The sequence below is a fragment of the uncultured Alsobacter sp. genome, from assembly GCF_945952055.1.
Lineage (GTDB): Bacteria > Pseudomonadota > Alphaproteobacteria > Rhizobiales > Beijerinckiaceae > Alsobacter.
In genome coordinates, this window is sequence record NZ_CAMFHB010000015.1 from 56088 (window position 1) to 110150 (window position 54063).

Below are 54063 nucleotides of genomic sequence, written 5' to 3' on the forward strand. Positions count from 1 at the left end.
GCGACTTGGTGTCCCCGACCCCGTCCAGGCCGAGGTGGCCGATATAGGGCTCGGGGGTCACGAAGGTCATCGGCACGCGGTCGCGCACCTTGCGCCGGCGCAGCGCGGTCTCGAGGATGAACGCGAACTCATAGGCCGGGCCGAAGCACGAGGCGCCCTGGACGGCGCCCACGACGACGGGCCCGCCCGACTTCGCCAGCGCCTCGAACGCCGCCCGCGCTCCGACGGCATGGTCGACATGGCAGACGGACTGGGTGTGGCCCTGCGGCCCGAGTCCCTCGATCTCGTCGAACGCGAGCTCCGGGCCTGTGGCGATGACGAGATAGTCGTAGTCGAGGCTGGTCCCGTCGGTCAGGACGACCCGGTTCTCGGACGGGACGACCTGGCGCGCGCCCTCGGGGCGGAAGGCGATCCCCTTGCGGCTCATCACCGGCGCGAGGTCCACCTCGATTTCGTCCCGTTCCCGCCAGCCGACGGCCACCCAGGGGTTCGACGGCACGAAGCTGTAGGTGTTGCCCTTGTTGACGACTGTGAGCCGGTCTCCCGGCCGCAGCACGTCCTTCAACTCGTAGGCGAGGATGGTGCCACCCAGCCCGGCACCCAGGACGACGATGTGAGCCACGTTATTTCCTCCAGTGATGCCGCCGGGGGCCGTTCCGGTCTGTCGGCGATCTGTCTATATCGTATGTTCGAAGATACGCATTTACAAGCGGCGATGCCGTCCGCCTTTGGTCGGCGTCAGGAGACGAGCCCTCGGACGGCCGGCTGGCCACGGCCAACCCGGCGCGCGACGCCGCGCGTGCCGGGCATGGCGATGTCGGACACGCAGGTCATGCGATGCGGTGGGGGCCGCCGACAAGGCCCCGGGCGATGGCCACGGCGACCGGAACGGCGATCGCGAAGCCGGCCGCGACGGCCCAGGGGATCAGCCGCATGCCCTGGTCGGACAGCGCGGGAATGGCGAGGACACCGAGCACGAACGTGCCGGCCAGGGTTGTTCCGATGAGCGACCACAGAATGGTGGCGAGGCGAAGCATGGCGGACTCCGAATGGTTTCCGCCGGACGGGGGCTCCGGCATGCGACGTGACGGCGGGCCAGGCGCCCGCCCTTGCGTGCCGAACGCCCGTCGAGCGACGGCCTTGCGGCACAATCAGACATATTATATGCGAACTATCGAAAGTACATTCGTATCATTTCGCATGGCGGGCTCCTTCCGGTCGGGCCCTGACAGGGGACGCACCATGTTCGGATGGATGAAGCGACGCCGGGCCGGGACGGATCTGACCCCGGCGGACGTGGCGGCAAAGCTCGAAGCCGGTACCGTGACGCTGGTCGACGTCCGCGAGCCGGAGGAGTTCCGGGCCGGCCACATCGCCGGAGCGGTCAACCTGCCCCTGTCCCGGTTCGATCCGGCGCGGCTTCCGGCCGGCCGGCCCATCGTGCTCCACTGCCTGTCGGGCGCACGCTCGGGCCGGGCCCTCGGCCTGTGCGCCGGCTCCACCGCCGACGTGATCGGCCACATGGCCGGCGGCATCGCGGCATGGGCACGCGACGGCCTGCCGATGCGTCGCCCGGGCGCGGGATGACCGCCACCGGGGCGCATGCCATCATCGGCATGGTCCCACGCCTGCGCCGGAGACGACCGATGTCCGACATCGAACGATGGAACACGCGCTTCTCCAGCGACGAGTACGTGTTCGGCACCGAGCCCAACGCCTTTCTCCGCTCGCAGGTCGATCGCCTGCTGGCCGGCCGTTCGGTGCTGTCGGTGGCAGACGGCGAGGGGCGCAACGGCGTCTGGCTCGCCTCCCGGGGCCTGCAGGTGACGGCCGTGGAGGGATCGCCCGTCGCCATCGCCAAGGCGCGCCGGCTCGCCGCCGCACGCGGCGTCGCCCTGGGCTTCGTCGAGGCCGACCTGACGACGTGGACTTGGCCGCACGCGGCCTTCGACGTGGTGGTCGCCATCTTCATCCAGTTCGTCGGGCCGCCCCTGCGCGAGCGCATCTTCGCCGGGATGATGTCGGCCCTGAAGCCCGGCGGGCTCCTCCTGCTGCAGGGCTATCGGCCGGAGCAGATCGCCAACGGAACGGGTGGCCCGCGCACGCCCGAATACCTCTACACGGAGGACCAGCTGCGGCGCGACTTCGCCGGGATGATCATCGACCACCTCGTCGCGCACGACACCGTGTTGCACGAGGGGGCGGGGCACGAAGGCGCGTCCGCGGTGATCGACCTCGTCGCCCGCAAGCCGGCCTGACGATGGGTCACCCCACGACGGCCGTCGACCCGAACGCCATGCTGCCGCCCAAGCGGCCCACCCTGCGCGACGCCCTGCCGGTCTGGGCCCGCATCGCGGCCCTGTCCTTCGGGGGCCCTGCCGGCCAGATCGCGGTCATGCACCGGGTGCTGGTCGACGAGAAGCGCTGGATCTCGGAGAGCCGTTTCCTGCACGCTCTCAACTATTGCATGCTGCTTCCCGGCCCCGAGGCCCAGCAGCTGGCGACCTATGTCGGCTGGCTCCTGCACGGACCGCGCGGCGGCCTGCTGGCCGGCGGGCTGTTCATCCTGCCCGGACTCCTCGCCATCATGGGTCTCAGCTGGATCTATGCGAGCCTCGGGGCGGTGGGCCTCGTCGCGGCCCTGTTCTTCGGGTTGAAGGCCGCGGTCCTTGCTATCGTCCTGCAGGCGGTACAGCGGGTGGGCGCGAGGGCCCTGCGCAACCGCGTCATGCTGGCGATCGCTGCGGCCGCCTTCGTCGCGATCTTCGCCTTCGGCGTTCCCTTCCCCCTCATCGTGCTCGGAGCCGCGGCGGTCGGTTATCTCGGGGCGCGGCAGGGGCTGCCCGCCTTCTCGCCGGGCGGCGGGCACGGGTCGTCGTCGCGACCGTCGGGCACGGCCGTCCGCTACGTCCTCGACGACGCGGGCGAGGGTCGGCCGTCGCCGGCGATGGCCTCGTCGGCCCGCCGCGCCGCCGCGATCTCGGCCCTCCTCTGGCTCGCTCCCGTCGCCGCCGTGGTTCTGGCGTTGGGGGCCGGATCGACCTTCGGCCAGATCGCGGTGTTCTTCTCGAAGATGGCCATGGTGACCTTCGGCGGCGCCTACGCCGCCCTGGCCTATGTCGCCCAGGAGGCTGTGGGAACCCTGGGCTGGCTGCGCCCGGGCGAGATGCTGGATGGGCTGGGCATGGCCGAGACGACGCCGGGCCCGCTCATCATGGTGCTGCAGTTCGTGGGGTTTCTCGCGGCCTTCCGCGATCCCGGCGCCCTGCCTCCGCTCGTGGCCGGCACGCTCGGGGGTCTGCTCGCCACCTGGGTGACCTTCGCGCCCTGCTTCCTGTGGATCTTCGCGGGCGCGCCGTTCATCGAGGTCCTCAGGGGAAACCGCGCGCTGGCCGGGGCCCTGTCGGCGATCACGGCGGCCGTGGTCGGCGTCATCGTCAACCTGGCCGTCTGGTTCGCGGTGCACGTCCTCTTCCGCAAGGTGGCCGTGCTCACGGCCGGCCCGCTCCGGTTCGAAGTGCCGGTACCGTCGAGCGTCGATCCCTGGGCCCTGGCGCTGGCCGCGGGCGCGGCGATCGCCACCTTCCGCTTTCGCCTCGGCATGGTCACGACACTGGCCGGGTGCACCGCCTGCGGGATCGCCCTGCACCTGGCGGGTGCGATCCCCTGAAAGCCTGTGACGTCAGCCCTTGTAGCGCGCCTTGAGCAGGCCGCTCGCCGAGACCGGCGCCGGCCGTCCGGGGCCGAGGTCGAACACCCCCTCGCCACCCGCCGCGCCGATCGCGGCCAGTCCGTAGACCCCCCCGATGTGCCAGACCACGCCGCACCGCATGGTACGCGCGCCCTTGGACAAGACGAGGTCGAAGACGTCGGGGAGTGTTTCGCTCTCCCCGACCAGGATTCTCGCACCGCGTGAACTTGAATCGATCACGAGCGCACGAATGGTTCGTCCGGACTTGTCCCGGACGACGGCTTCTTCACGCGCAGAGCTACGTGGTTCTCGGCGGCGATCCATGTAAAGCTCGACATTACATTACTCGCGGACCATGGGCGCCAAGTCCTTGATACGCCAGCCGAACCGACGACGCTGGTTCACGAACCGTCAAACAATCACGACAAATCGACACGAATGCACGCCGTTCCGCGGTCCGGCCGCGACGAAACGCGGTGGCGGTCGTCGGATGCTCCTCGTCCCCGGAGCTGACCGCCGGCGGACCGGGTCTTCCCCTCGACGGGGTTCGCGGAAGACGACAACCGGACCGCGAAAACAGCCGAGATCCGACGCCATCACAAGGCAGCCGTTCCGCAAATGCAGTCCAAATTGCGAAGTGCGGGGCCCCTTTGCTCGGATTCGTGGAGATTCAAAGAATATAAAATTAAGCCGTGTATTGGAGAAGACATGGACCAGAACATCTTTGGGTGTGCGAAGTCGTCAAATGTCAAATCTGCGATTACAAAGCAAAGAGACCGTTTACAACGCTGACGATCTCAAGGTGCGGGTTTGGGACAGCTTGGGGGAGGGATTGCCCCTCGTCCTGGACGCATCCGAGCTCGAAACCGCAGACCTGACCTGCCTCCAGACGCTCGTGGCCGCGCAGCGCGCGGCGCAGAAGGCGGGCGGCACCATCGTCTCCGCAGACCTCGACGGAACGCCCCTCGCCAAAGCATTCGCGCGGGCCGGCATCACGGCGCCGTTCGACGCCGCGGCTCCGTCAACCTGAACCCAGCGCGCAGGATCGATCATGAAAAGCGTTCTCACCGTCGACGACTCGCCCAGCATTCGCCAGATGGTCCGGCTCGTCCTGAGCCAGGCCGGCTACGACGTCACCGAGGCCGGCAGCGGCAGCGAGGGACTGGCCAAGGCCAGCGCCAAGCGCTTCGACATGGTGGTCACCGACCTCAACATGCCGGGCATGAACGGCCTGGCGCTGATCCGGGAGCTGCGCGCCCTCTCCTCCTTCAAGGGCGTGCCGATCGTCTTCCTGACGACCGAGTCCGATCCGGCCATCAAGCAGGAGGCCAAGGCGGCCGGTGCGACGGGCTGGATGACCAAGCCCTTCCAGAAGGACCAGCTGCTCGCCGTCGTCCAGAAGTTCCTGGGCTGAGGACGATCGCAGCCATGTCAGGCATCGACCCCGCAGCGACATTCCGCCAGGAGGCGGCCGAGCTGCTCGACCAGTTCGAGCAGGCCCTGCTCGACCTCGGTTCCAACTCGTCCGACCGCGAGCTGATCGACAGCGCCTTCCGCGCCATGCACACGATCAAGGGCTCGGGCGCCATGTTCGGGTTCACCGAGGTGGCGGCCTTCACCCATGACTTCGAGACCGCCTTCGATCGCCTGCGCAAGACCGGCGCGGAAGCGGGCGAGCGCCTGATCTCCGTCGCGCTCTCGGCCAAGGACCACATTCGCGCGCTGATCGAGGACCCCGCGTCCACCGATCCGGTCTTCGGCGAGGCGATCCTGGCCGACCTGCACGAGTTGACCGGCGACGGCGGCGTGGCCGACAGCGCGTCCGCCTCGGCGCCAGCCGAGCCCAGCGCACCGGCGCAGCGCCGCTTCACCGTGAAGATCCGCTTTGCACCGGACGTCATCGTCAACGGGACGAACCCGCTGGCCCTGCTGGACGAGCTGAGGAGCCTCGGCGATTGCACCGTGCGGGCCGACCTCGACCGCATCCCGGACCTCGCCGACCTCGACCCCACGCAGTGCCATGTCGGCTGGACGGTCGACCTCGCCGGAGCCGTGACACCCGCCGCCATCGAGGACGTCTTCCTCTTCGTCCGCGACGAGATGGACCTCGAGATCGAGGAGCTGGCAGCCCTCCCCGCGCCGCTCCCGGTCGAAACGACCCCTGCTCCGCAGGTCCCCACCGCGGCTCCGGCCCAGACGGCGCCCGCTCCGGCGGCTCCCGGTCCCGCGGACCGATCCCCCGTCGCGGCACAGCCCGCCAAGCCCGCGGCCAAGACGGAAGCGTCGTCCCGCGGCGACGAACGCGCCAATGCGACGGTCCGCGTCCAGGCCGAGCGTCTCGACCGCCTCATGGACCGGGTCGGCGAACTCGTCATCGCCCAGGCCCGGCTGACCCAGCTCAGCACCCTGCGCCGCGACCCGCAGATCCAGGCCATCGCGGAGGAGATCGAGCGCCTCGCCGCCGGCCTGCGCGACAGCGCCATGGGCATGCGGATGGTGCCCATCGGATCCCTCTTCGGGCGCTTCCGGCGGCTCGTGCACGACCTGTCCCGCGACCTCGGAAAGCCGGTGCAGCTCGTCACGTCCGGCGAGGAGACCGAACTCGACAAGACCGTGATCGAACGGCTCGCCGATCCGCTCGTCCACCTCATCCGAAACGCCATCGACCACGGCATCGAGATGCCGGGCCAGCGTCTCGAGAAGGGAAAGTCGGAGGCCGGCACGATCCGCCTCGACGCCCGCCACGTCGGCGCGGAGGTCCACGTGACCATCTCCGACGACGGCCGCGGCGTCGACCTGGCCCGCGTCCGCGCCAAGGGCGAAGAGCAGGGGCTGGTGCCCGCCGGCGCGACGCCGAGCGAGTCGGAAATCCTCCAGCTCATGTTCCACCCGGGCTTCTCCACCGCCCGCGAGGTTTCGGCCCTGTCCGGGCGGGGCGTCGGCATGGACGTGGTGAAGCAGACCATCGAGGGCCTGCGCGGCAAGATCGACGTCACCAACCGTCCGGGCAACGGCGCCAGCTTCACGCTGCGCCTGCCCCTGACGCTGGCGATCATCGAGGGCCTGCTCGTGCGCGTCGCCGACAGCCGCTACATCATCCCGCTGTCGACGGTGGAGGAATGCGTCGAGCTGAGCGAGGCGGACGAGCAGCGTTCGTCGAGCCGCAGCTTCCTCAACATCCGCGGCGAGCTGGTGCCCTTCGTCAGGCTGCGCGAGCTGTTCGGGACGGACCCGGCGCGCGAACCGCACCCGAAGGTCGTCATCGTGTCGAACGGCGACAGCCGCGTCGGGTTCGTGGTCGACCAGATCATCGGCAACCACCACGCGGTCATCAAGTCGCTCTCGCGGATGCACCGGGACGTCCAGAGCTTCTCGGGGGTCACGATCCTCGGCGACGGCCTGCCCGCCCTCATCATCGACGCGGCGCGCCTGGTGCGCGGCGACATCGCCCGCCCGCGGCGGGACAAGGAGGCTGCCTGATGAGCGCGCCTGTGAACGCCATTGCCGGAGCCGCGACGGAGCGCGTCCTGATGCTCGGCCTCGGCGGCGAGTACCTGGCGATCGACGCCGCCATCGTGCGCGAGATCATGGATCCCGCGCCCGTCACGACCGTGCCCGGCGCTCGGTCCTTCGTGTCGGGCGTCATCAACGTCCGCGGCGAGATCGTCCCGCTCGCGGACCTGCGCGTCCGGCTCGGCATGCCCGCCACCGAGCACGGACCGGACACCCGCTTCGTCGTGATCGAGGTCGAGGCGGGCGACGAGCCCGAGCCGATCCTGGTGACCGTGGTGGCCGACAAGGTCCACGAGGTTTGCGATCTCGACTGCCCCCCGGCCAGCACGGTGCCGCGCATCGGCATGGCCTGGCCTCCCGAACTGATCCGCGGCGTCGCCCTGTGGAAGGACGACTTCGTGATCCTGCCCAACCTGCCTGCCCTCCTCGGATTGAACTGAGACCCGTTTTCCCCCGCGGCCTCATCCCACCCACGCACCGCTTTGACCGACTCCCGGAGTTGACCCATGCGTTTCACGATCCGCGCCAAGATGGGGCTCGCGTTCGCCACCATCATCGGCCTGTCCGCCGCCGGCCTCGGGGTCGGCTATTTCAAGATGTCGGGGATCAACGACAGCCTCGATTTCGCCGTGCGCAGCGTGGCCAAGCGCATGGAGGTGGCAGGTGACCTGCGCGCCGACATGCTGGAGGACCTGCGGGCCGAAAAGAACCTCCTGCTCTCCGCCACCGAGGCCGAGATGGAGAAGTCCTACGCGACGATCCAGGAGAAGCGCGCTCACGTCGAGAAGTACCGCGAGACGCTCGCAGACCTCGCGACGACCGAGGAAGGCAAGAAGATCGTCAGCGACTTCAAGGTGACGTATCGCAAGCACGCCGACCTGCAGGACCGCATCTACCAGCTCGCCAAGGCGAACTCCGGCCGCCGGGCCGAGGCGATCGTCTCGGCGGAGGGCAAGTCGGCCCTCGAGGCCCTGAGCCACGCCAGCACGGGCGCGTCCGCCTCGCTGACCGGCGCCAAGGCCCCCACCCTGGACGCCACGACCGCCCTGCTGGACGGAGCCCAGGAGGCCATGATCGACCTGCAGTCGCTGGCCGGCGCGAGTTCGTCCGCCCAGCTCGACGAGCGCGTCAAGAACACGGCCGATGAGCTCGGCCGCCTGCGCCAGGCGCGCGAGTCGCTCGTCGCGACCGCCCAGCGCACCGACGCCAGCGCCGAGATCGCCCCCGTGCTCAAGGCCCTGGATGCCTGGACGGCGGTGGCCGACCGGGCTCTCGCGATCGCGGGCGAAGGCGGCACGGTCAAGGCCCTCGAACTGTCCAACGGCGAAGGCCGCGCCATCGTCGCCGAGCTCAGCACGGCCATCGAGCGCTACATGGCGCTCATGGACAAGGTCATGACGCAGACCGAGCAGGATGGCGCGTCCCAGTTCCACTTCGCGCAGGTCGTCATGGGCACGGCGCTCGGCGTCATGCTGCTGGTCAGCCTGGGTATGGCGCTGTGGCTGTCCATGCTCGTCAACCGCGGCATCGGCCAGTCGGTCGATCTGGCCCGTGCCATCGCCAAGGGTGACCTGTCCCAGCGCATGACCACGCACAACGACGACGAGTTCGCCGACCTGGCGGGCGCCATGAACACCATGTGCGACGGCCTGCAGGAGACGGCGGAGATCGCCGGGCGGATCGCTTCCGGCGACCTGACCGTGCAGCCCAAGCCCAAGTCCGAGGTGGATTCGCTCGGCATCGCCCTCGAGCAGATGGTCGACCGCCTGCGCGCCGTCGTCTCCGACGTGATCAGCGCGGTCCGCAACGTGTCGGGCGGCAGCCAGGAGCTGGCCTCCAGCGCCGAGCAGCTGTCGCAGGGCGCCACCGAGCAGGCCTCGTCGACCGAGGAGGCCTCCGCCTCCATGGAAGAGATGGCGGCCAACGTGAAGCAGAACGCCGACAACGCCAGCCAGACCGAGAAGATCGCCCACCAGTCGGCCAAGGATGCCGAGGCCAGCGGCGTGGCCGTCGGCACCGCCGTTCAGGCCGTGCAGACGATCGCCGAGAAGATCACCATCGTGCAGGAGATCGCCCGCCAGACGGACCTCCTCGCGCTCAACGCGGCGGTCGAGGCGGCCCGTGCCGGCGAGCACGGCAAGGGCTTCGCCGTGGTCGCCTCGGAGGTGCGCAAGCTCGCCGAGCGCAGCCAGGCGGCCGCCGCCGAGATCGGTACCCTGTCGTCCGACACGGTGAAGGCGGCGCGCGAGGCCGGCTCCATGCTGGCCAAGCTGGTGCCGGACATTCGCCGCACCGCCGATCTCGTGGGCGAGATCACCGCGGCCTGCCGCGAGCAGGACATCGGCGCGGGCCAGATCAACCAGGCCCTGCAGCAGCTCGACAAGGTCACCCAGCAGAACGCCGCCGCCTCCGAGGAAGTCTCGGCCACGTCGGAGGAGCTCTCGGCCCAGGCGGACCAGCTGACGCAGACCATCGCGTTCTTCCGCGTCGACGAAGGGCAGGGCACCGTGCAGGCGTCCATGCCCGTCGCCAGCACACCGGTGCACGCCCTGCGCGACCGCATCGAGACCTCGGGCCTCCAGGCCCCCGTGTCGGGCAAGGGTCGCCGCAAGGCGCCCGAAGCCGCCAAGCCGGCTCCGCGCCGCGAGCCCAAGCGGGCCCGGGCCGTGGCCAATGGCGGCTTCACCTACGATCTCGGCGCGTCTGAGGATGCCGAAGACGCCGAGTTCAAGCGGTCCTGACGCCAACAGCGGAAAGCGCGCCATGGCAACGTCTGCCCAATACGTCACCCTCGCCGTCGACGACGACCTCCTCGCCGTCCCGGTGGAGAGCGTCCAGGAAATCCTGCAGATGAGCCGCATCGCGCGGTTGCCGAACGCGCCGGCGGCGATGCTGGGGATGATCGACGTCCGCGGCCAGGGCTACCCCGTGGTCGACCTGAGGGTCCGCCTCGGGCTCGCCCCCGCCCCCGAGAGCCACGCCACGCGGATCATCCTGCTCAATGCCGGATCCTCCGGGCTCGACACGGGCGTCGGCCTCATGGCCGAGCGCGTGTACGAGGTCGCCGAACTGGACGAGGCCCGGCTCGAGCCGCCGCCCACGGCCATCGGCGTGGGCCCGACCTTGTGCCTGGCCGGTGTCGGCCGGCGCCAGGGACGGCTCGTGATGGTGCTCGACCTCGCCCGCCTCCTGTCGGGCACGTCGGTCGCCGTTCCCGCATCGGGTTCGCAGCAGGCAGCGTGATGGCGACGACTCGTGACGCTCTGAGCGAGGCGCAGTTCCGCCGCCTCGTCGACCTGATCCAGGGCAAGGTCGGAATTCGCCTGCCTCCGATGAAGCGCGTGATGGTGGAGGCCCGGCTGCGCCGCCGGGTCCGCGCCCTCGACCTTCCCGACCTCGCCTCCTATGGCGAGCAGGTCATCGAGGGCACGCTGTCGGGCGAGGAGCTCGTGCACCTCATCGACTGCGTGACGACCAACAAGACCGACTTCTTCCGGGAGCCCGCGCACTTCGACGTGCTGCGCGACACCATCGTCCCGCAGGCCCTCGCCAGCCAGCCGCGGGGCGGTCAGCTGAAGGTCTGGAGCGCCGCGTGCTCCACCGGGGCCGAGCCCTACACCATCGCGATGGTGCTGGACGACATGGCGTCGCGCACGCCGTTCCGTTTCCAGGTCATGGGGACGGACATCTCGACCCAGGTCCTGGCCCAGGCGCGGCGCGCGATCTACCCCGCCGACATGGCGAACGCGATCCCGCAGGCCCTGCGGCGCCGCTACGTGATGAGCGCGCGCGACCCCGCCGCCGGCGACGTCCGCATCGTCCCGGAGCTGCGCCGGATGGTCGGGTTCGGGCGCGTCAACCTGATGGACGCGCAGTACCCGGTGGATCGCGACATGGACGTGATCTTCTGCCGCAACGTCCTGATCTATTTCGACCGTCAGACCCAGCGCCAGGTGCTCGATCGGCTGATCTCGCACCTGCGGCCGGGCGGATGGCTGCTCATCGGCCATTCCGAATCCATGGCCTGCCACGACAACGGCGGCGTGAGGCAGATCATGCCGACCGTGTACCAGACAGACAAAGCGAGGGCTCGCGCAGCATGACCGGCAAAGCTCCGATTCGCGTCCTCATCGTCGACGACTCGGCCGCCGTGCGCCAGACCCTGGAGTCGGTCCTGTCCGACGCGCCCGACATCCGGGTGATGGCGACCGCCTCCGATCCGTTCGTGGCGGTGAAGCGCATCCAGGACGAGATGCCCGACGTCATCATCCTCGACATCGAGATGCCGCGCATGGACGGCCTGACCTTCCTGCGCAAGATCATGGCGCAGAAGCCGATCCCGGTGATCATCTGCTCGACGCTGACGGAGGAGGGCTCGCAGACCCTGCTGGAGGCGCTCGAGGCGGGGGCCGTCGACGTCCTGCCCAAGCCGCGCATCGACACCAAGCAGTTCCTGCAGGAGTCGCGCACGCGCATCTGCGACGCGGTGCGGGCCGCCGCCGTGGCCCGCCTGCGCACCGCCCGGCCGCCGATGCGCCAGGTGGAGAAGAAGCTCACCGCCGACGTCATGATGCCGGCGCCGATGGCCACCAGGGCCATGTCGCAGACCACCGAGAAGGTGATCTGCGTCGGGGCGTCCACGGGCGGAACCGAGTCGCTGCGCGAGGTGCTGGAGGCGCTGCCCTTCGACAGCCCGGCGATCGTCATCGTCCAGCACATGCCCGAGCGCTTCACCGCGGCCTTCGCCAAGCGGCTCGACGGCCTGTGCAAGGTCGACGTCAAGGAGGCCGAGGACGGCGACGCCGTCTATCCCGGCCGCGTCCTGATCGCCCCGGGGAACCGGCACACCCTGCTCACGCGCAGCGGCGCGCGCTACCACGTCACCGTCAAGGACGGCCCGCTGGTGTCGCGGCACCGCCCCTCGGTGGACGTCCTGTTCCGCTCGGCCGCGCAGTACGCCGGCGGCAACGCGGTCGGCATCCTCATGACGGGGATGGGGGACGACGGCGCCCGCGGGCTGCTCGAGATGCGCAAGGCCGGCGCCTACACGATCGCCCAGGACGAGGAGACCAGCGTGGTCTTCGGCATGCCGAAGGAGGCGATCCAGCGCGGCGCGGCCATGCGCGTGCTGCCGCTCCACGCCATCGCGGCCGAGATCCTGCGCCACCGCAGCCACGCCTCCGCCAGCATTGCATCCTGAACGGAGCCCGGCCATGTCCCTGTCCCACTCCGGAGCACACACGATGCAGGATCACGCCGCCGTCCCCACCGGACCGCTGGCCGGCGGGATCGAAGCGGCGCGCGGCGACGTTCGCCGGGCGGCGTCGCGCATCGAGGACACGTTCCTGGTCGCCGGCGAAGCGCTCGGCAATGCCCTCACCGTGATCGACGGCGCCGTCGCGGCGATCGACGCGATCCCGAGGACGCTGGCGGATGGCGACATGCGCCAGGCCGGCCGGGCGCTCCAGCAGCTCGCGGACGATCTCACGGCGGTCGTCGAGGCGCTCCCCCGCGAGCGCCAGGCGCTCGCCGACATCGCCGAGCGGCTGGAAGCGCTGCGCGCGCCGCTGGAGCGGCTGGTCACCAGCATCCGCACCATCGCCATCCTGGCCCGCAGCGCCCGTGTCGAAACCGCCTATCTGAGCTCGAACCAGCTCAACTTCACCGAGTTCGCGGCCGAGATCCTGACACTTGCCGACGAGGCCCGCGAAGGCATCAACGTCTTCGTCCGCGACTTCAACGTGCTGTCGCGCCTGCTCACCTCCGCGCGCGAGGCCCAGGCCGTCTTCGACACCACGCGGCGCGACCAGATTTCGGCGGGCGTCGCCGCGCTGCAGTCGGCCTTCCACGCGATCGAGGAGCGCCAGGGCGAGGCGGTCCAGGTGTCGCGCCAGCTCGCGGAGCGCTCGCAGCGCATCGCCGGCATGGTCGGCGACTGCATCATGTCGCTGCAGGCCGGCGACAGCACGCGCCAGCGCCTCGAGCATGTCGACACGGCCCTGGCCGAAGCCCTCTCCGCCGACGGGCCGGAAGAGGAGCTCAAGGGTGCCTGCCTCCTGCAGGCCGCGCAGCTCACCGACGCGATCGACGAGTTCTCGCAGGCGACGGGCCAGATCACGTCCGGGCTCGCCGGCCTCGCGCACGAGACCGACGGCGTCATCGACCTGGGCGGAACCCTGGCCGGCCGCCGCGGCCATGGCACGAACGCCGAGCAGGACCTGCGCGAACAGCTGCGCCAGCGCCTGTCCGTCGCCGCCACGCTGATCCACGAATGCGAGGGGGCCCGGTCCTCCGTCGACGGGGTGATGGCCTCCCTGACCGGCACCCTCCAGACGTTCCGGACCGGCCTGGGCGCGCTGCAGGGCATCAGCCGCTCGATCACCACCGTGGGCCTCAACGCGGCCATCAAGTCGTTCCGCATCGGCACGGACGGCCGTGGCCTGGCGGTGATCTCCCAGGACCTGCGGACCTATGCCGAGCAGATCGTGGACGACACCCGCGGACTGATCTCCGTCTTCGAGGAGGTGATCGCGGCAGCCGACACGATCGACCGCGGCCGGCACGGCAACGACACCGGCCGGATGAGCGGCGCGGATGCCGGCATCGCCGGGATCATGCGGACGATCGAGGCGAGCGACACCCAGATCGCCGAGGCCTTCGAGCAGATGGCGCGTTCGGCGGGTCAGATCGGCGGTTTCGTGCGCCGGGCCGAGGATGCTCTGGTGGATCTCGCCGCCGACATGGCGCGCGCGGGATCGGCTGCGGCGGGGCTCGCCCGGATCGGCGAGGGCGGCCGGCTCGCCCGACCCGGCGAGGATCGCTACACCATGAAGCGCGAGCGTGAGATCCAAGAGCGTCTGATGCGGGCGTGAGGCCCGCAGGCGCAGGCATCAGCGCAGCAGCGCCTGCAGCTTCTCGACGGCGGCGACGCCGGCGAGGCTCGCGCCTCCGACGGTCATCGCGGCGCCCACGGCCTCGCCCGCACCGCCCGTCGCCTCGCCGGCGAAGAACAGGCGGTCGCCGACCGGCTCGGCGAGCCGCTCACGGGCACCGGCCTGTCCGGGCAGGCACACGGAGTAGGAGCCGAGCGTCCAGGGATCGGCACTCCAGCCCGCCATGCGGCCCGCCCCGATGGCGCCGCGGGCCTTCGGGCCCACCAGCGACACGAGGAGATCCTTGGTTTCCGCCAGCGCGGCCGCCTCGCCCATGCCGACGAGCTGCCGCGCCTCGTCGCCGCCCAGCGTCGCGACGACCAGCGGCCGATCGAACGGCCAGAGCTCGAAGTCGATGCCGCCCCGCCGAGTGTCGATGAGATCGCCGGCCTCGGGCCAGTCCCGCCTGTTGCCGTCGAGCGCGAAGGCGACCTTGGTGAGCGCGCCCATGCGCAGCCCGCCGATGGCGTCCTGCGTGGTCGCGGGCAGGCTCGGCGAGAACACGATGCCACCGGCCGCCAGGACGCCCACCGACACGGTGACGATCGCTGCGCGCGCCCGCAGCGTCCCGCGCGACGTCTCCACCGTGACGCCGTCGCTCCAGTCGATGCGCCGGACGACCGTGTCGCGCTGGACGGGGATCTCCTGGCCGAACCGTTCGACCAGTCGCCCCAGCCCGTCGGGCACGAGGTAGTCGTCGCCGCTCCAAAGCCGCGCGTAGTCGCGCACGGAGACCTGCCCCGGCTCCTCGCCGAGCGACATCCGCGCGATGCGCCTTGCGGGCTCGATCAGGTCGCCACCCAGCGATCCCGCGAAATCCGCCATCGAGACGTCCGGTGTCTCGGGTGTCAGGCTGTCCAGCGCCTGGATCAGGCGGCCGAAGCCGGACCGGGCGTTGCGCCTCGCGGTGTCTGGAACCCGCACGCCATTGTCGTAGAGCTGGAACCCGGTGCCGCGATCGTCGCTGAGCCGGAAGCCGAACTGCGACGCGATGCCGAACCAGGGATTGCGGTCGGCGAAATGCACGTAGGCGGCCCCCGCGTCGAACGGCTGGCCGGCGACCGTGTCGGTGAAGGCCCTGCCTCCCACCCGTCCGCTGGCCTCGACGACGACGAAACGACGGCCCAGCGACGCGAGAGCCCGCGCGGCCGCGAGGCCGGCCGCTCCGGCTCCGACGACGATGCAGTCGAGCCTGTCGTCGGCGGCCCTGGCCACGAGCGGTGCGGCGAGGCTGCCGGCGGCCAGCGCGAGCAAGCGCCGGCGTGAAAGGAGGGACGTCGTCAAGGTGGGCTTGTCTCCCGGGAATCGCCGATGGCGGTCGGCCCCGCAGTGAGAACACCCGGAATGCGTCGAAGTCAGGTCGCTTTCGGCGACCTTGCACAATCGTGATCGCCCGGCCTCAGCGCCCGCCGCGCGGCCCAGACGCAGAGGCCGCCGGGGATCGCCCGGCGGCCTGTCCATTCCCCGCCCCGGGGCCGGGCGATCCAGCGATCGTGCCGGCTCAGAACTCGTCCCAGTCCTGCCCGACGGCCTTCTTGGCGGGGGACTTCGCCGCCGGCTTGGCGGCGGCGAAGGCGGTCGCGGCGAGGGCCTGGAGGCGGCCCGGTTCGGAGGCCGCGCGGGCCACCGGCCGCCGCGCGCCGCTGACGGTGAACTGCGAGACGATCTCGTTCAGGGTGCCGATCTGCGTGGCGAGCGACGTCGCCGAGGCGGAGCTCTGCTCGGCCAGCGCCGCGTTCTGCTGGGTCATGCCATCCATGTGGCTGATGGCCTGGCTCATCTCGTCGATGCCGTTGGCCTGCTCGGCCGTGGCCTCCGAGATCTCGTTGACCGTCTTGGCGACGCGCTCCGAGGCATCGACGATGCGCCCCAGCGTTCCGCCGGCCTCGCGCACCAGGGTCACCCCCTGGCTCACCTCCTGCGTCGACTTGGCGATCAGCCCGCCGATGTCCTTGGCCGCCTCCGAGGAGCGCTGCGCCAGGGTGCGGACCTCCGCGGCGACGACCGCGAAGCCCTTGCCGGCATCGCCCGCCCGGGCCGCCTCGACCGCCGCGTTGAGGGCCAGGAGGTTGGTCTGGAACGCGATCTCCTCGATCACGGAGGTGATCTCCGAGATCTTCGACGAGGCCTGCTCGATGCGCGTCATGGCCTCCACGGCGCGGCTCACGGTGTCGCCGCCTTCCTGGGCAACCGTCCGCGCCTCGTCGGCATGACCCACGGCCTGCCGGGAGGCCGTCGCGGTCGACTTCACCGAGGCGGCCAGCTGCTCGGTGGTTGCGGCGGTCTCCTCCAGCGAGGACGCCTGCTGCTCCGTGCGGCGGGCGAGGTCGTTGGAGCCGCTGTTGATCTCGTTGGAGGCGTTGGCGGCGTCGATCGCCGTCTGCTGGATGGTCGTGACGATGGAGGACAGCTTGCTCACCGTTTCGTTCACGGCCTCGCTCAGCTCGCCGAGCCGGCCCTGGTAGCTGGTGCGGATCGAACGGGTGAGATCGCCGGCCGCGACGCTGCCCAGGACGTCGCCGAGTTCCGCGGTGGCCTGGTCGACGACGGTGTTGATGCGGTTGATGCCGTCGACGAGCTCGCGCAGCTCGGCCTGCGTCGCGTTGGCCTCGACCCGGGAGCTGAAGTCGCCCGCGGCGGCGCGCTGCACCACGCGACCGACCTCCGCGACGATGACGGACATGGCCTCGGCGCGCTCGGCCTTGTCGGCGGCGGCCCGGCGTTCCTCCTCCTCGAGGGCCTTCACGCGCTCCGCATTGTCCTTGAAGACCTGCACGGCGGCGGCCATGGCGCCCACCTCGTCCTGGTTTTCCCGGTAGGGGACCGCGACGCGCAGATCGCCGGAGGCGAGGCTCTGCATCGCGCCCGTGATGTCGCGCAGCGGGTTCACGACCCGGCGGATGACGACGGCACCGGCGACGGCGCCGGCCAGGAGCCCGAAGGCGAGAAGCACCGCCTCGATCACGGTGCCGCGCGTCGCGGTGTCCTCACCGGCCGCGGCGGACCGGACCGAACCGCGGTTGTTGAAGTCGACGTCGGCCTGGATGGCGGCGGCATAGGCCTCGAAGAGCGGCGTCACCACCTCGATGAACTCGCGACTGGCGGCGGCGGTATCGATGCCGCGGGCCATGGCGCGAGCCTTGGCATCGGCGGCGAGATAGGCGCTCCAGGCGTTGCGGGCCTTGCCCCACAGGGCCTGTTCCTCGGGCCCGGTCATCGTGGGTTCGTAGCTGGCGGCGGCCTTCTCGATCCCGGCGCGAAGCTCGGCGGAGCGCTCCTCCGCCTTGGCGCGGACGGCAGGATCCTGGCTGAGGAGATAGCGCGCCGTCTGCATGCGGTACTGCGAGGCATTGTACCGGATGTCGGAGAGGTCCCGGATGGCCGGCAACCAATTGGTGGTCGTGTCGCGCAGTTCGACGAGCAGCGCCCGCTGATTGTAGAGCGCGGCACTGCCCATCAAGGCGACGGCGCCCACCAGGAAGAGGACCGCCGAAAGCAGGAGGGTACGCAGGGACAAGGATGACATGACGGAACCTGGATGATCGGGTCGAAGCGATCGGGGGAGGACGGCGGCGGGGGCGAGGTGGGCCCGGCTGGGGCGGCCGAGGCCATGACCAAAATCCTATGACGTTGCACAATGGATAGGCATGTCGCCTATATTCCGTCCACCGGGATCGCCCTCCGTCCCTAAGGAACGATGAACGTATTCATTGATCGATCAGACGACGAAACCGCTTCTATTCTGACGACGACATTGTAAAGCGGGAAGAAACAGTCAGGGCCGAACGTCAAGCTGCGAGCAAAACCCATCCGTTATCATCCGGATGCGATTGTCATATGCATCGACACGCACGTCGAGTGCCTTTCCAACCGACAGCACGCCGCCGATCGCCGATCAGGGCGCGTCGGATCCGCGTGAATCAAACAGATCCTTGATAGTTGAAGTCATTCGCACAGGATGATGTCTTCATAGACGGTCAAGCCGGCCTGGCGTCCTGGAACTCGTCCACTGTCAAGACTAGAGCGGGCAGCCTGAAGATCTAGCGCCGGTTGCGTTACACGGAGAGCAGATCGCCGAATTTGAATAGGTGAGCAGGAATACTCAGCCTCGACGAGAAGAGATGATTTACATTTGAGTGGCATGACCGGACCGCACAGTGTCAGGTCGGGAATGCATAGTTTTCACAAGCGCCGTCATCCGCGCCGCGCCGTTGGCAGCAAGGGGTGCGTCTATGCCGGAAAGGACGCAATTCCCTGCGTGATCGTCGACATGTCGCATCAGGGCGCGCGGCTTCAGCTCGCCGTGAACCACGCCTTGCCGCGTCGGTTCTCGCTCCTGGTCTCCGCCGCCGAACCGCTGCTGGAATGCGAACTCGTCTGGCAGAATGAGGCCACGGCGGGCCTGCGCATCATCTGAAGCCGGCCAGCACGGCTTCGCACGACCCGGCGCGGCCGGACCCTGGATTTGCGTGCGGCGCGCGCTAGGCTGCGGTGATGACCCTGTCCGAACAGCTCCCCCACCTGATCCAGACCTATGGCTACTGGCTGATCGCCGGCATCGTTCTCCTGGAAAGCATGGGCGTGCCCCTGCCGGGCGAGGCGGTGCTGATCACCGCCAGCGTCTATGCCGGCACCACCCACGACCTCGACATCGGGCTGGTGATCGCGGCGACCGTGGCCGGCGCGGTGATCGGAGACAACATCGGCTACACGGTCGGCGACAAACTGGGATACCGCCTTCTCCTGTCCGTCGCGCCACGTCTGGGAATCACCGAGCGCAAGATCAAGCTCGGGCAATACCTGTTCCGCCTGCACGGCGGGAAGGTGGTGTTCTTCGGCCGGTTCGTGGCCATCCTGCGCGTTCTCGCGGCCTTCCTGGCGGGCGTGAACCGGATGCCCTGGCACCGCTTCTTCCTGGCTAATTTCGCCGGTGCCGCGGTGTGGGCCACGACCTTCGGGCTCGCCGCCTACACCGTCGGAAACACCATCCACCAGGTCGCGGGCCCCATCGGCGCCGTGGTGCTCGTGGTGGCGGCGGTGGCCCTGGTCGCGGCGGGTGTCCTGCTGCGCCGCCGGGAGGCGGAGTTGGAGGAACGCGCCGTCCAGGCCCTGCCGGGCCCCCTCGAGCGGCCCTGAGGCGGGATCAACGACGCAGGATCAGAGACGCTCGGTCCCGCGATAGCGGGCATAGATGCCCTGGCCCGCCCCGAACAGGACCACCGCGTAGGTCTCCGGCGCCGAGCCGGAGATCTCCATGCCGGGCGAGCCGATCGGCATGCCGGGGACGGCAAGGCCCAGCGCGTGCGGGCGTTCCGCCAGGAGGCGGATGATCTCGGGTGCCGGGACGTGGCCCTCGATGACGTAGCCCTCGATGTCGGCAGTGTGGCAACCGGCCAGGGCCAGCGGAATCCTGCGGCGCGCGCGGATGGCCCGCAGATCGGACGTCTCCTTGATCGTCACCGAGAATCCCGCGTCGCGGACGTGATGCGACCACTCGAGACAGCAGTCGCAATCCGGATCCTTGTGGATCAGCATCGTCGGGCGGCTCTGGGCGCGCGCCGGCGCGGCGAGAAGCCCTGCTCCGAGCGCGGCCAGGACATGGCGCCGGCTGAACGTCATCGGGGTTCTCCGTCGCAGGTCGATCGTCGACACGCTGCATCATTGACTCGGCCGGGGGGCCGCTGTCGAGAGTGCGGGCGTCCGCGGGACGGCCCATCTCTCCGTCAGGCCACAACCGGGAAGCGGACCCTGGGCCGCGGTCGAAGGGTGCCCGCCGGCGGCCCAAAGGACTGACGCCGCACGAAAAAGCGGAGCTCGAGCGGGATGCGACGGGATGTCGCAGATGGACCACGATTAGCCATGGCCCTCGCAGGGGCACGAGTCGCGCGGAGTCGTCCTTGCGCTTTTCGGACGTTCCTCTTGCGAAGGGCCGGAGCCGACGGCCGGGAGGCCCGTTCACCAATGGTCAAGCTTCAGGTCTTGTTAGGAAGTGACGACTACTCACATTGAGTATTGCTGCATTCATGTACTCACCGTCGCCATAGTCCAAGCATTCTGCATCGTCGTCGATGACCGGCGCTCCGCAAGGAACGCCAAAGTGGAGACCGGTTGTTCCATAGAACAACCGGTCTCTCGTGAGATCTTTGCAATGTCTGTTTTTGACGCTCGACGTGTCTCCCCCGCGCCGTCCAGCTGCGAAATCGCCGTTTCGGTGCAATGGTGCGAAGACCTCATCGCGCTGGGGCTGGTCCCCGCGTGCAACGCCGTGCTTCTGGCCCAGGCGCGAGCGGCCCTCGCCGCCGGGGACGCCATCGCGGCCGACGGCCTCCTCATGCTCATCGTGACGTCGGAACCGGCGCCGGAGCCTTGGCCCTTTCGCCCCGCCGCGATGCCCGAAGACAGCGCCGCGCCCGGCCCCTGACCGTTCCGCCATGCTCGAGCGTCCGGTCTCTTGGCCGAAGCAACCATGAGCTGAACGGCAAGACGAAATTCCGTCGCGAAGCTTGAACACTGCCGGAGTACTGCCGGGAGCGCAGCGACGGGCGAGTTATCCTTTATGCTGTATTTTCGAGATTGCGCTCGCGGACGGAGATCGTTGTCGGATTTGTTATCGACTCCGGGCTAAACAGGTCAGAACGCGTGAAATGCCAGTGTCCATGGCCATGTCCAGGCTTCGAACTGCTTTGCTGTCCTTGTTGGCCGACGCTGGCGGGGGCTTCCAGACGATGGCAGGCATCGCGTTGCCGGTTCTGGCGCTCGCGATCGCGGGTGGGGTGGAGTTCAGCGACGTCGCGCGAACCCGCGGGAAGCTGCAGGCGATTGCCGACAGCACCGCGCTGAACGGCGCCCGCCAATACAGCGTCGACCCATCGGCCGCGACCCTGGCCAGGATCACGGCCTGGGCCGACAGCCTGAGCGCGCCGCTGAAGAGCCAGTGGGCGGTCGGGACCACGGTCAGCGCGGACAAGACCGCCGGCAGCGTCACGGTCGCCCTGTCCGCCCAGCGATCGTCCTATTTCGGTCGCCTGATGCCATCGGGCCTTCTCTCCACCAGCGTGACGGCCACCGGCGTCAACGCGGCGACCTATCCCCTGTGCGCCCTCGCGACCCAGCCGGGCGGCAACGCACTCGGCCTGATCGGCACGTCCCGTCTCACCGCGCAGGATTGCCTCGTCCAGAGCAACGGCGACCTGTCCGTCGTGGGCGCCTCGAGCATCCGGGCCGGGGCCGCGAGGGCGGCCGGGCGGGCGTCGGGGGACATCGCGCCGACGGCCGTCATGGACGCGCCGGAAATCCGCGACCCCTTCGCCGCCCTGCCGATCGACGTTCCGGCCGCATGCTCCGACACCACGGTCCAGCTTGGCACCGGCACCCGAACGCTCAATCCCGGCGTGCATTGCGGAGCGATCCAGGTCACTGGCTCGGGGACGATCATCCTCAATCCCGGCGAGCACTACTTCGTGGGTCCCGCCTTCAGCGTCGCGGGCACCGTCACCATTCAGGGCAGTGACGTGGTCATGATCCTCAAGGGGCAGCCCGGAGCGTCCCTGAGCGGCAATGTGACCCTTTCGATCGAGGCGAGGAAATCCGGCCCCTTCGCCGGCTTCGCCCTGGTCACCGACCGCAGCTTCCAGGGCACGCTGACGATCTCGACCACCAACGCCAAGAAGATCCTCGGCACCATCTACCTGCCCAATGCCGAGCTCGCCGTCTCCGGTTCCGGGAACCGTATCGCGGATCAATCCCCCTGGACCATCGTGGTGGCCCACCGGCTCACGGCGACCGGGTCGCCCACGCTGTTCATCAACTCCGCCTACGCCTCCAGCGACACCCCGGTTCCCACCGGCGTGGGCCCGGGCGCCGTTCGGCTGCAGAACTGACGCGGGCGGCACTGCGTCGGACGCGGGAAGCGGGAACCGATGGGAGCTGCGCGAGAAGTGGTGCCGCAAGAGGGATTCGAACCCCCGACCCCCTCATTACGAATGAGGTGCTCTACCAGCTGAGCTATTGCGGCGCAGGGCGGGTGCGGCGGAGCCGCGCGGCCTGACGGGCGCTCTCTTAGCGACATCCGCCCCGGAAAGCAAGGCGCGGCGCGCGGCGGGACGGACCGGAGGCGCAGCGAGTCCGACCCAGTTTGATACATTCGGGATCGTGAACTGCGCAACCGCTGCCTGCAGGCTGTTTCCCGTTCATTTACCACTTGAGGAGTCCCGCCTGAGTCTGCACTCTCGGCCAGCTGATGCTGTGCGTAGGCGTGAACCGGGGCAAGGCCACATGACAATCGACCGCAGGGCGTTTCTGGGAGGACTGGCGGGTCTGGGTGCGGGAGGGCTGGCCGCGACGTCGGCACGGGCCGTCACCGAGGAGGAGTACTTCGTCGGGCTCACGCCGGACAACGGGTTCTCCTTCCGCAAGACCAACATGGCGTTGGTCCCCAAGGAGTTCCGCCGGCAGCTCGTGAAGTACAAGCACAAGGAACCGCCGGGCACGATCGTCGTCGATACGGCCAACCACTTCCTCTACGTGACCTTCGAGAACAACACGGCCCTGCGCTACGGCGTGGGCGTGGGCAAGACCGAAGGGTTCCAGTGGTTCGGCCGGGCGCAGATCATGCGCAAGGCCGTGTGGCCGCAGTGGGTGCCGCCGCCCGAGATGCTGCAGCGCCGCCCGGAGCTGCCGCGTTTCATGGCCGGCGGACCCGACAATCCGCTCGGCCCGCGCGCCATGTATCTCTACCGGGACGGCCGGGACCTGGGTTACCGGATCCACGGGACCGTCGAGCCGTGGAGCATCGGCGACGACGTGTCGTCGGGCTGCATCCGGCTGCTGCCGGAGGACATCGTCGACCTCTTCCAGCGCAGCCCGGTGGGCACCAAGGTTCTGGTGCTCAAGCACCTCGGCGCGCCGGTGGAAGATCGCAAGCAGGGCGAGACCAGCGCCGACAGCTGAGCGCGATCGCGTCGAGACAAGGGCGGCGCGCCCCGCGCGCCGCCAACGTCGCCCCCGTGCCCCGGGGGTGGACGCCGAGGGGGCCAGGGGCTGGGCAGGGGAGAGTAGCGTGCGTGAATTCCGTTCCGTGATGGTCGCGCTGGCGGCCGGCATCGCATTGGCCGGGTGCGTTTCCACCGAGAGGTCCGCCGACGTGACGAACGCCCCGGTGGGCGCCGGCGTCAACGTGCAGGGTGGCAGCGCCGAGGACTTCATCGTCAATGTCGGCCGGCGCATCTTCTTCAGCGAAAACTCCGACGACCTGGACGACACCGCCCGCGGGACGCTCGACAAGCAGGCCGAGTTCCTCAAGGCCTACCCGCGCTACAAGGTGAAGATCGAAGGCTACGCCGACGAGAAGGGCACGGCGGACTTCAACATGAAGCTCGGCCTCCGCCGCGCCGAGTCGGCGCGCAACTACCTGATCCTCCAGGGCATCCAGCCGACCCGCATGCGGGTGAAGTCGCTGGGCAACACCGTCAAGGTGAACAACTGCGAGGACATTTCCTGCTGGTCGCAGAACCGCCGCGTCATCACCAAGCTGGAAGGCGATTCCTAAGCCTTTGGCGGCTGTCTCCAGACCGCACCTGAGCCACGGCCCGCCGGGGCGTGAGGCGGCGGACACGCACGTGCCGCCGCTGCACCAGCCTGCATCCCCGGCTCGGCCGCGTTAGGGCCGGCCCGGGATGCGGGAGTGGGGGATCGGCTGACGATCCCGGCTATTGCAGGAACCTGCGTCCCGTGCCCTCGGCGTGATCCGGGCCGGGGACGTCGGGCGGCGTCGGCAGCGGGAAGACGACCGGCGCGGGACCCGGCTTGCGAGGCTTCACCTCGACCGGCTCGACGGCCGCGGCGGCGACCGGGGCCGGTGCCTTGGCGAGCTCGCGCGGCGCATCGACAGTCTCGGGAGCCTCGGCCTTGACCGGCGGCGGCGGCGCGGGCGCGGGATCCGCGGCGACGACCTGCACCGGCTCCACCGGCTTTGCGTCCGGCTCGGGCTCCGGCGCGGGAGCCGGCTCGGCCACCGCCTCGATCACGGGCCTCGGCTCCTCCGTGAGCACCGCAGCCGGCGGTTCGTCGGCGTCCGCGATCACGGTCTCGGTCGGCGGCAGCGGCACCGGCCGGCGACGCGGCGCGGCCTCGCCGTCTGCGCCCTGGGACAGTTGCTCCACCGGCGTGCCCCACACGAAGGCGTCCAGGCGTCCGGTCACGGGCGACACCGGCGACCAGCTGTCGGCGATGACGCCGTCGGCGATCCAGGCCGGATCGCGCGGGGCACGTGACGCCCGCGCCAGCCACTCGCGGATGGCGCCGGAGTCGGCATTCTCCTCCTCCGCGATGTCGGCCATCAGCAGGCAGACCCGCACGGGAGGCCGGCCTTCCAGCAGGGGCGCCAGCACGGTGCGCGCCCGTCCGAATTCGCGGGCCGAATAGGCGGCGTTGGCCACGGCGATGCGCGCCTCGGGCTCCCGGGGCGTCAGCGAGAGCAGGCGCTCCGCGCGCGCCAGGCGGTCGCGCGCCGAGTCGCCGGGTCGCACCGCGACGTAGGCTTCGGCGAGATCGGGATGAGCGGACTTGGGCCAGGCGGCCTCGACGACCTTGGAGGCCTTGCGCATCTCGCCGCGCCGGGCGAGCAGGCGCGCCAGCGCCGCCACCGCGGGTACGAGCGTGGGCGCGAGCTTGACCGCCTCCTGCAGGCGGCCCAGGGCCAGGTCGCCTTCCTTCTCCGAGCGGGAGAGGGCATCCGCCGTCAGCAGCACGGCGCGCTGCCGGCGCACCGCGGCCTTGTCGAGCCCCTTGGCGCCGCGATCCAGCGTCGCCAGCGCGCCCATCCAGTCCGTCTCCGCGCACTGGTACTCCAGCAGCGCCTCGCCGGCCCACGCGACCGACGGCGCGAGCCGTGCGGCCTCCGCGGCATAGGCCCGGGCCGCCGCATCGTCGCCCTTGCGGCGCGCCTCGACGAAAAGTCCGCGCAGGCCGAGAACCTTGGTCTCGGGCTCATCCAGCATGCGCCGGAAGGCACCCTCCGCGCCCGGCCGGTCGCCGGCCATCTGCGAGGCCTGCGCCTTCAGGAGCAGCGTCAGCGGCTCCTCGCCCAGAAGTTTCGCCGCATCGTCGGCATAGCGCTTGGCCGAGCGGGGATCGCCCGCGCCCACCGCCACCATGCCGCGCGACACGGCCGAGAAGCCCTTCGCCCGGCGGCGCGCCCGCGCGGCGAAGCCGATCGACGACGGCAGCCGCAGCAGGAAGCGCAGGAGACCGAGCACGATCATCACGCCCAGCGCGAGGGCGACGACGAGGCCCACGCCCGCCGTGAGCGAGGTTTCGATGGTGCGCCCATCGATGGTCAGAACGATGTCGCCCTGCCGTTCGACCAGCCAGGCGCCGGCAAAGGCGAGCGCCACCACCAGCGCGAGAAACACGAGGACGCGGATCATCGCGCGGGCACTCCGGTTGAGGCGGTGGCGGCGATCACCTGATCGACCGCGGCAGCCACGAGGCTGTCGGCCGCCTGCCCGGCGGCGATGCGCGCCGCGAGCCGATCGGCAAAGGACTGGACGGCGGGACGGTAGGCCGCGGGCAGCGCGGCCAGCGCCGCCTGGGCGGCGGCGAGATCGCCGCGCCGCAGCGCGGCCTCGGTCCGGGCACCGATGGCGGCGGGATCGTCCCCGGCCACGTTGCCGACGGGGCGAACCTTGACGATCCGCCCGGCCCAGGCGGTGAGCCGGTCGGCCCATCCGGCACTGGGCGGGGGCTCGGGCACGGCGGCGAGCTTCACGGCCAGCGGCGCGAAGGCCGAGGCGAGGGTCGCCGGCGTCGGTGCGCCCTCGGCCGCGAGCGGCTTCAGCTTGGCGACCGCGTCGGGCTGCAGGCCGGACGCCTCCAGCGCCGCGATCTCGCGGGCATAGGGCGTTCCCCGGCCCACGGCGTCGCGCACCAGCATCGCCACGGCGAGGGCGGCACTCTCCCGGCCGGCCACGACGACCGGCGGAAGCTGCACGGGCGCAGGCGCCGCGGCGCCCTCTCCCTCGGCGGGCCTTGCGGCCAGTTGCGCCACGGCCCTGTCGAGCCGATCGAGGCGCTGGGTCAGCGGCGAGAGGTCGGAAGGCGCCAGGGCCGGCCGGCGCGAGAGGCTGTCGATGTCGGTGCGCAGCGCCTGGGCGGCGCTTTCGGCCGTCGCCACGCGCTTGTCGAGGGCGTCGACCGTGCGCCGCGTCGCCTTGTCGCCCACCGCGCCCTCGAGCGAGGTCAGGCGGTCGGGCGCATCGGCGAGGGGGCCGACGAAGGCCAGCAGCAGGACGATCGCCGCACCGCCGACGAGACCGCCGCCAAAGCCCAGCGCCATCGGCAAGCCGCGCTGCGGACGGGGCTGGCGGACCGGGGCGGCAACAGGCGGCAAGGGTTCAGCCACCGCTTCGACAACCGGCTCGACGACCGGTTCGACGACGGGCTCCACCGGCGGCTCCACCACGGGATCCGGCTGCGGCTCGGCGGAGACGCGGGACTCACCAGCGGCCTCCGCAGGAGTGGAGGCATCCGGGGTCGCGGGCGCGGGTTCGGTGGCTGAGGCCTCCACCACGGCAGCCTCAGGCGCGGCCTCGGCCGGGGGCGTGATCGCGGGATCGGTCGCCGGCGCGTCGGCCGCGACGTCCTGGGCAGGGGTGGTGTCGGCGATTCGCTCGGCCTTCAGGTCGATCGTCGCGGGTTCGCGCTCCGGCCGCCGTCCCTTTCGCCCCCTGTCCGCATCGCGGGAGCTGTTGTCGTCCGCCATCGGGCCTCGCTCTCCAGTTGCGGCACTGCCGGCTGCGCCGCAGTGCCGGATGTCGTTATACCCCGCCGGCCGCCCGGCGGCATCTATCCCATCGATGAGGACGCGTCAGCCCCGGTCCGCCAGCAGCGCCAGGAGGGCGTCCTCCTCAGGCCGTTCGGCGACGCGAAGCACGCGCACTCCCGCCCGCCGCAGCGGCTCGGCCACGTCGGGGGACAGGGCGAGATGTCGCCCGCCAAGCAAGGCGTCTTCAAGGCCGCCGGCACGCACGCCGGCCAGCCATGCCTCGGCACTGGCCCGCGAATAATGCAGAACGGCGTCCGGCGTTCGATTCGCGAGAGACCGGGCCAGCCGATCCGGGGGAACGGCCCGCGCATCGTAGGTCTCGACCGGGGTCACGGCAATTCCGGCCGCGGCCAGCGCCTGCTCCAGATCGGGCTTGCGGAGCACGCCGGCGAGGTAGAGCACGCGTGCCCCCCGCGGCAGTGTCGAAGCCACCTCCGCGGCGAGCGCCGTCGCGTTGCCCGCGGCGGGGGTGATGTGCGCGAACCCGGCCGTCGCCGCCGCCTTGGCCGTGGCCTTGCCGACGGCGATCACGGGGGTCGCCGCCCATGCCGCCGCGATCGGGTCCGGCCGGCCGGCCAGGCCGTTGGCGCTGGTGAGGACGATGGCGTCGAAGGAGCCCGGCGGCCAGTGGCGGCCGGTCGGCGCCACCTCCATGACGGGAACCTCGACGGCCTCGTGGCCGAGGTCGCGAAGGCGCGCGGCGGTGCGCGGACCTCCGGGCGGCGGGCGGGTCACGAGGATCCGCACCGCGGCGGCCTCCTCAGTGCGCGAGGATGTCGGCGGGCGCGCGGGCGAGCACGTCGCGGCCGGCGTCCTCCCCGAGGCGCGCGGCGTCCGCCGCGGAGCCGCTGCGCGACGCCTCGTAGGCCTCGGTGCCATCGACACGCAGGATGAGGCCGCGGAACCGCACCGCATTGCCCTCGACGACGGCGTGGCCGGCGATGGGCGTGCGACAGGACCCGTCGAGCACGGTGAGGAAGGCCCGCTCGGCGGCCAGCGCCACGCCCGCGTCGCGGTCGCAGATCGCCGCGATCGCGTCGAGGGTGGTGGCGTCGCCCGAGCGGGCGGTGACGGCCACGGCGCCCTGGCCCACCGCGGGCGGGAAGGCGTCGAGATCGAGGATCGACGTGGCTCGGTCCGCGAGCCCGAGCCGCTTCAGGCCGGCGAGCGCCAGCAGCGTGGCGTCGAAATCGCCCTCGGCGATGCGGCGCAGGCGCGTCTCGACGTTGCCGCGCAGGAGCTCGGTCTTCACGTCGGGGCGCATGCGCCGGATCAGCGCCTGGCGGCGCAGGCTCGCGCTGCCGACCACGGCGCCGGGGCGCAGGGCCTCGAGGGTGGGCGCCGTGCCGCCGATCACCGCGTCGCGCACGTCCTCGCGCGGGAGATAGCCGACGATGGAGATGCCGTCGGGGAAGGCGGTGGGCATGTCCTTGGCGGAATGCACGGCGAGATCGACGCTGCCGTCGAGCAGCGCCACGTCGATTTCCTTCGTGAACAGGCCCTTGCCGCCGGCCTGGGCCAGCGCGCGATCCTGGATCATGTCGCCGGAGGTCTTGATGACGACGATCTCGACCGCATCGGCGGACAACCCGTGCGCGGCGATCAGGCGGGCCTGAACCTCCCGCGCCTGCCACAATGCCAGTGGGCTGCCCCGTGTCCCGATTCGCAGCCGTAGTGTGCCTGCCACGCCCATCTCCCCCGTTCGGGCGGCGTTCCCTTCGCGCCCGCGCCGGACTATAGGTCGTCACATCGGCCGGCGAAAGCGTGCGGGCAGGGGCCGCCCCGCACCCCGGAGGGGATGGGCATGCGCGTACTGGGCATCGAGACGACCTGCGACGAGACCGCGGCGGCGGTGGTGTCCGTGGCGCCCGACGGCCGCCCGGAGATCCTCTCCAACGAGGTCCTGAGCCAGATCGAGGACCACGCGCCCTATGGCGGCGTCGTCCCCGAAATCGCCGCCCGCGCCCATGTCGAAGTCGTCGACGGGCTCGTGAAGCGCGCCCTCGAGCGGGCCGGCACCACGCTCGACCAGTGCGACGCGGTGGCGGCTGCCGCCGGTCCTGGCCTGATCGGCGGCGTCATCGTCGGCCTCACGACGGCCAAGGCCCTGGCCATGGTGGCCAGGAAGCCGTTCATCGCCGTCAACCACCTGGAGGCGCACGCCCTGTCGCCCCGCCTGACCGATGGCATCGGCTTTCCCTACCTGCTGCTGCTCGCCTCCGGCGGCCACACGCAGCTCGTCGCGGTGAAGGGCGTCGGCGACTATGTCCGCCTGGGCACCACCATCGACGACGCCATCGGCGAGGCTTTCGACAAGACCGCCAAGATGCTCGGGCTGCCCTATCCGGGCGGGCCGCAGGTCGAGCAGGAGGCCGAGCGCGGCGATCCCGAGCGCTTTGCCCTCCCGCGCCCGCTCGCCGGCCGCCCGGCCCCCGACTTTTCCCTGTCCGGCCTCAAGACCGCCGTGCGCCTCGAGGCGGAGCGCATCGCGCCGCTGACCTCCAAGGACGTCGCGGACCTGTGCGCCGGCTTCCAGGCCGCCGTGGTCGACGTCGTCGTCGACCGGACCCGGGTGGCGCTGCGGCTGTTCCGCGAAACGGCCGGGCACCCGCAGGCGCTGGTGGTCGCGGGCGGCGTCGCCGCCAACCAGACGATCCGACGCGCCCTGCAGCGGCTCGCCTCGGAGGCGGGACTGCGGCTGGCGGCCCCGCCGCCGGCCCTGTGCACGGACAACGGCGCGATGATCGCCTGGGCCGGGCTGGAGCGCCTGCGGATGGGGGCCAGCGACGACCTCGCCACCTCGCCTCGCGCCCGCTGGCCGCTGGATCCCAACGCCGTCGCCACGGCGCGCGCATGAGCTTCGACACGATCGGCGTTATCGGCGCGGGCGCCTGGGGCACGGCGCTCGCCAATGCCGCCGCGCGCGCCGGCCGCACCGTGAAGCTGTGGACCCGCGATCCCGAGCACGCCGCCGCCATGGCGGCCGCCCGCGAGAACGCCACCCGGCTCCCCGGCGTCCCCCTTCTGCCGGGCGTCACGCCCACGTCCTCGCTGCGGGAGGCTTGCGACGCGCGGGCGCTGCTCCTCACGGTGCCCGCCCAGGCGCTGCGCGGCGTGGCCGAAGCCCTGGCGATGGTGGTGAAGCAGGGCCTGCCGGCCGTGGTCTGCGCCAAGGGCATCGAAACCGCGACAGGGCACTTCATGAGCGAGGTCGTCGCCGACACCCTCCCCGGCCTGATGCCGGCGGTGCTGTCGGGCCCGAGCTTCGCCGAGGACGTCTCGCGCGGGCTGCCGACCGCCGTGGTGCTCGCGGCCCCGCTGGAGGCCGTCGCCGAGCAGCTGGCCCTGGCCCTCTCCTCGCCCGCCTTCCGCGTCTATCACGCCACGGACATGCGCGGCGTCGAGATCGGCGGCGCGTCGAAGAACGTGCTCGCCATCGCTGCCGGCATCGTCGCGGGACGCGCGCTCGGCGAGAGCGCCAAGGCGGCGCTGACGGCCCGCGGCTTCGCCGAACTGTCGCGCTTTGCCCGGGCCTGGCAGGCCAGGCCGGAGACCCTGATGGGGTTGTCGGGCCTGGGCGACCTCATCCTCACCTGCGGCTCGGCCAAGTCGCGCAACTTCGCCCACGGCTTCGACCTGGGGCGTGGCGTCGCACCGGCGCAGGCCGGCGGCGGCAAGCTCGCCGAGGGCGTCTACACCGCCCGCGCCCTGGTCGAGATGGCGCGGGCCCGCGGCGTCGCGATGCCGATCGCCGAGGCGGTGGACGCCGTCCTCGCCGGCCGCATCGACATCGACGCCGCCATCACCGCCTTGATGACGCGCCCGCTGAAGGCGGAAGACTGACGCTCGCACCCTCGACAAGCGCGGTCCGGCCCCTAAGCTCCAGCCCGAATCGCAACGATCCGGCGGAGGCTCCATGGCGCACTGGCTCTACAAATCCGAACCCGAGGTCTGGTCCTGGGAGCAGCAGGTCGAGGCCGGCGCCAAGGGCACCTATTGGAACGGCGTGCGCAACCACAGCGCCAAGCTCAACCTCATGGCCATGAAGAAGGGCGAGCAGGGCTTCTTCTACCACTCGAACGAGGGCAAGGAGATCGTCGGCATCGTCGAGGTGATCCGCGAGGCCTATCCCGACCACACCGCCGAGCAGGGCTCGCCCTGGGTCATGGTGGACCTCAAGGCGGTGAAGCCGCTGAAGCGCCCGGTGACGCTGGCGGAAGTGAAGGCGGACAAGCGGCTGGCGAAGATGTCGCTCGTCACCTCGATGCGCCTCTCCGTCCAGCCGGTGACGGACGAGGAATGGGCGATCATCCTCGACCTCGCCGGCCATTGAGCGCTCAGGCGAGGCTGGCGGGATCCACGTTGCCGCCGCACAGCAGCACGCCGACGCGTTCACCGCGCGCCGGCTTGTAGGCCCCGCTGGTCAGGGCCGCGAGCGCGGCGGCACCGCCGGGCTCGGACGCGATGCGCCATTGCCGCCACAGCCGCAGCTGCGCCTCCCGGATGGCGTCGTCGCCGACCAGCGTCACGCCGGAGACCTTGTCCTTCACGACGTCGAACACCAGCGACCCGACGCGGCGAGCCCCCAAACTGTCGGCGGCGATGGATTCGACCGGCACGTCGACGGGCTCGCCCGCGGCGAGCGCCGCGTGCAGGCAGCGCGACCCTTCCGGCTCGACGCCCACCACCTTCACCCTGCCGGCCCACCACGTCGCCACGCCGGAAATCAATCCGCCGCCGCCCACCGCCACGAGCACGGTGTCGAGGGCCGGCAGCCCCATGCGGGCCTGGTCCTCCTCCCACTCCTTCGCGACGGTGCCGGCACCGGCCATGGTCGGCGCCGTGTCGTAGGGATGCACGAGCATGGCCCCGCTCTCGGCCGCGTAGCGGTCGCAGGCCGCCTGCGCCTCGGCATAGCGCGCGCCGCCCACCACGGCCTCGGCTCCGTGGCTGCGGATGGCGGCGATCTTCACCGGCGAGGAGATCTCCGGCACGAAGATGCGCGCCCGATGGCCCAGCCGGCCGGCCGCCAGGGCAACGGCCGCGCCGTGGTTGCCGCCGGACGCGGCCGCGACGCCGGCCGCGGGCACCTCACGCGACAGCAGGTTGTTGAAGGCCCCGCGTCCCTTGAACGAGCCGGACTGCTGCAGGAACTCCAGCTTGAAGGTGACCGGAACCCCCGGAACGAGGTCGGCGTCGGCCTGGAGCAGGGGCGTGCGGCGCGCGTAGCCAGCGATGCGATCGTGGGCGGCGCTGATGGCGTCAGGGGTCGGCAGGGTGGGTGTGGGCGAGGTCGTCATGGGCGAGCGGTCTCTTCGACGGACGAGCGGCTTTTTAAGCACGCCGCGCCGGGGAGTGCACGCCCGCCGTCAGGCCCAGATCGCGACGGGCAGGCCGAAGGCATCGATGCCCGGCCTTTCGGGGAAACTGCGGGCCTCCCCGCGCAGGATCCGGCCGGCCGTCACCGAGCAGGCAACAGCGTCGAGGAGATCGTCCTCGCCCGCCCCACGCGGCGTCGGCATCGCGAGGAGCGCGGCGTCCACCCCGGCCTTCGCGAGCAGGCGGCGGCGCAGCGCCATCCCGTCGGGCCAGCACTTGCCCTTCACCTTCTTGGGCTCGGACAGCGCCATGCCATCGTTCAGCGTCATGAAGACGCCCTCGGGATGGCTCTCGAACACCCGGCCGCGCAGGTCGGCCCGCGCCAGCAGGAGCCCGTCGATCTCGCGGATCTTGGGAAACAGGAAGAAGGCCTGCTTGGACACCTTGCGCGGCGGGTCGGAGGTCGCCGCAGCCAGCGTGCAGGCCTCGCGATAGTCCATGGCATAGACCGCCGAACGCGAGGGCACGGAAAACACCGAGGACTGCCGCTCGCCGAGGTGTGGCCGCAGCGCCGTCTCGGGGCCGCGCCCGCCCGGGCCGATGCGGTCCGGCAACCCGATGGGCATGTCCACCGCGATCACGGCGGGCCCGGCCTCGATGAGATCGGCGAAGCGGGAGGTGACGACGACGCGTTCGGACCCGGCCACGGCCGTGTCCCGCAGCACGGCGATCCACCCGGCCGGACAGCCGTCCACGCCCGCCACCAGCGCCATGCATCCTCCCCCGGGCAACCGCTCCTATGTCCTTCTTTGTCATGATTGCACGGGGTGACCAAGGGTCTATGCTGCGCCGCAATATCGCAGAACGGTGGACCCATGCCTCAGATCGACATCCGGCCGCGTCGCAGCGTGCTCTACATGCCCGGCTCCAATGCACGCGCGCTGGAGAAGGCGAAGACGCTGGCGGCGGATGCGCTGATCCTCGACCTGGAGGATGCCGTCGCACCCGATGCCAAGACCATCGCCCGCCAGCAGGTCACGGCCGCGGTTGCCGCGGGCGGGTTCGGCCGGCGCGAGGTCGTGGTGCGCATCAACGGCTTCGATACGCCCTGGGGCGAGGCCGACCTGCGGGCCGTCGCCGCTGTGGGCCCCGACGCGGTCCTGATCCCCAAGGTCTCCTCGCCCGCCCATGTCGCCCGCGCCGCCAGCCAGCTCGCCGCGGCGGGGGCCCCGGCGACGACGCGCCTGTGGGCGATGATGGAGACGCCGCTCGCCATGCTCACCGCGCTGCCGATCGCCGCCGCCGCGTCCGATCCGGCCAACCGGCTTGCCTGCTTCGTCATGGGCACGAACGATCTCGCCAAGGAGACGCGGGCCCGCCTCGTGCCCGGCCGCGCCCCGTTCCTCCCCTGGCTGCAGACCTGCCTCGCCGCGGCGCGCGCCTACGGGCTCGACATCATCGACGGCGTCTTCAACGGCATCACCGACGAAGGCGGCTTCCGGGCCGAGTGCGAGGAGGGCCGCGACCTCGGCTTCGACGGCAAGACGCTGATCCATCCGAGCCAGATCGACGTCGCCAACGCGGTCTTCGCGCCCTCGCTGGAGGAGGTCGACCGGGCCCGCGCCATTATCGCGGCCTTCGCCCAGCCGGAGAACCGCGACAAGGGCGCCCTCCAGATCGACGGCCGCATGGTGGAGCGCCTCCACGCCGAGATCGGCAAGCGGACGGTGGCCATCGCCGACGCCATCGCGGCCCGCACCGAGGGCTGATGGAGCACGGCGAGGTTCTGCGTCCTTCGACACGCCGCCTGCGGCGGCTGCTCAGGATGAAGATCCGTGTAGCTTATTGAAATTCCACAAATATCCTCATCCTGAGCAGCCGCGTAGCGGGCGTGTCGAAGGACGCACAACCTCGCCGTGCTTCACCCCTCTCCGGCCGGAGTCCTCGGCAGAGGCATGATCTTCAGGGCGGTGATACGGTTGCGGGACTTGCGCAGGACCTGGAAGCGGTAGCCGTGGAAGGTGAAGACCTGCCCGGCGTCGGGAATGGTCTGCGCCTCGTGGATGACGAGCCCGGCGATGGTGGTCGCCTCCTCGTCCGGCAGCCGCCAGTCCATGGCCCGGTTCAGGTCGCGCACCGGCACCGAGCCGTCGACATTCACCGAGCCGTCGGGCAGCGGTCGCACGCCCTGGACGGTGACGTCGTGCTCGTCCTTGATGTCGCCGACGATCTCCTCGAGGATGTCCTCGAGCGTCACCAGCCCCATCACCTCGCCATACTCGTCCACGACGAGGGCGAAATGCGTCTTGCGGGCAAGGAAGGCCTTGAGCTGGTCGGCCAGCGAGGTCGTGTCCGGCACGAACCAGGTGTCGAGCGCGATGGCCTTCACGTCGAGCCGGCTCGGATCGCCCTGCACCGCGTCCAGCGCGCGCAAGAGGTCCTTGGCGTGCAGCACGCCGATGATGTTCTCGGGGCTGCCGGACCACAGCGGCAGGCGCGTGTAGGGCGAGGACAGCACCTCGCGCACGATCTCCTCCGACGACAGGTCCGCCGAGATCGTCCGCATCTTCGTGCGGTGGATCATGACGTCGGAGACCTCGAGATCGTCGAGGTCGAGGAGACCGCCGAACATCTTGCGAGCCTCGGTCTCGACGCTGCCTTCCTTGTGCAGGAGGTCGACCGTGCCGCGCAGCTCGTCGCTGGCCGACAGCACCGCCTGGTTGTCGCCGATGGTGACGCCGAAGACGCGCAGCACGGCGCGCACGAAGGCCTCGATCGCCATGGTGAGCGGGCCGAACAGCGCCACCACCCACGACACGGGCCGCGCGAGCAGCAGCGCCGCCTTGTCGGGCTTGTTGATGGCCACCGTCTTCGGCATCACCTCGGCGAACACGACCACCAGCACCGACATGGCGACCGTGGCGTAGAGCACGCCCTCCGAGCCGAAGATGCTCACCAGCACGCTGGTGGTGAAGGCCGAGGCCCCGATGTTGACGACGTTGTTGCCGATGAGCATCGCGCCGATCAGCCGCTCGCGCGCCAGCAGGAGCCGGTTGACGATGCCCGCGCGGCTGTCGCCGCTGGTTTCCAGCGCCAGCATGCGGGCGCGGGAGGCGGCGGTCAGCGCCGTCTCCGCGCCGGAGAAGAATGCCGACAAGGCAAGGCAGGCGACCACGATGACGAGCGCCAGCCACGGATTGGCGTGAACTTGAATGTCTTCCATGCCCCCCAATTCAGGGCAGGGACAGGTCCGCGTCAAGGAACTCGCGGACGGCGGCCGCCTCGACGCCCCGGGCGATGAAACTCTGCCCGATCCCGCGCGCGAGGATGAAGGTGAGCGCGCCGCGCGACACCTTCTTGTCCTGCGCCATGGCGTCGAGAATGGCCTCGGCCCCCGCGTCCCAGCCCGGGATCTGGCGGATGGCGGTCGGCAGCCCGACGGTGCGCAGGTGACCTTCCACCCGGGAGGCGTCCTGCCCCGGGGCGAGCCCGAGCCGGGTCGAGAACCGGAAGGCGCAGGCCAGCCCCACGGCCACCGCTTCGCCGTGCACCAGGCGGCGGCCGTCGTAGCGCGTGATGCGCTCGAAGGCGTGGGCGAAGGTGTGCCCGAGATTGAGCAGCGCCCGGTCGCCGTCCTCGCGCTCGTCGCGCACCACCACCGCGGCCTTGGCCGCGCAGCTGATCCGGATGGCCTCGGCTCGCTCGGGTCCGCCGGCGAACACGCCGCGATGATGCTGCTCGAGCCAGGCGAAGAAGGCCGGATCGTCGATCAGGCCGTACTTCGCGACCTCGGCGTAGCCGGCGCGGAACTCGCGTGGCGACAGCGTGTCGAGGATGCCCGTGTCGGCGAGCACCAGCGAGGGCTGGTGGAACGCGCCGATGAGGTTCTTGCCGTGCGGCGAATTGATGCCCGTCTTGCCGCCCACCGAGGAATCGACCTGGGCCAGCAGCGTCGTCGGGATCTGGACGAAGCGCATGCCGCGCCGCACGACGGCCGCCGCGAAGCCGGCGAGGTCCCCCACCACGCCGCCACCCAGCGCCACCACGAGGTCGCCGCGCTCCAGCCGGGCGGCGAGCACCGCCTCGCAGACGGCTTCGAGCCGGGCCCAGGACTTGGACTGTTCGCCGGCGGGCACGGTCACCCGCGCGAAGCGGATCCCGGCGGCGGCCAGGCCCCGTTCCAGCGTCTCGGCGTGGAGTGCCGCCACGGTCTCGTCGGTGACGACGGCGCAGGCGGCGCCGGGAAACTGCTCGGCGATGCGGCGCCCCGCATCGGCCACCAGCCCGGATCCGATGAGGATGTCGTAGGCGCGGTCGCCGAGCGGAACATGGACGGTGACGGTCACGATGGGTCTCCGGCGGCCGGCCCGTCGAGGCGCGCCGGCAGGGCATCGACGATCTCCTGCACGACCACGTCGTGCGGCACGTCGCGCGAATGGATGGTGACGTCGGCGAGCCCGTAGATCGGGTAGCGGTCGTCGATGAGCTTGCGCAGCGTGGCTTCGGGATCGGCCGTGCGCAGCAGCGGGCGGTTCGAGCGCTTGCGGACGCGCCGCATCAGGACGTCGAAGTCGGCCTTCAGCCACACCGAAATGCCGCGCTCGGCGATGCGCTGCCGGGTCTCCAGGCTCATGAACGCGCCGCCGCCGGTGGCCAGCACGATCGGACCCTCGGCCAGCAGGCGCGCGATGACCCTGCGCTCCCCGTCGCGGAACTCCGCCTCCCCGCGTGCGGCAAAGATCTCGGGGATGGTCATGCCGGCGGCCCGCTCGATCTCGGTGTCGGCGTCGAAGAAGGGCAGGTCGAGCCTGTTGGCGAGGCGGCGCCCCACCGAACTCTTGCCCGCCCCCATCATGCCGACCAGCACGATGCAGCGCGACCCGAGCCTCTCCCGGATCGAGGCCTCCTGGGCCATCAGTTCCGCCGAATCCACTGCTGCGCCCAAGCCACGTCCCGTCCCGCTCCCGTCGGTCGGCCGGTTCTGTAGCACGCAATGCCGGGCCAGACACCCCGTCAAGAGCAGGGGGCCGGCCCGGGTCTTGCCAACGCGGCAGGCTCGTGGTCTGAAGGGTCGCCGCGAACGGAGTCGCGCCCCGTGCCCGTCATTCTCAAATTCCTGATGTTCATCGGTGTTCTGGCAGGATGCGCCTATGGCGGCCTGTTCGCGCTGGCGACGTTCTACGAGCCGCAGCAGCGCGAGATCACCGTCACCATCCCGGCCTCCAAGCTGCCGCGATGAAGGCCCCCGGCCGCTCGGCCGCGCCCGGGCCGGTCGACGCCTTCCTCGCCATGATGTCGGCCGAGCGGGGCGCGGCGAAGAACACGCTCGACGCCTATGGACGGGACCTGCGCGACTACGCCGACACGCTGTCCGGCCAGGGCAGGACGGTGCTCACGGCCGACGTCGAGGCGATCCGGGACTGGCTCGCCGGCCTCGACGCCCAGGGCCTCAAGGCCTCCTCGGCGGCCCGCCGCCTCTCCGCCGTCCGCCAGCTGCACAAGTTCCTGTACGCCGAGGGCCTGCGCGAGGACGATCCGACCGTCGCGCTCACCGGCCCGAAGCGCGGCCGGCCCCTGCCCAAGACCATGGGGATCGGCGAGGTCGACCGGCTGCTCGCGGTGGCGGCGGAGGGCATCGACGACCCGGCCCGGCCCATGCCCCAGCGCCTGGCCGCAGCCCGGCTCTCGGCGCTGCTGGAAACGCTCTACGCCTCGGGCCTGCGCGTGTCCGAACTCGTCGCCCTGCCCAGTTCCGCCGCGCGCATCCGCCAGAGGCTGATCACGGTGAAGGGCAAGGGCGGCAAGGAGCGGCTCGTGCCGCTGAACGACCGCGCGCGCGACGCCCTCGACCGCTGGCTCGCCCTGCGCAAGGAGGCGGGCCGGGCGCCGAGCCCCTGGCTCTTTCCCGCCGACAGCGCCACCGGCTACCTGCCCCGTCAGGTCTTCGCCCGCGAGCTCAAGGCCTGCGTCGCCGCCGCGGGCCTGCGCTCGGACCTGGTGAGCCCGCACGTCCTGCGCCACGCCTTCGCCAGCCATCTGCTCCACAATGGCGCCGACCTGCGCATCGTGCAGCAGCTGCTGGGCCACGCCGACATCTCGACCACGCAGATCTACACCCACGTGCTCGACGAGCGGCTGAAGGCGATGGTGAGGGACCTGCATCCGCTGGCGGATGGGTGATCGGGATGGTGCGCCCTTCGACACGCCGCCTCGGGCGGCTGCTCAGCATGAGGGCCATTCAGGAAAGCAGGCGTCCACAAAGGTCCTCATCCTGAGCAGCCTGCGGAGCAGGCGTGTCGAAGGACGCACGACCGATCAGCGCTTCGACAGCACGAACACCGCCTGCTCGCCGAACAGGTTCCACACCCACCATGGCAGCGTGAGGCGCATCTGGCCGCCGCCGGCGTTGAGGGCAACGCCCTTGTCGATGCGGGCGCCGATCTCGTCCACCAGGTCCAGGAAGTCGCGGATCGTGCAGAAATGGATGTTGGGCGTCTCGTGCCAGGACACCGGCAGGTTCTCGGTGACCGGCATGCGCCCGCCGAAGGACAGCGTCGCGCGGATGCGCCAATGGCCGAAATTGGGGAACGAGACGATCGCCTTGCGGCCGATGCGCAGCATGTGGTCGAGCACCACTTTCGGTCGCCGCGTGGCCTGCAGCGTCTGCGACAGGATCACGTAGTCGAACGAGGCATCGGGATAGTCGACCAGATCCGTGTCGGCGTCGCCCTGGATGACCGAGAGGCCGCGCGCGACGCAGGCGTTCACGCCCTCCTGCGACAGCTCGATGCCCCGCGCGTCGACGTTGCGGCCTTCCTGCAGCATGCGCAACAGCGTGCCGTCACCACAGCCCACGTCGAGGACGCGGCTGCCCGGCTCCACCATGCCGGCCACGAGCACGAGGTCGATGCGCGTCGCGGCGGCGCCTGTCGGGAACTGAACGTCGGCCATGGTCGAAGATCCGGTCACTCGGCGGGCGGGGCGGCGAGCCCGCGCGCCCGGGCGGCGGCATCGATGAAGCCGCGCGTGGTGTCGATGAGCTCGGGGACGTCGAGCAGGAAGGCGTCATGGCCCTTGTCGGTCTCGATCTCGACGAAGGACACCAGGGCGCCGGCGGCATTGAGCGCATGCACCACCGCCCGCATCTCGGCGGTGGTGAACAGCCAGTCCGAGGTGAACGACACGCCGCAGAAGCGCGTCCGGGTGCCCTTGAAAGCCCGCGCCAGCACGCCGCCGTAGTCCGCCGCCAGGTCGAAATAGTCCATGGCGCGCGTCAGGTAGAGATAGGAATTGGCGTCGAAGCGCTCGACGAAGCTGCGGCCCTGGTAGCGCAGGTAGCTCTCGATCTCGAAGTCGGCGTCGAAGGAGAAGGTCGGCGCGTCGCGATCCTGCAGCTTGCGCCCGAACTTGCGGTGCAGGGCGGGCTCGGAGAGATAGGTGATGTGTGCCGCCATGCGCGCCACGGCGAGCCCTTTCTCGGGCCGCGAGCCGTTGGCGAGGTAGCTGCCGGCCTTCCATTCCGGATCGGCCATCACCGCCTGGCGGCCGACCTCGTGGAACGCGATGTTCTGCGCCGAATGCTTGGCCGCCGTGGCGATCGGCAGGGCGCTGAAGACCTTGTCGGGATAGCTCGCCGCCCACTGCAGCACCTGCATGCCGCCCATGGAGCCGCCGGCCACGCAGAACAGCGTGTCGATGCCCAGGTGCTCGACGAGCATGGCCTGCGCCCGCACCATGTCGCGGATGGTGACGACGGGGAAGCGGATCGCGTAGGGCTCGCCCGTCGCCGGATCGAGGGAGGCGGGCCCCGTCGTGCCCATGCACGCGCCGATGACGTTCGAGCAGATGACGAAGAACCGCTCCGTGTCGATGGGCCGGCCGGGGCCGATCATCGTCTCCCACCAGCCGTTCTTGCCGGTGACCGGGTGCACGTTGGCGACGTGCTGGTCGCCGGTCAGCGCATGGCAGACCAGCACCGCGTTGGACTTGGCGGCGTTCAGGGTGCCGTAGGTCTGGTAGGCGATCTGGAAGGGGCTCAGGGACACCCCGCAATCGAGCGCCAGCGGCTTGTCCGGGCCGAACACGGCCACGGGGCTCGACGGGTGGTCCACCTCGTTGGCGGGGGTGTGAGGCGTGGCGTGGGTCCGGATCATCCGTTCCGCTCTCAGGCCGGTTCGTTCGGAATATGGAACGCTCTGGGTAGCGACCCAGCGCAATCGCTGCAAGTCAAATCGCCAAATCGGTATCGAACCGGTTTCCATGGAGCACCATGCGGGGCCTTTGCTTCGCAGACGTCCCGCTCTATGACTGCTCGCCCCCTTCTGCCGGACCCGAGCCATGGCCGACGCGCCGACCCCGCCCGTACCGTCCCTCGCCGACCTGCGGGTCGAGATCGACCGCATCGACGAAGCGATGCACCGCCTCCTCATGGAACGCGGGCAGATCATCGACACGCTGATCCAGGTGAAGAAGACCCAGGCCTCCGGCTCGGCCTTCCGGCCCGGCCGCGAAGCCTCGATGATGAAGGTGATGGCGGGCCGTCACCGCGGCATCCTGCCCTTCGACACCGTCGAGAGCATCTGGCGGGTCATCATCTCGACCTTCACCTACGTCCAGGCTCCCTACTCGGTGCACGGCGACATCTCGGGCGGCGACGCCCCGATGCGCGACAGCGCCCGTTTCCATTTCGGCTTCACCGTGCCCTACGTCCCGCACGGCTCGGCGGCGGCCGTCATCGACGCGGTGGCGCGCTCGGCCGGCGACCTGGGCGTCTTCCGCGCCGAGCCGGGCCGGGGCGCCGGCGCCTGGTGGACCGCGCTCGCGGGCGCGGGCAAGCCCAAGATCATCGCCCGACTGCCCTTCGTGGAGCGCCCGGACCACCCGGCCGGCCTGCCCGTCTACGTGGTGTCGAAGCCGATCGAGGACGCCGCCGTGCGCGAGGTCGTCCTGTTCTCGCTGGGCGTGGAGCGCTGGCGCGAGGGGCTGCAGGGAGCGCTCTCCCGGCTCGGTGCGTCCGTCGAGAGCTCGGCCGGAGACGAGGGCGGGCTGAGCCTTCTCGTGTCCGCACCGGGCAGCGTCACGCTCGACGACATGTTCGCGGCGATGTCGGGGCTGGGCGTCGGCGTCTTCGACGTGCAGGAAATCGGAAGCCACGCCAACCGGTTCCGCCTCGAAACGCCCGCGTGATCCGTCAGAACAGCGTCAAGGATTGAGTGATGAGTGCCCCGCAGACCGCCCCCATCCGCCCGACCCCGCGTCCCGGCGTGATGGCGATCGACCCGTACATCCCCGGAAAGAGCGGCGCGCCCGGCAGCACCAAGGTCCACAAGCTCTCCTCCAACGAGACCCCGCTCGGCGCCTCTCCCCGGGCCCGTGACGCCTATGCGGCCACGGCGGCCAAGCTCGAGCTCTATCCGGAGGGGTCGGCCGCGGCGCTGCGCGAGGCGATCGCGGGACGCTACGGGCTGGATCCGGCGCGCATCGTCTGCGGTTCCGGGTCGGACGAGATCCTGTCCCTGCTGACCTCCGCCTATGTCGGGCCGGGCGACGAGGGCGTGTACAGCGAGTACGGATTCCTGGTCTACAAGATCGGGATCCTGGCGGCGGGCGGCACCCCCGTGCCGGTGAAGGAGAAGAACTTCACGGCCGACGTCGATGCGTTGCTCGCAGCGGTCACGCCGCGCACCAGGATCGTCTTCCTCGCCAATCCGAACAATCCGACCGGCACCTACCTGCCCTTCGACGAGGTGAAGCGCTTGCAGGCGGGCCTGCCGAAGCACGTTCTGCTCGTGCTCGACGCCGCCTATGCGGAATATGTCCGGCGCAACGACTACTCGTCCGGACTGGAGCTCGTCTCCACCTGCGACAACGTCGTCATGACGCGCACCTTCTCCAAGATCTACGGGCTGGCGCTGGCCCGGCTCGGCTGGTGCTACGCGCCGGCCCACGTGGCCGACGCGATCAACCGGATCCGCGGCCCCTTCAACGTCAACGGGGCGGCGCTCGACGCGGGCGTGGCCGCGCTCGCCGACGAAGCCCACGTGGCGGCGTCCGTGGAGCACAACGAACGCTGGCTGCCCTGGCTGACCCGGGAGATCGGTGCCACGGGGCTCGAGGTGACGCCGAGCGTCGGCAATTTCCTGCTGATCCACTTCCCCCGCACGCCCGGCCGGACGGCACGGGACGCGGATGCCTTCCTGACCGCCCGCGGCCTGGTGCTGCGGGGCGTCGCACCCTACGGCCTCCCCGACGCATTGCGTCTCACCGTCGGCAGCGAGGAGGCCAATCGCCTCGTCGTCGCCGCCCTGCGCGACTTCATGGCGAAAGGACAGCCCGGTGCCTGATCGTCTCGGGCCCGCTCTGACGGCCCCCATCGTCGACCGCCTGGTCATCGTCGGCCTCGGCCTGATCGGCTCCTCCTTCGCCCGCGCCGCACGGCGCATGAACGTGGCCCGCACGGTCGTGGCGGCCGACGCCTCGCCGTCGGTGCGTGCGCGCGTCGCGGAACTCGGCTTCGCCGACGTGGTCGCGCCGGACCTGGCCTCGGCCGCCGAGGGCGCCGACATGGTCGTGCTCTGCGTCCCGGTGGGGGCGTGCGGGATCGTCGCCGAGCAGATGGCCGGCTCGCTTCGCCCGGGCGCCATCATCTCCGACGTGGGCTCCGTGAAGGGCTCCGTCGTCGCCCAGGTGCAGCCGCATCTGCCCGAAGGCGTGCACTTCGTGCCGGCCCACCCCGTGGCCGGGACCGAGCATTCGGGCCCGGATGCCGGCTTCGCCACCCTCTTCGCCGGCCGCTGGGCGATCCTGACGCCCCCCGAGGGAACCGACCCGGCCGCCACCGAGCGCGTGCGGGCCGTGTGGGAGGCCTTCGGCTCCAATGTCGAGGTGATGACGCCCGCCCACCACGACCTCGTCCTGGCCATCACCAGCCACGTGCCGCACCTGATCGCCTACAACATCGTGGGCACGGCCGCCGACCTGGAGGAAGTGACTCAGTCGGAGGTGATCAAGTTCTCGGCCGGCGGCTTCCGCGACTTCACCCGCATCGCGGCATCGGACCCGACGATGTGGCGCGACGTGTTCCTCAACAACAAGGACGCGGTGCTGGAGATGCTGGGCCGCTTCAGCGAGGACCTGACGGCCCTCCAGCGCGCCATCCGCTGGGGCGACGGGGAGACCCTGTTCAACCTGTTCACCCGCACGCGCGCCATCCGCCGGGGCATCATCGAGCTGGGCCAGGAAACCGCCGAGCCCGACTTCGGCCGCCGCAAGCCGGAGGCGTGAGACGATCCTGGGATCCGGTCGCTGGGGACCGGATTTGGCGAGGGTCCAGCCCGGCCACCCTCGAGAAATGACCCCCCGGGGCCTACAGGCGTCTCAGTACAGCGGCACCAGGTTCGCCACGGGGATCGGCCCCAGCATCACCTTCCCGTTGTCGAGCCGCAGGGGCAGCATCACGCCCTTGCCGGCCGGGTCCTGCTGCGGCGCCGCCGCTTGCGCCTGGCTCTTGCGACCGCCACCGAGAACGCTGGCGATCAGGCCGCCGATGGCGGCGTTGCGGGGTGACAGCCCGAAGGACTGGAGCACCTCGTCGAGCCCGGCCACGGTCAGGTCCAGCCGGCCCTGCAGCCGATGCAGCTCGTCGATGTTGAGAGTGCCCGCCGCGTCGACGCGCTTGGTGCCGCGCGTCACGCTGAACTGGGACAGCTGCAGGCGGCCACCCTCGGTGCGCCAGCGCTCGAGCTCCACTGGAAGCCCCCGGCCGGCCAGGGGCTCGGCGCGGGTGATCGTGGCGAGCACCGTGGCGTCGGTGGTGTCGCTGCCGCCCAACCATTGATCGAGCATCGGCACGCTCGCCCGCTGGACGAGCGAGGCCACGTCGAAGGCCCCGTCGGCCGTCGGCCGGTCCGGGGTGCGCCGGATGTGGAAGTCGGCCATGGTCGCGCCGACCGAAATCGGCGGGAGCCTGGAGGACGCGATCTTCAGGCGGGGCTCGCTGATCTCCAAGGAGAACCGGTCGAGGCCGGCCCCGGGCTTGCCCATGATGCTGGCGCGGGCCAGCGTGAAGTCGAGGTCGAGGGTTTCGCCCGATTGCGCGCGAACCGCGAGTGGCCCCTGCGCCTCCACGATCACGTGGTTCGGATTGTAGATCTGGGCCACCGCCATGACGCGGCCGAGGCTGCCGCTGACGGAGCGGCCGTCGGCCACCCCGGTGAAGGAGGGCGTCCCGCAGGACACTTCGAGCCGGAACGGAAAACCGGCGATGGCGCGGTCCGGACAGGTCCAGGTGCGGCCGAGCGCCGCCTCGCGGTCGAGCCAGGCATCCAGTTCGCGCCCGGTGCGCCAGGAGGCGAAGGCCCAGAACCCGGCGACGCCCAGGAACAGGAGACCCAACGCCAGGGACGGCAGAAAAATGCGCATGCGGCGGAAACGCGATGGCGGCGACGGCGGCGATGACGGGGGAGTGGGTCGCCTCAGGGTCACCATGCCGCGGTCCTCTCGTTGCGCCCATCCGTCCTACCTGCTAGCCGACCATCCGCCAAGCGGCGCGGGCATGGGGGCGGACGGTCATCAATGACGGCAGATCGCGGCGAGATCTGGGTGTTTGGATACGGGTCCCTCATGTGGAACCCGGGCTTTCCGCACGTCGAACGGATGACCGCGACGCTGCACGGCTTTCATCGCTCGTTGTGCGTCTATTCGCATGTCCATCGGGGAACGCCGGACCGGCCCGGGCTCGTGCTCGGCCTCGATCGCGGCGGAGCGTGCCGCGGCGTGGCGTTCCGCGTTCCGGCCGCGGAGGCGGAGGGAGCCCTCTCCTATCTCAGGGCACGCGAGCAGGTGACGAGCGTCTACCTGGAGACGCAGGTGGGCCTGCGCCTGGTGGACGGCCGCCGCGTGACGGCCGTCACCTACACGGTGGACCGGGCCCATCAGCAGTATGCCAGGCGCCTGCCGCAGCCCGAACTCTTGCGGCTGGTGCGGCAGGGCTTCGGCGTCTCAGGTCGCAACCCGGACTACATCCGGGCAACCCATGCGCACCTGGTCGAGCTCGGGATCAAGGACCCGACGCTCGACTGGCTGATGCTTCACATGCCTGACCAGGCCGGCGATCAGGCGGTCTGACCGGGCTTTACCAGCAGCGACGGACGGGGCGCGACACGGGACGGCCGTAGTAGGGGTCCCAGCGACGGACATAGACCGTGCGGCAGCGATAGGCCGGGCGATAGTAGTGGGGGCGCGGCCGGTAGTAGCGCGGCCGGGCATAGTAGGGCCGATAGTAGTGCCGGCGATGGCCGTAGGCGTGGCCATAGGGAGGCCCCCACTGCACGGTGCTCAGCAGATCGGAGGGTGCGGCGGCAGGCGCCGTCGCGGCCGACACCGGCGGCAGCGGCGCGGCCTCGGCCGACGCAGTGAAGCCGGCGAGCGCCAAACCGGCGACGCAGGCTGCGCGGATCAACGAAACACGAAGCGATCGGGTCATGCTACATGTCCTTTCAGTCGCCGGCCGAAACCGGCATCGGATCGATAACAGCGCAACGCCCATGAACGTCGCTTCAATTGCCCGTTCAGCAAACGTTCATTTGCAAGCGATGGTTGCCAATCTTTGCGACGACACCGAGGTGGAGCACGGTCCATGAACCCGCGTGACGAGGAAAGGGTCCGCGAGGCCCACGACGCCCTGCGCAGGGTGGCGGCGGAGTCGGAGAGCGTCGGAACGTCGGCGCTGGCGCGGGCGGTTCGCCACATGGCGGGAGCGGACGCGCCGCAGGAGGATCGCGTCGAGGTGTGGGGCCGCAGGATCGGCCGTGGCCTCGGCCTGCTGTTCGCCCTCTATCTCGCCGCAACCCTGTTCCAGCATTTCGCCGGCTGAGTCATCCGGAGTTCCACGCGTGCCGACACCCCCACCCATCGATTGGGCCAATGCCGAGGCGCCCACCCTGGCCGACCTCGAGGCCCTCGCGGACGCGGCCTTCGCCCGCCTGCCGCGCGAGTTCCGCGCGCTGTGCGAGGGCGTGGTCGTCAAGGTCGAGGATTTCCCCGACGAGGGGACCCTCGAGGAGATGGAATGCGAGAGCGAGTTCGACCTGCTCGGGCTGTTCCGGGGGGTCGGGCTGGCCCAGGGCGGCGAACAGTTCCAGACCGGCCAGTTTCCCAACATGGTGTGGCTCTACCGCCGCCCGCTGCTGGACTATTGGGCCGAGCACGAGGAAACGCTCGGCCACCTCGTGACCCACGTGCTGGTGCACGAGATCGGCCATCACTTCGGCCTGAGCGACGACGACATGGCCGCCATCGAGGCCGCGGCCGGCGAGGGCTAGGACAAGACGCGAGCGCAGGCCGTGTTTTCGGGCAGACGCGGCGCGGTCTAGACCACCCGTCCGGCCTGCGCGGCCAGGGCGCGGACGGCGTCCTCGGCGGCCCGGACCGCGGGAACGCCGCGCCAGGAGACCTGCACGCTGCGCGGATCGCCGTCTCCGTCGACTTCCACCCCGAAGCCCAGCCGCAGGGTGCCGCGCTGATCGTCGTGGTCGCGCCGAACCACGAAGGTGAGCGCCGCGACCGGGCGGATCTCGACGGATCGCCACGGGCCGCCATGCACCGTGATCAGGCGACGGTCGGTCACGACATGCGCCGTCATGAGCGCTCGCGTCGCCTCGAAGAACGGCAGCCCGAGCAGGACGACGCCGACGGCGACGAACGGCAGCCCGAAAATGAGGAACAGGATGCCCATGCCCGTGCCCATCGACGACGGGGCGCCGGGCGCCAGGATCGAGGCCACGGCCGCCCCTTCGAAGCTGAAGGTGAGGCTCGACCAGGCGATCCCGAAGACGAACAGGGGAAGCGTGGGAAGGGCGGAGGAAAACCAGCCGGGGACACCGGCCCAGCGGACCGCTTCACCGGGCTGCAACTCGCCGGCCACGCGTTGCGCGAGGGTCGGCGGGAGGGTGTTCAGCGCATCGCTCACTACTTTGGATTGTAACTGCGAATGGCGAAGATCCCGTTACCGAACGGTCAAGCGGGCCGGACCCCCTACCCTTGCGCGCCTCACCCTGCTAAACGGCTCCCGACACGTTTTCCCTGCGCCAAGGCCGGACACACGATCATGCAGCCCTTCACCACGCTCACCGGTGTCGCCGCTCCCCTGGAGATCACCAACGTCGACACCGACATGATCATCCCCAAGCAGTTCCTGAAGACGATCAAGCGCACGGGGCTGGGCAGCGGGCTGTTCGCGGAGATGCGCTACGCCGAGGACGGCGTGACCGAGAACCCGGACTTCGTGCTGAACAAGCCGGCCTACCGCAAGTCGCAGATCCTGGTCGCCGGGGACAACTTCGGCTGCGGGTCGTCGCGCGAGCATGCGCCGTGGGCCCTGCTCGACTTCGGCATCCGCTGCGTCATTTCAACGTCCTTCGCGGACATTTTCTACAACAACTGCTTCAAGAACGGCATCCTGCCGGTGGTCGTGTCGCCGGAAGACCTCGACAAGCTGATGGACGACGCCCGCCGCGGCGCCAACGCGACGCTGACGATCGATCTCGAGACCCAGGAGATCCGCGGTCCCGACGGCGGCGTCGTGAAGTTCGACATGGACCCGTTCCGCAAGCACTGCCTGATGAACGGCCTCGACGACATCGGCCTGACGATGGAAAAGGCCGGCTCGATCGACACCTTCGAGGCGAAGGCCGCCGAGAGCCGCCCCTGGCTCTGAGCCGGCGGCAGGCGCAGGACCCGCAATCCTAGCGGTCGGGTCCTGCGACGATGATGTCCCAGTAGACGCGGTACTTCGTGCCGGGCCGGTCCACGGCCGCGATGCCCAGGCGCGTGCCCCGCGGCTCCAGCAAAACGCGATTGTGCGGCGGCGAATCCCGCCAGCCGGAAAACGCCTCGGCCACCGTCCGGTAGCCCGCCGACGCCCGTTCGGCCCTGACCTGCGCGCCGCCGCGCCCCGCCGCCGCCGTGAGCGTCGGCATCTGGCCCCAGGTGGAGGTGTCGGCGGCCGCCATGGTGGAGGCCCGGCGCCGGGCCTCCTCCGACAGCCCCTCGTCGAGCGCGAGCGGCGTCAGGCCGTTGCGCACCCGGTAGCTGTTGATGAGGGAGAGCGCGCCCTGCGCATCCAGCGAAGCTCCTTCGTCCAGCCGACGGTAGAAGCCCGGCGTGGCCTCCTCGACCGGCGGGGTCGAGCACGAGGCGAGCGAGACGGCAACAGCAAGGGCGAGACCGCCGCGCACGGCCCCCGCAAAGACGCGTCGAGACATGTCAGGCATCCTTTCGCCGGGGCGGCTGGAAGTCGGGATCCCGCTCCTCGGCCTCGGCCTTGACCCGCGCGTCGAGGGCGCCACGGATTTCGGCCATCTGGCTGCGCAGGTCGACGAGACCGTCGATCTCCAGCTTCTGCGGCCCGGCCGGCTTGATGACGCCGGCCTCGCGCAGCCGGCGGACGATGGCGAAGGTCAGGTCGCTCTGCACGCGCGACGACATGTCGACCTCCCCCACGAAGCACACGAGGTCGAAGGTCAGGCTCGTCTCGCTCATGCGCTTGAAGAGCACGCGCGGCGCGGGATCCTCCAGCACGTCGGCGTTCTCGACGGCGCAGGTGCGCATGATGGTGGCCACCGTGTCGGCGTCGGCGTCCCGGCCCACCGGGACCGTGACGATCACCCGCCCGACACGGTCGGTGTGGACCCAGTTCTTCACGACGCCGGAGACGAGGTTGGAGTTCGGCACGATCAGCGTGGCGCGGTCGAAGGTCTCGATCTGGGTCGCGCGGACGTTGATCTTCTTTACGTAGCCCTGCTCGTCACCCACGACGATCCAGTCGCCCACCTTGACCGGCCGCTCGGCGAGAAGGATCAGGCCGGAAACGAAATTGCCGACGATCGACTGGAGGCCGATACCGATACCCAGGGAGAGGGCGCCGGCGACGATGGTCAGCTTGTCGAAGCTCAGGCCCAGATAGGACACCGACAGCGCCGCCGCCGCGACCACGCCGAGATAGCCGAAGCCGGTGGTCACCGAGTTCCGCAGGCCCGCGTCGAGGTGGGTGTGCGGCAGGTATTCCCGCTGCAGCCAGCGCTGGACGGCGCGGGTCGCGAACATGCCCACCGCGAAGAACAGGATCGCCAGCGCCACGTTCGACAACGACACCGTGACGCCGCCGATGGTGATGCCGAAGAAGGCCGCCCGCATCGACGACAGGACGTCGGTGGATTCGACGCCCCACGGCGCCGCCAGCAGCAGGAAGGCAACGACGATGAGCGCCACGCGCGCCACGCCGGCGGCCAGGATCGCGATCTGGTCCAGCGAACCGCGGCGGAAGCCGACGCTGGCCTGCAGCGTCTTGGTCAGGCGCGTCTCCGGCCCGAGCGCCGCCTTGATGCCCTCCGACGCCAGGATCATGCACAAGGTGATGATCGGCAGCACGATGGCCGCCCAGACGAACTGCTCGGCGAGGAACGAGGCGAAGGCCACGTAGCCGAGCGCGGCGGCGCTGACGACCAGCGTCACCAGGATCCAGCCGATTCCCCGGAAGATGCCGGTGAGATCGAGCCGCTCGGAGACATGCGGCCCGAAGGCGGCCTCGTCCTCCGGCTCAACCACCCGCATCAGCGGCAGGGCGCGGGCCAGGATCAGCGTCACCAGGAGCGCGAACACGCCCTGCGTGGCCACCGTCAGCCTGAGGCTTGCGGCGATCGCCTTGAGCGTCGTCTCGGTGAACTGCCCGACCACGAGCACGGAGGCGATAGCCGTCGACATCAGGACGAGCTTCTGCGCGGTCCCTTCCGACACCTGGACGAGGCGCCAGTTCATGCGATCGGGAGCGAGCAGGCCATCGGCGAGGCCCCGCACGAAGGCGATGAAGACCACGCCGCCGACGAGGCTGCGGAACACGGGCGACACGCGGGGCGGAAACAGGGACAGCGTGTCGACGATCGCCAGCAGGATCAGCGCGGCGATCATGGGGCCGAGCGCGCTGGCGATGATGACGGCAGCGGCCGCCACCGCCTTCTGCAGCCGGTTCGGCTGGCCGGCGAGACGATCCCGCTTGACGAAGGCGAGGCCGAAGCGGCGCACGGGCACCAGCAGGAAGACGGCCACCGCGAGCACGCCGAGCACGCCTACGGCGCCCTTCAGGGTGAGCTTCTCGACGGCGCGGTCCGTGGCTTCCTCGGCCATGAACGCGAGGGCGCGACCGTCATGCGGCAGGCCCGACGACAGCTCGATCCACAGCTGAGGGGACAGGAGGCTCGTCGAGGATTCGAACAGGCGCTGGGTGAACAGGGCTCGCCGCCTGTCGGCGATCTCCTTCTCGATCTGCTCGGCCTGGACGAGCAGGGACCGGGCGATGCGGACGGTCTCGTCGACGTCGGCCAGCGCCGTCTGGCGATCCTCGCGCTCCTTGGTGACGTCGGCGCCCTCCGGCGGGTCCTTGTCGCCCGGCTTGGGCCCGAGTTCCTTCAGGCGCGAGCGGATCGCATCGGCACGGGGGGTGAGCTCGACGGCGACCTTGCTCGCCTCCTGGGCGAGCGGGTCGATGGACTGGCGCAACGACTGCAGGGCGGAATCCGACGTCCCGCGCCGGTTCAACCCGGCCTCGAGCTGGTCGAGCTCGATCCTGACCGCGTCGAGCCGCTGCCTGTAGACCTGGGTCGGCGAGGGCGTGCCCGCCACGGGCTGCTGGGCCTGCGCGCCGCCGGGGGCGAGGACCGTCAGGACCGCGCCTAAAAGGCCCGCCACCACCACGAGCATGGCGGCAAACGGCCGCACGGCTCTCATTCGCCGCATCGAAACTTCCCCCGGTCGGGCCCCGGCGCCCCGACCAGGGGATCACCGATTCGTCGTCGCGACCGAGAAAACCCCGAGGTTGAGGCGGGGGCAAGGCGCGTCGCGCACAACCCCCTCTGCCACCGCCGACCAACGGCCTGCGGGGCGGGGAAGCCTCAGCCCTTGTCGGCCTTGCTCGCCTTGTAGCGCGCGATGCCCTCGAGGATGAGTTTGCAAGCCTCCTCCGCATCGCCCCAGCGCAGCACCTTGACCCACTTGTTGGGCTCGAGGTCCTTGTAGTGCTCGAAGAAGTGCTTGATCTGGTCGAGCGTGATGGGCGGCAGATCCGTGTAGTTCGTCACGTTCTCGTAGCGCCGCGTCAGCTTCGGCACGGGAACGGCGACGATCTTCTCGTCATGGCCCGCCTCGTCCTGCATCAGCAGCACGCCGACCGGACGCACCGCCATGACGGCTCCCGGCACGATCGCGCGCGTGTTGGCGACGATCACGTCGCACGGGTCGCCGTCGTCGGACAGCGTGTGCGGAATGAAGCCGTAGTTCCCGGGATAGCGCATCGAGGTGTAGAGGAAGCGGTCGACGACCAGGGCGCCCGACGCCTTGTCCATCTCGTACTTGATGGGCTCTCCCCCGATCGGCACCTCGATGATGACGTTCACCTCGTGAGGCGGGTTCTTGCCGACCGGAACGGCGTCGATACGCATGGCGAGTTCTCCTGGGGGCCGAAACGCGGAATTCCCGGCCGCGCGACGTTTTAGGGTCGCGACCCTGAGTGGACAAGAACGACTTTCCGGTAGCCTGAAGCAAAACCTTCCGTCCGGAAGGCCGTCATCACCTGGATCCCGGCCCGGAGCACACGGACAAGAAGGGAAATACGGCAGACCGCGCGAGGCATTCTGTCGACCGGCCGCGGATGACGCGCGGTGACCTAGACCCAGCCGAAGGCGTGCCGCACGCGCACCACGTCACCGAAGGTTTCTTCCATCTCGCGCACCTTGATGCCGCCGAGATGATTGTAGAAGCCGCAGGCGCGGTCGTTGTCGGCAAGGGCCCAGACCAGGAGACCCGAAACGCGGTTTCCCGCCAGGTCGCGGCGCGCGGCCTCGAACAGGCGCTTGCCGAAGCCCAGTCCCTGATACTCCGGCAGCAGGTAGAGTTCGAAGATCTCGCCGCGGTACGGCGACGCCGCGAGGCGATTGCGGCCGTAGCTCGCATAGCCGCGGATCTCGTCGTCGAACTCGAGCACGGCGATGCGCGCGCCCCGGTCGAGGATGGTTTTCCACCACACGGGCCCCCGCCGCTGGATCATCTTCTCGAGCTCGCGCCCCGGAATGATGCCGCGATAGGCCTCCCGCCAGGCGACGTCGTGCACGGCCGCGACGGCGGAAGCGTCGCGGGGCCGGGCAAGGCGTATGGTGAGGGTTGCCTGGGTCACGCGTTCAGATTGGACCCAACGCGCGGCGCCGTAAAGCCCCCCGGCCGTGTTCCGATTGCAGGCGGCGTCCCCGGCTGCTATGGCCCGCGCTTCGGGCATTGCGGTGCCTCGAGGGCCTGCTGCGAAAAGGTGGAACCCGGCTTTTCGCAGGGAGCATGCGATCACCGGGACAACGAGAGAGCGCTGCGTGTCCTTCGAACCGCAGCAGGCTCGAAAAGGATGCCGTCGCGCGTGGTGTTGAAGGTCCTGGCCAGCTTTTTCACGGTGAAGCCGGAGGTGCGCTATGCGCGCCGGATGGCCCGCGTCGCCCGCTGGGACCGCCCCGTCGGCGGCACGCTCGACCGCATCTCGGCCTGGGCCAACATGCTCCTGGCCGATCACGGCATCCTGCGGATGGTCTACCTGAACCGCCACCGCGTGACGCCGAACTTCTGGCGGGCCGCGCAGCCGGCTCCCCCGGACATCGCGCAGGCCGCGGCCGACGGGGTGCGCACCGTGATCAATCTCCGCGGGGGCCGCGAATACGGGTCATGGCCCCTCGAGCGCGAGGCCTGCGAGCGGCACGGCATCGCGCTGGTCGATTTCGTGGTGCGCTCGCGCGGCGCCCCGGACCGCGAGACGATCCTGAACTCTCGCGACTTCTTCGCCGGCATCGCCTATCCCGCGCTGGCCCACTGCAAGTCGGGCGCGGACCGGGCGGGATTCGTGGCGGCGCTCTACCTGCTCGTCCACGAGGGCAAGCCGCTCAACGAGGCGATGGCCCAGCTGAGCCCGCGCTATGGCCACTTCCGCTTCGCAAAGACCGGGATCCTCGACGCCTTCTTCGAGCGGTACCGGCAGGAGGGCGAGGCCAAGGGCATCGGCTTCCTCGACTGGGTCGCGACCGTGTACGACCCGGAGGCTCTGGAGCGCGACTTCAAGCCCCACGCCTTCTCCACCTTCGTGGTCGACACTCTTCTGAGACGGGAATGACCCGGTGACGCGCGGCGTGCCCCAGTGTCGCATGTTCTTTCGACGAACCGGAATCCACTTCGTCGGAAAATGCTCTAGACGGCGTCGTCCGCGAGTTCGTCGATGTCGCCGCTCTGGAGCCGGTGCATGCGGGCATAGACCCCGCCCTGGCGCAGCAGCGTGTCGTGATCGCCCTGTTCGACGATGCGCCCCCGGTCCAGCACGACGATGAGGTCGGCGCTGCGCACCGTGGACAGCCGGTGCGCGATCACCAGTGACGTGCGGCCGTGGGTCAGCGCGGCGAGCGCGTCCTGCACCAGCCTTTCGCTCTCCGAATCGAGCGCGCTGGTCGCCTCGTCGAGCAGCAGGATCGGCGCCTGGCGCAGGATGGCGCGGGCCAGCGACACGCGCTGGCGCTCGCCGCCGGACAGCCTCGATCCGCGGTCACCGAGACGCGTCTCGTAGCCCTCGGGCAACCGCATGATGAAGTCGTGCGCCGCCGCGGACCTGGCCGCCGCCTCGATCTCGTCCCGGCTCGCACTGGGCCGGCCGAAGGCGATGTTGGCGGCCACCGTGTCGTCGAAGATCAGCGCTTCCTGCGTCACGAGCGCGA

Annotated in this window: 57 protein-coding genes and 1 tRNA gene (2 of these 58 running past the window's edge); 32 read left to right on the plus strand and 26 right to left on the minus strand. The window is 70.4% G+C overall.

Annotation, left to right across the window (positions count from 1 at the left end; translation table 11 throughout):
- Together Q0Q47_RS13385 and Q0Q47_RS13390 are read right to left on the minus strand one after the other, a co-directional pair.
- On the minus strand, window positions 1–622 hold the 5' end (the start) of the coding sequence (locus Q0Q47_RS13385) for an FAD/NAD(P)-binding oxidoreductase (RefSeq protein WP_293860294.1). It extends 668 nt beyond the left edge of the window; only the first 622 of its 1290 coding nucleotides appear in the window; its start codon is at window positions 620–622; the stop codon falls past the left edge of the window.
- A 208-nt stretch (window positions 623–830) separates the two neighbouring features.
- On the minus strand, window positions 831–1037 hold the full coding sequence (locus Q0Q47_RS13390) for a hypothetical protein (RefSeq protein WP_293860296.1): 207 nt from the start codon (window positions 1035–1037) through the stop codon (window positions 831–833).
- Window positions 1038–1242: 205 nt separating this feature from the next.
- Here Q0Q47_RS13390 and Q0Q47_RS13395 point away from each other — a divergent pair, with 205 nt between their 5' ends.
- From Q0Q47_RS13395 to chrA, 3 genes are read left to right on the plus strand one after another with little or no spacing between them, the layout of a single operon-like run.
- A complete protein-coding gene (locus Q0Q47_RS13395; protein WP_293860298.1) occupies window positions 1243–1587 on the plus strand; it encodes a rhodanese-like domain-containing protein in 345 nt (114 codons plus the stop codon).
- Between the two features lie 59 nt (window positions 1588–1646).
- A complete protein-coding gene (locus Q0Q47_RS13400) occupies window positions 1647–2258 on the plus strand; it encodes a bifunctional 2-polyprenyl-6-hydroxyphenol methylase/3-demethylubiquinol 3-O-methyltransferase UbiG (RefSeq protein WP_293860300.1) in 612 nt (203 codons plus the stop codon).
- A 2-nt stretch (window positions 2259–2260) separates the two neighbouring features.
- Window positions 2261–3670, plus strand: a complete 1410-nt coding sequence (gene chrA, locus Q0Q47_RS13405; protein WP_293860302.1) for a chromate efflux transporter — start codon at window positions 2261–2263, stop codon at window positions 3668–3670.
- A 12-nt stretch (window positions 3671–3682) separates the two neighbouring features.
- Here the strand turns inward: chrA and Q0Q47_RS13410 are convergent, their stop codons facing one another.
- Window positions 3683–4015 (minus strand): PilZ domain-containing protein, encoded by a 333-nt coding sequence (locus Q0Q47_RS13410; RefSeq protein ID WP_293860304.1) that lies wholly within the window; start codon window positions 4013–4015, stop codon window positions 3683–3685.
- Window positions 4016–4436: 421 nt separating this feature from the next.
- Here Q0Q47_RS13410 and Q0Q47_RS13415 point away from each other — a divergent pair, with 421 nt between their 5' ends.
- From Q0Q47_RS13415 to Q0Q47_RS13455, 9 genes are all read left to right on the plus strand, one after another.
- Window positions 4437–4721, plus strand: a complete 285-nt coding sequence (locus tag Q0Q47_RS13415; protein WP_293860306.1) for an STAS domain-containing protein — start codon at window positions 4437–4439, stop codon at window positions 4719–4721.
- Between the two features lie 21 nt (window positions 4722–4742).
- Window positions 4743–5105, plus strand: coding sequence for a response regulator (locus Q0Q47_RS13420; RefSeq protein WP_293860308.1), 363 nt, complete (start codon window positions 4743–4745; stop codon window positions 5103–5105).
- A 14-nt stretch (window positions 5106–5119) separates the two neighbouring features.
- Window positions 5120–7171 carry a chemotaxis protein CheA gene (locus Q0Q47_RS13425; RefSeq protein WP_293860310.1) on the plus strand — a complete coding sequence of 684 codons (2052 nt, stop codon included), beginning with the start codon at window positions 5120–5122 and terminating at the stop codon, window positions 7169–7171.
- A complete protein-coding gene (locus tag Q0Q47_RS13430; RefSeq protein ID WP_293860312.1) occupies window positions 7171–7644 on the plus strand; it encodes a chemotaxis protein CheW in 474 nt (157 codons plus the stop codon). Before Q0Q47_RS13425 ends, Q0Q47_RS13430 begins: the two co-directional genes overlap by 1 nt.
- A gap of 66 nt (window positions 7645–7710) precedes the next feature.
- Window positions 7711–9945, plus strand: a complete 2235-nt coding sequence (locus Q0Q47_RS13435; RefSeq protein WP_293860314.1) for a methyl-accepting chemotaxis protein — start codon at window positions 7711–7713, stop codon at window positions 9943–9945.
- A gap of 22 nt (window positions 9946–9967) precedes the next feature.
- Window positions 9968–10447, plus strand: coding sequence for a chemotaxis protein CheW (locus Q0Q47_RS13440; RefSeq protein ID WP_293860317.1), 480 nt, complete (start codon window positions 9968–9970; stop codon window positions 10445–10447).
- Window positions 10447–11307, plus strand: coding sequence for a CheR family methyltransferase (locus tag Q0Q47_RS13445; RefSeq protein WP_293860320.1), 861 nt, complete (start codon window positions 10447–10449; stop codon window positions 11305–11307). Before Q0Q47_RS13440 ends, Q0Q47_RS13445 begins: the two co-directional genes overlap by 1 nt.
- Window positions 11304–12404, plus strand: coding sequence for a chemotaxis response regulator protein-glutamate methylesterase (locus Q0Q47_RS13450; RefSeq protein WP_293860323.1), 1101 nt, complete (start codon window positions 11304–11306; stop codon window positions 12402–12404). Before Q0Q47_RS13445 ends, Q0Q47_RS13450 begins: the two co-directional genes overlap by 4 nt.
- A 13-nt stretch (window positions 12405–12417) precedes the next feature.
- Window positions 12418–14076 carry a methyl-accepting chemotaxis protein gene (locus Q0Q47_RS13455; protein WP_293860326.1) on the plus strand — a complete coding sequence of 553 codons (1659 nt, stop codon included), beginning with the start codon at window positions 12418–12420 and terminating at the stop codon, window positions 14074–14076.
- A gap of 18 nt (window positions 14077–14094) precedes the next feature.
- Here the strand turns inward: Q0Q47_RS13455 and Q0Q47_RS13460 are convergent, their stop codons facing one another.
- Together Q0Q47_RS13460 and Q0Q47_RS13465 are read right to left on the minus strand one after the other, a co-directional pair.
- Window positions 14095–15420 (minus strand): NAD(P)/FAD-dependent oxidoreductase, encoded by a 1326-nt coding sequence (locus Q0Q47_RS13460; protein ID WP_293860329.1) that lies wholly within the window; start codon window positions 15418–15420, stop codon window positions 14095–14097.
- Window positions 15421–15637: 217 nt separating this feature from the next.
- Window positions 15638–17662, minus strand: coding sequence for a methyl-accepting chemotaxis protein (locus Q0Q47_RS13465; RefSeq protein WP_293860332.1), 2025 nt, complete (start codon window positions 17660–17662; stop codon window positions 15638–15640).
- Between the two features lie 645 nt (window positions 17663–18307).
- Between Q0Q47_RS13465 and Q0Q47_RS13470 the strand changes: the two genes are divergently transcribed.
- Together Q0Q47_RS13470 and Q0Q47_RS13475 are read left to right on the plus strand one after the other, a co-directional pair.
- On the plus strand, window positions 18308–18553 hold the full coding sequence (locus tag Q0Q47_RS13470) for a PilZ domain-containing protein (protein WP_293860449.1): 246 nt from the start codon (window positions 18308–18310) through the stop codon (window positions 18551–18553).
- A 77-nt stretch (window positions 18554–18630) separates the two neighbouring features.
- Window positions 18631–19272: a DedA family protein gene (locus Q0Q47_RS13475; protein ID WP_293860335.1), complete on the plus strand. Its 642-nt coding sequence runs from the start codon at window positions 18631–18633 to the stop codon at window positions 19270–19272.
- A 21-nt stretch (window positions 19273–19293) separates the two neighbouring features.
- On the opposite strand, the gene Q0Q47_RS13480 is transcribed toward Q0Q47_RS13475, so the two are convergent.
- Window positions 19294–19755: a DUF411 domain-containing protein gene (locus tag Q0Q47_RS13480; protein WP_293860338.1), complete on the minus strand. Its 462-nt coding sequence runs from the start codon at window positions 19753–19755 to the stop codon at window positions 19294–19296.
- Between the two features lie 370 nt (window positions 19756–20125).
- Between Q0Q47_RS13480 and Q0Q47_RS13485 the strand changes: the two genes are divergently transcribed.
- Together Q0Q47_RS13485 and Q0Q47_RS13490 are read left to right on the plus strand one after the other, a co-directional pair.
- Window positions 20126–20557: a hypothetical protein gene (locus tag Q0Q47_RS13485; protein WP_293860341.1), complete on the plus strand. Its 432-nt coding sequence runs from the start codon at window positions 20126–20128 to the stop codon at window positions 20555–20557.
- Window positions 20558–20861: 304 nt separating this feature from the next.
- Window positions 20862–22016 carry a TadE/TadG family type IV pilus assembly protein gene (locus Q0Q47_RS13490; RefSeq protein ID WP_293860344.1) on the plus strand — a complete coding sequence of 385 codons (1155 nt, stop codon included), beginning with the start codon at window positions 20862–20864 and terminating at the stop codon, window positions 22014–22016.
- A gap of 58 nt (window positions 22017–22074) precedes the next feature.
- Here the strand turns inward: Q0Q47_RS13490 and Q0Q47_RS13495 are convergent.
- Window positions 22075–22150: transfer RNA gene (locus Q0Q47_RS13495), tRNA-Thr, on the minus strand.
- 260 nt (window positions 22151–22410) lie between these two features.
- Here Q0Q47_RS13495 and Q0Q47_RS13500 point away from each other — a divergent pair.
- Both Q0Q47_RS13500 and Q0Q47_RS13505 read left to right on the plus strand, forming a co-directional pair.
- Entirely contained in the window at window positions 22411–23085 is a 675-nt protein-coding gene (locus tag Q0Q47_RS13500; RefSeq protein ID WP_293860347.1) for a L,D-transpeptidase, read from the plus strand.
- A gap of 109 nt (window positions 23086–23194) precedes the next feature.
- Window positions 23195–23683: an OmpA family protein gene (locus tag Q0Q47_RS13505; protein ID WP_293860350.1), complete on the plus strand. Its 489-nt coding sequence runs from the start codon at window positions 23195–23197 to the stop codon at window positions 23681–23683.
- Window positions 23684–23843: 160 nt separating this feature from the next.
- On the opposite strand, the gene Q0Q47_RS13510 is transcribed toward Q0Q47_RS13505, so the two are convergent.
- From Q0Q47_RS13510 to hemC, 4 genes are all read right to left on the minus strand, one after another.
- Window positions 23844–25562, minus strand: coding sequence for a heme biosynthesis HemY N-terminal domain-containing protein (locus tag Q0Q47_RS13510; RefSeq protein ID WP_293860353.1), 1719 nt, complete (start codon window positions 25560–25562; stop codon window positions 23844–23846).
- Entirely contained in the window at window positions 25559–26896 is a 1338-nt protein-coding gene (locus Q0Q47_RS13515; protein WP_293860356.1) for a hypothetical protein, read from the minus strand. The genes Q0Q47_RS13510 and Q0Q47_RS13515 overlap by 4 nt, the downstream gene beginning before the upstream one ends.
- Before the next feature lie 105 nt (window positions 26897–27001).
- Window positions 27002–27706: a uroporphyrinogen-III synthase gene (locus tag Q0Q47_RS13520; protein WP_293860359.1), complete on the minus strand. Its 705-nt coding sequence runs from the start codon at window positions 27704–27706 to the stop codon at window positions 27002–27004.
- Between the two features lie 13 nt (window positions 27707–27719).
- Window positions 27720–28646, minus strand: coding sequence for a hydroxymethylbilane synthase (hemC, locus tag Q0Q47_RS13525; protein WP_293860362.1), 927 nt, complete (start codon window positions 28644–28646; stop codon window positions 27720–27722).
- A gap of 117 nt (window positions 28647–28763) precedes the next feature.
- Here hemC and tsaD point away from each other — a divergent pair, with 117 nt between their 5' ends.
- From tsaD to Q0Q47_RS13540, 3 genes are all read left to right on the plus strand, one after another.
- The gene (gene tsaD, locus Q0Q47_RS13530) at window positions 28764–29816 is read left to right on the plus strand and encodes a tRNA (adenosine(37)-N6)-threonylcarbamoyltransferase complex transferase subunit TsaD (RefSeq protein ID WP_293860365.1); all 1053 of its coding nucleotides are present in this window, start codon (window positions 28764–28766) and stop codon (window positions 29814–29816) included.
- Window positions 29813–30802 carry an NAD(P)H-dependent glycerol-3-phosphate dehydrogenase gene (locus Q0Q47_RS13535; protein ID WP_293860368.1) on the plus strand — a complete coding sequence of 330 codons (990 nt, stop codon included), beginning with the start codon at window positions 29813–29815 and terminating at the stop codon, window positions 30800–30802. The genes tsaD and Q0Q47_RS13535 overlap by 4 nt, the downstream gene beginning before the upstream one ends.
- A 73-nt stretch (window positions 30803–30875) precedes the next feature.
- Entirely contained in the window at window positions 30876–31292 is a 417-nt protein-coding gene (locus tag Q0Q47_RS13540; RefSeq protein ID WP_293860371.1) for an EVE domain-containing protein, read from the plus strand.
- A 4-nt stretch (window positions 31293–31296) separates the two neighbouring features.
- Here Q0Q47_RS13540 and Q0Q47_RS13545 read toward each other — a convergent pair whose 3' ends face one another.
- The gene (locus tag Q0Q47_RS13545; RefSeq protein WP_293860374.1) at window positions 31297–32259 is read right to left on the minus strand and encodes a threonine/serine dehydratase; all 963 of its coding nucleotides are present in this window, start codon (window positions 32257–32259) and stop codon (window positions 31297–31299) included.
- A 69-nt stretch (window positions 32260–32328) separates the two neighbouring features.
- Complete coding sequence (locus Q0Q47_RS13550; protein WP_293860377.1) at window positions 32329–33051, minus strand: DUF429 domain-containing protein; 723 nt, start codon at window positions 33049–33051, stop codon at window positions 32329–32331.
- Window positions 33052–33153: 102 nt separating this feature from the next.
- Here Q0Q47_RS13550 and Q0Q47_RS13555 point away from each other — a divergent pair, with 102 nt between their 5' ends.
- The gene (locus tag Q0Q47_RS13555; RefSeq protein ID WP_293860380.1) at window positions 33154–34047 is read left to right on the plus strand and encodes a CoA ester lyase; all 894 of its coding nucleotides are present in this window, start codon (window positions 33154–33156) and stop codon (window positions 34045–34047) included.
- Window positions 34048–34199: 152 nt separating this feature from the next.
- Here Q0Q47_RS13555 and Q0Q47_RS13560 read toward each other — a convergent pair whose 3' ends face one another.
- The 3 genes from Q0Q47_RS13560 to Q0Q47_RS13570 are packed head-to-tail and all read right to left on the minus strand — an operon-like array spanning window position 34200 to window position 37193.
- Entirely contained in the window at window positions 34200–35501 is a 1302-nt protein-coding gene (locus Q0Q47_RS13560; protein WP_293860383.1) for an HlyC/CorC family transporter, read from the minus strand.
- Window positions 35502–35511: 10 nt separating this feature from the next.
- Window positions 35512–36624 carry a 3-dehydroquinate synthase gene (gene aroB / locus Q0Q47_RS13565; RefSeq protein ID WP_293860386.1) on the minus strand — a complete coding sequence of 371 codons (1113 nt, stop codon included), beginning with the start codon at window positions 36622–36624 and terminating at the stop codon, window positions 35512–35514.
- On the minus strand, window positions 36621–37193 hold the full coding sequence (locus Q0Q47_RS13570; RefSeq protein ID WP_293860452.1) for a shikimate kinase: 573 nt from the start codon (window positions 37191–37193) through the stop codon (window positions 36621–36623). Before Q0Q47_RS13570 ends, aroB begins: the two co-directional genes overlap by 4 nt.
- A gap of 180 nt (window positions 37194–37373) precedes the next feature.
- Between Q0Q47_RS13570 and Q0Q47_RS13575 the strand changes: the two genes are divergently transcribed.
- Window positions 37374–37517, plus strand: a complete 144-nt coding sequence (locus Q0Q47_RS13575) for a histidine kinase (protein WP_293860389.1) — start codon at window positions 37374–37376, stop codon at window positions 37515–37517.
- Window positions 37514–38458 carry a site-specific tyrosine recombinase XerD gene (locus tag Q0Q47_RS13580; protein ID WP_293860392.1) on the plus strand — a complete coding sequence of 315 codons (945 nt, stop codon included), beginning with the start codon at window positions 37514–37516 and terminating at the stop codon, window positions 38456–38458. The genes Q0Q47_RS13575 and Q0Q47_RS13580 overlap by 4 nt, the downstream gene beginning before the upstream one ends.
- A 135-nt stretch (window positions 38459–38593) precedes the next feature.
- On the opposite strand, the gene metW is transcribed toward Q0Q47_RS13580, so the two are convergent.
- Both metW and Q0Q47_RS13590 read right to left on the minus strand, forming a co-directional pair.
- A complete protein-coding gene (gene metW, locus Q0Q47_RS13585) occupies window positions 38594–39229 on the minus strand; it encodes a methionine biosynthesis protein MetW (protein WP_293860395.1) in 636 nt (211 codons plus the stop codon).
- Between the two features lie 14 nt (window positions 39230–39243).
- Entirely contained in the window at window positions 39244–40431 is a 1188-nt protein-coding gene (locus Q0Q47_RS13590; protein ID WP_293860397.1) for a homoserine O-acetyltransferase, read from the minus strand.
- Window positions 40432–40615: 184 nt separating this feature from the next.
- On the opposite strand from Q0Q47_RS13590, the gene Q0Q47_RS13595 reads away from it, so the two are divergent.
- From Q0Q47_RS13595 to Q0Q47_RS13605, 3 genes are read left to right on the plus strand one after another with little or no spacing between them, the layout of a single operon-like run.
- Window positions 40616–41464: a chorismate mutase gene (locus tag Q0Q47_RS13595; protein ID WP_293860399.1), complete on the plus strand. Its 849-nt coding sequence runs from the start codon at window positions 40616–40618 to the stop codon at window positions 41462–41464.
- Window positions 41465–41493: 29 nt separating this feature from the next.
- Complete coding sequence (locus Q0Q47_RS13600) at window positions 41494–42621, plus strand: histidinol-phosphate transaminase (protein ID WP_293860401.1); 1128 nt, start codon at window positions 41494–41496, stop codon at window positions 42619–42621.
- On the plus strand, window positions 42614–43561 hold the full coding sequence (locus Q0Q47_RS13605; protein WP_293860403.1) for a prephenate/arogenate dehydrogenase family protein: 948 nt from the start codon (window positions 42614–42616) through the stop codon (window positions 43559–43561). Before Q0Q47_RS13600 ends, Q0Q47_RS13605 begins: the two co-directional genes overlap by 8 nt.
- 93 nt (window positions 43562–43654) lie before the next feature.
- On the opposite strand, the gene Q0Q47_RS13610 is transcribed toward Q0Q47_RS13605, so the two are convergent.
- Window positions 43655–44698 (minus strand): DUF2125 domain-containing protein, encoded by a 1044-nt coding sequence (locus tag Q0Q47_RS13610; protein ID WP_293860405.1) that lies wholly within the window; start codon window positions 44696–44698, stop codon window positions 43655–43657.
- Between the two features lie 153 nt (window positions 44699–44851).
- Between Q0Q47_RS13610 and Q0Q47_RS13615 the strand changes: the two genes are divergently transcribed.
- Window positions 44852–45403, plus strand: coding sequence for a gamma-glutamylcyclotransferase (locus tag Q0Q47_RS13615; RefSeq protein ID WP_293860407.1), 552 nt, complete (start codon window positions 44852–44854; stop codon window positions 45401–45403).
- A gap of 7 nt (window positions 45404–45410) precedes the next feature.
- Here the strand turns inward: Q0Q47_RS13615 and Q0Q47_RS13620 are convergent, their stop codons facing one another.
- Window positions 45411–45761, minus strand: coding sequence for a hypothetical protein (locus tag Q0Q47_RS13620; RefSeq protein ID WP_293860409.1), 351 nt, complete (start codon window positions 45759–45761; stop codon window positions 45411–45413).
- A 153-nt stretch (window positions 45762–45914) separates the two neighbouring features.
- Between Q0Q47_RS13620 and Q0Q47_RS13625 the strand changes: the two genes are divergently transcribed.
- Entirely contained in the window at window positions 45915–46151 is a 237-nt protein-coding gene (locus Q0Q47_RS13625; protein ID WP_293860411.1) for a hypothetical protein, read from the plus strand.
- Between the two features lie 19 nt (window positions 46152–46170).
- The gene (locus Q0Q47_RS13630; RefSeq protein WP_293860412.1) at window positions 46171–46599 is read left to right on the plus strand and encodes a metallopeptidase family protein; all 429 of its coding nucleotides are present in this window, start codon (window positions 46171–46173) and stop codon (window positions 46597–46599) included.
- Window positions 46600–46646: 47 nt separating this feature from the next.
- Here the strand turns inward: Q0Q47_RS13630 and Q0Q47_RS13635 are convergent, their stop codons facing one another.
- A complete protein-coding gene (locus Q0Q47_RS13635; protein ID WP_293860414.1) occupies window positions 46647–47246 on the minus strand; it encodes a hypothetical protein in 600 nt (199 codons plus the stop codon).
- Between the two features lie 138 nt (window positions 47247–47384).
- On the opposite strand from Q0Q47_RS13635, the gene leuD reads away from it, so the two are divergent.
- Window positions 47385–47993, plus strand: a complete 609-nt coding sequence (gene leuD / locus Q0Q47_RS13640; RefSeq protein WP_293860416.1) for a 3-isopropylmalate dehydratase small subunit — start codon at window positions 47385–47387, stop codon at window positions 47991–47993.
- Window positions 47994–48021: 28 nt separating this feature from the next.
- On the opposite strand, the gene Q0Q47_RS13645 is transcribed toward leuD, so the two are convergent.
- The 4 genes from Q0Q47_RS13645 to Q0Q47_RS13660 form a co-directional block, all read right to left on the minus strand.
- Window positions 48022–48540 carry a CAP domain-containing protein gene (locus tag Q0Q47_RS13645; RefSeq protein WP_293860418.1) on the minus strand — a complete coding sequence of 173 codons (519 nt, stop codon included), beginning with the start codon at window positions 48538–48540 and terminating at the stop codon, window positions 48022–48024.
- A gap of 1 nt (window position 48541) precedes the next feature.
- Complete coding sequence (locus Q0Q47_RS13650; RefSeq protein ID WP_293860420.1) at window positions 48542–51067, minus strand: DUF3772 domain-containing protein; 2526 nt, start codon at window positions 51065–51067, stop codon at window positions 48542–48544.
- A 155-nt stretch (window positions 51068–51222) separates the two neighbouring features.
- Window positions 51223–51768: an inorganic diphosphatase gene (gene ppa / locus Q0Q47_RS13655; protein ID WP_293860422.1), complete on the minus strand. Its 546-nt coding sequence runs from the start codon at window positions 51766–51768 to the stop codon at window positions 51223–51225.
- A 224-nt stretch (window positions 51769–51992) separates the two neighbouring features.
- Window positions 51993–52499 (minus strand): GNAT family N-acetyltransferase, encoded by a 507-nt coding sequence (locus Q0Q47_RS13660; RefSeq protein WP_293860424.1) that lies wholly within the window; start codon window positions 52497–52499, stop codon window positions 51993–51995.
- 294 nt (window positions 52500–52793) lie between these two features.
- Between Q0Q47_RS13660 and Q0Q47_RS13665 the strand changes: the two genes are divergently transcribed.
- On the plus strand, window positions 52794–53471 hold the full coding sequence (locus Q0Q47_RS13665; protein WP_293860455.1) for a sulfur transferase domain-containing protein: 678 nt from the start codon (window positions 52794–52796) through the stop codon (window positions 53469–53471).
- A gap of 74 nt (window positions 53472–53545) precedes the next feature.
- Here Q0Q47_RS13665 and Q0Q47_RS13670 read toward each other — a convergent pair whose 3' ends face one another.
- On the minus strand, window positions 53546–54063 hold the 3' portion of the coding sequence (locus Q0Q47_RS13670; protein WP_293860426.1) for an ABC transporter ATP-binding protein. 1273 nt of this gene lie beyond the right edge of the window; only the last 518 of its 1791 coding nucleotides appear in the window; the start codon falls outside the window, past its right edge; the stop codon is at window positions 53546–53548.

What these genes read in the sequence shown, in the direction of transcription:
- Q0Q47_RS13665 (WP_293860455.1), top strand. Translation starts at nt 52,794, where the DNA reads ATGGCCCGCGTCGCCCGCTGGGACCGCCCCGTCGGCGGCACGCTCGAC.
- Q0Q47_RS13650 (WP_293860420.1), bottom strand. Translation starts at nt 51,067, where the DNA reads ATGCGGCGAATGAGAGCCGTGCGGCCGTTTGCCGCCATGCTCGTGGTG.
- Q0Q47_RS13550 (WP_293860377.1), bottom strand. Translation starts at nt 33,051, where the DNA reads ATGGCGCTGGTGGCGGGCGTGGACGGCTGTCCGGCCGGGTGGATCGCC.
- Q0Q47_RS13400 (WP_293860300.1), top strand. Translation starts at nt 1,647, where the DNA reads ATGTCCGACATCGAACGATGGAACACGCGCTTCTCCAGCGACGAGTAC.
- Q0Q47_RS13590 (WP_293860397.1), bottom strand. Translation starts at nt 40,431, where the DNA reads ATGATCCGGACCCACGCCACGCCTCACACCCCCGCCAACGAGGTGGAC.
- Q0Q47_RS13535 (WP_293860368.1), top strand. Translation starts at nt 29,813, where the DNA reads ATGAGCTTCGACACGATCGGCGTTATCGGCGCGGGCGCCTGGGGCACG.
- Q0Q47_RS13420 (WP_293860308.1), top strand. Translation starts at nt 4,743, where the DNA reads ATGAAAAGCGTTCTCACCGTCGACGACTCGCCCAGCATTCGCCAGATG.
- Q0Q47_RS13570 (WP_293860452.1), bottom strand. Translation starts at nt 37,193, where the DNA reads ATGGCCCAGGAGGCCTCGATCCGGGAGAGGCTCGGGTCGCGCTGCATC.
- metW (WP_293860395.1), bottom strand. Translation starts at nt 39,229, where the DNA reads ATGGCCGACGTTCAGTTCCCGACAGGCGCCGCCGCGACGCGCATCGAC.
- Q0Q47_RS13465 (WP_293860332.1), bottom strand. Translation starts at nt 17,662, where the DNA reads ATGTCATCCTTGTCCCTGCGTACCCTCCTGCTTTCGGCGGTCCTCTTC.
- Q0Q47_RS13425 (WP_293860310.1), top strand. Translation starts at nt 5,120, where the DNA reads ATGTCAGGCATCGACCCCGCAGCGACATTCCGCCAGGAGGCGGCCGAG.
- Q0Q47_RS13540 (WP_293860371.1), top strand. Translation starts at nt 30,876, where the DNA reads ATGGCGCACTGGCTCTACAAATCCGAACCCGAGGTCTGGTCCTGGGAG.
- Q0Q47_RS13490 (WP_293860344.1), top strand. Translation starts at nt 20,862, where the DNA reads ATGGCAGGCATCGCGTTGCCGGTTCTGGCGCTCGCGATCGCGGGTGGG.
- chrA (WP_293860302.1), top strand. Translation starts at nt 2,261, where the DNA reads ATGGGTCACCCCACGACGGCCGTCGACCCGAACGCCATGCTGCCGCCC.
- Q0Q47_RS13600 (WP_293860401.1), top strand. Translation starts at nt 41,494, where the DNA reads ATGAGTGCCCCGCAGACCGCCCCCATCCGCCCGACCCCGCGTCCCGGC.
- Q0Q47_RS13470 (WP_293860449.1), top strand. Translation starts at nt 18,308, where the DNA reads ATGCATAGTTTTCACAAGCGCCGTCATCCGCGCCGCGCCGTTGGCAGC.
- Q0Q47_RS13450 (WP_293860323.1), top strand. Translation starts at nt 11,304, where the DNA reads ATGACCGGCAAAGCTCCGATTCGCGTCCTCATCGTCGACGACTCGGCC.
- Q0Q47_RS13560 (WP_293860383.1), bottom strand. Translation starts at nt 35,501, where the DNA reads ATGGAAGACATTCAAGTTCACGCCAATCCGTGGCTGGCGCTCGTCATC.
- Q0Q47_RS13455 (WP_293860326.1), top strand. Translation starts at nt 12,418, where the DNA reads ATGTCCCTGTCCCACTCCGGAGCACACACGATGCAGGATCACGCCGCC.
- leuD (WP_293860416.1), top strand. Translation starts at nt 47,385, where the DNA reads ATGCAGCCCTTCACCACGCTCACCGGTGTCGCCGCTCCCCTGGAGATC.
- Q0Q47_RS13390 (WP_293860296.1), bottom strand. Translation starts at nt 1,037, where the DNA reads ATGCTTCGCCTCGCCACCATTCTGTGGTCGCTCATCGGAACAACCCTG.
- Q0Q47_RS13545 (WP_293860374.1), bottom strand. Translation starts at nt 32,259, where the DNA reads ATGACGACCTCGCCCACACCCACCCTGCCGACCCCTGACGCCATCAGC.
- Q0Q47_RS13440 (WP_293860317.1), top strand. Translation starts at nt 9,968, where the DNA reads ATGGCAACGTCTGCCCAATACGTCACCCTCGCCGTCGACGACGACCTC.
- Q0Q47_RS13645 (WP_293860418.1), bottom strand. Translation starts at nt 48,540, where the DNA reads ATGTCTCGACGCGTCTTTGCGGGGGCCGTGCGCGGCGGTCTCGCCCTT.
- Q0Q47_RS13515 (WP_293860356.1), bottom strand. Translation starts at nt 26,896, where the DNA reads ATGGCGGACGACAACAGCTCCCGCGATGCGGACAGGGGGCGAAAGGGA.
- Q0Q47_RS13410 (WP_293860304.1), bottom strand. Translation starts at nt 4,015, where the DNA reads ATGGATCGCCGCCGAGAACCACGTAGCTCTGCGCGTGAAGAAGCCGTC.
- Q0Q47_RS13475 (WP_293860335.1), top strand. Translation starts at nt 18,631, where the DNA reads ATGACCCTGTCCGAACAGCTCCCCCACCTGATCCAGACCTATGGCTAC.
- Q0Q47_RS13480 (WP_293860338.1), bottom strand. Translation starts at nt 19,755, where the DNA reads ATGACGTTCAGCCGGCGCCATGTCCTGGCCGCGCTCGGAGCAGGGCTT.
- Q0Q47_RS13615 (WP_293860407.1), top strand. Translation starts at nt 44,852, where the DNA reads ATGACGGCAGATCGCGGCGAGATCTGGGTGTTTGGATACGGGTCCCTC.
- Q0Q47_RS13395 (WP_293860298.1), top strand. Translation starts at nt 1,243, where the DNA reads ATGTTCGGATGGATGAAGCGACGCCGGGCCGGGACGGATCTGACCCCG.
- Q0Q47_RS13555 (WP_293860380.1), top strand. Translation starts at nt 33,154, where the DNA reads ATGCCTCAGATCGACATCCGGCCGCGTCGCAGCGTGCTCTACATGCCC.
- Q0Q47_RS13445 (WP_293860320.1), top strand. Translation starts at nt 10,447, where the DNA reads ATGGCGACGACTCGTGACGCTCTGAGCGAGGCGCAGTTCCGCCGCCTC.
- Q0Q47_RS13500 (WP_293860347.1), top strand. Translation starts at nt 22,411, where the DNA reads ATGACAATCGACCGCAGGGCGTTTCTGGGAGGACTGGCGGGTCTGGGT.
- tsaD (WP_293860365.1), top strand. Translation starts at nt 28,764, where the DNA reads ATGCGCGTACTGGGCATCGAGACGACCTGCGACGAGACCGCGGCGGCG.
- ppa (WP_293860422.1), bottom strand. Translation starts at nt 51,768, where the DNA reads ATGCGTATCGACGCCGTTCCGGTCGGCAAGAACCCGCCTCACGAGGTG.
- Q0Q47_RS13430 (WP_293860312.1), top strand. Translation starts at nt 7,171, where the DNA reads ATGAGCGCGCCTGTGAACGCCATTGCCGGAGCCGCGACGGAGCGCGTC.
- Q0Q47_RS13620 (WP_293860409.1), bottom strand. Translation starts at nt 45,761, where the DNA reads ATGACCCGATCGCTTCGTGTTTCGTTGATCCGCGCAGCCTGCGTCGCC.
- Q0Q47_RS13415 (WP_293860306.1), top strand. Translation starts at nt 4,437, where the DNA reads ATGTCAAATCTGCGATTACAAAGCAAAGAGACCGTTTACAACGCTGAC.
- Q0Q47_RS13435 (WP_293860314.1), top strand. Translation starts at nt 7,711, where the DNA reads ATGCGTTTCACGATCCGCGCCAAGATGGGGCTCGCGTTCGCCACCATC.
- Q0Q47_RS13580 (WP_293860392.1), top strand. Translation starts at nt 37,514, where the DNA reads ATGAAGGCCCCCGGCCGCTCGGCCGCGCCCGGGCCGGTCGACGCCTTC.
- Q0Q47_RS13610 (WP_293860405.1), bottom strand. Translation starts at nt 44,698, where the DNA reads ATGCGCATTTTTCTGCCGTCCCTGGCGTTGGGTCTCCTGTTCCTGGGC.
- Q0Q47_RS13595 (WP_293860399.1), top strand. Translation starts at nt 40,616, where the DNA reads ATGGCCGACGCGCCGACCCCGCCCGTACCGTCCCTCGCCGACCTGCGG.
- Q0Q47_RS13625 (WP_293860411.1), top strand. Translation starts at nt 45,915, where the DNA reads ATGAACCCGCGTGACGAGGAAAGGGTCCGCGAGGCCCACGACGCCCTG.
- Q0Q47_RS13510 (WP_293860353.1), bottom strand. Translation starts at nt 25,562, where the DNA reads ATGATCCGCGTCCTCGTGTTTCTCGCGCTGGTGGTGGCGCTCGCCTTT.